The organism is Acidovorax sp. sic0104 (assembly GCF_019219095.1).
Classification (GTDB): domain Bacteria; phylum Pseudomonadota; class Gammaproteobacteria; order Burkholderiales; family Burkholderiaceae_C; genus Acidovorax.
Window position 1 is genome coordinate 1 of record NZ_JAHUWH010000022.1, and the last position, 55,789, is coordinate 55,789.

The 55,789-nt window shown below is 65.2% G+C and carries 59 protein-coding genes (1 of these 59 cut by a window edge); 23 read left to right on the forward strand and 36 right to left on the reverse strand.

Annotated features, from left to right (window positions below):
- Together KW835_RS23785 and KW835_RS23790 are read left to right on the forward strand one after the other, a co-directional pair.
- The coding region (locus tag KW835_RS23785; RefSeq protein ID WP_218387002.1) for a hypothetical protein at window positions 1-239 on the forward strand (239 nt) is incomplete at its 5' end.
- Between the two features lie 146 nt (window positions 240-385).
- Window positions 386-2,290 (forward strand): ATP-binding cassette domain-containing protein, encoded by a 1,905-nt coding sequence (locus tag KW835_RS23790; RefSeq protein ID WP_218387004.1) that lies wholly within the window; start codon window positions 386-388, stop codon window positions 2,288-2,290.
- Between the two features lie 85 nt (window positions 2,291-2,375).
- Here KW835_RS23790 and KW835_RS23795 read toward each other — a convergent pair whose 3' ends face one another.
- From KW835_RS23795 to KW835_RS23825, 7 genes are all read right to left on the reverse strand, one after another.
- Window positions 2,376-3,473, reverse strand: a complete 1,098-nt coding sequence (locus KW835_RS23795; protein ID WP_218387006.1) for a chemotaxis response regulator protein-glutamate methylesterase — start codon at window positions 3,471-3,473, stop codon at window positions 2,376-2,378.
- Between the two features lie 15 nt (window positions 3,474-3,488).
- Window positions 3,489-4,238, reverse strand: a complete 750-nt coding sequence (gene cheD / locus KW835_RS23800; protein WP_218387008.1) for a chemoreceptor glutamine deamidase CheD — start codon at window positions 4,236-4,238, stop codon at window positions 3,489-3,491.
- A gap of 32 nt (window positions 4,239-4,270) precedes the next feature.
- The gene (locus KW835_RS23805; RefSeq protein WP_370633682.1) at window positions 4,271-5,107 is read right to left on the reverse strand and encodes a CheR family methyltransferase; all 837 of its coding nucleotides are present in this window, start codon (window positions 5,105-5,107) and stop codon (window positions 4,271-4,273) included.
- 163 nt (window positions 5,108-5,270) lie between these two features.
- Window positions 5,271-5,759: a chemotaxis protein CheW gene (locus KW835_RS23810; RefSeq protein WP_218387012.1), complete on the reverse strand. Its 489-nt coding sequence runs from the start codon at window positions 5,757-5,759 to the stop codon at window positions 5,271-5,273.
- Between the two features lie 66 nt (window positions 5,760-5,825).
- Entirely contained in the window at window positions 5,826-7,970 is a 2,145-nt protein-coding gene (locus tag KW835_RS23815; protein WP_218387013.1) for a chemotaxis protein CheW, read from the reverse strand.
- Window positions 7,971-8,013: 43 nt separating this feature from the next.
- Complete coding sequence (locus KW835_RS23820) at window positions 8,014-8,376, reverse strand: response regulator (RefSeq protein ID WP_056173069.1); 363 nt, start codon at window positions 8,374-8,376, stop codon at window positions 8,014-8,016.
- A 49-nt stretch (window positions 8,377-8,425) separates the two neighbouring features.
- Complete coding sequence (locus KW835_RS23825; RefSeq protein WP_218387015.1) at window positions 8,426-8,872, reverse strand: hypothetical protein; 447 nt, start codon at window positions 8,870-8,872, stop codon at window positions 8,426-8,428.
- A gap of 183 nt (window positions 8,873-9,055) precedes the next feature.
- On the opposite strand from KW835_RS23825, the gene KW835_RS23830 reads away from it, so the two are divergent.
- Complete coding sequence (locus tag KW835_RS23830) at window positions 9,056-10,180, forward strand: ATP-binding protein (protein WP_218387097.1); 1,125 nt, start codon at window positions 9,056-9,058, stop codon at window positions 10,178-10,180.
- The gene (locus tag KW835_RS23835) at window positions 10,177-10,806 is read left to right on the forward strand and encodes a response regulator transcription factor (RefSeq protein WP_218387017.1); all 630 of its coding nucleotides are present in this window, start codon (window positions 10,177-10,179) and stop codon (window positions 10,804-10,806) included. The genes KW835_RS23830 and KW835_RS23835 overlap by 4 nt, the downstream gene beginning before the upstream one ends.
- A gap of 33 nt (window positions 10,807-10,839) precedes the next feature.
- Here the strand turns inward: KW835_RS23835 and fliR are convergent, their stop codons facing one another.
- The 13 genes from fliR to fliF all read right to left on the reverse strand — a co-directional run bounded on the left by fliR (window position 10,840) and on the right by fliF (window position 22,111).
- Window positions 10,840-11,604, reverse strand: a complete 765-nt coding sequence (gene fliR, locus KW835_RS23840) for a flagellar biosynthetic protein FliR (protein ID WP_218387019.1) — start codon at window positions 11,602-11,604, stop codon at window positions 10,840-10,842.
- Window positions 11,605-11,671: 67 nt separating this feature from the next.
- Window positions 11,672-11,941 carry a flagellar biosynthesis protein FliQ gene (gene fliQ / locus KW835_RS23845; RefSeq protein ID WP_218387020.1) on the reverse strand — a complete coding sequence of 90 codons (270 nt, stop codon included), beginning with the start codon at window positions 11,939-11,941 and terminating at the stop codon, window positions 11,672-11,674.
- 11 nt (window positions 11,942-11,952) lie between these two features.
- Window positions 11,953-12,645, reverse strand: coding sequence for a flagellar type III secretion system pore protein FliP (gene fliP / locus KW835_RS23850; RefSeq protein ID WP_255593892.1), 693 nt, complete (start codon window positions 12,643-12,645; stop codon window positions 11,953-11,955).
- Window positions 12,646-12,718: 73 nt separating this feature from the next.
- Window positions 12,719-13,111 (reverse strand): flagellar biosynthetic protein FliO, encoded by a 393-nt coding sequence (locus KW835_RS23855; protein ID WP_218387024.1) that lies wholly within the window; start codon window positions 13,109-13,111, stop codon window positions 12,719-12,721.
- Between the two features lie 7 nt (window positions 13,112-13,118).
- Window positions 13,119-13,565, reverse strand: coding sequence for a flagellar motor switch protein FliN (fliN, locus tag KW835_RS23860; protein WP_218387025.1), 447 nt, complete (start codon window positions 13,563-13,565; stop codon window positions 13,119-13,121).
- Complete coding sequence (gene fliM, locus KW835_RS23865; protein WP_218387027.1) at window positions 13,555-14,559, reverse strand: flagellar motor switch protein FliM; 1,005 nt, start codon at window positions 14,557-14,559, stop codon at window positions 13,555-13,557. Before fliM ends, fliN begins: the two co-directional genes overlap by 11 nt.
- 18 nt (window positions 14,560-14,577) lie before the next feature.
- The gene (fliL, locus tag KW835_RS23870; protein ID WP_218387028.1) at window positions 14,578-15,174 is read right to left on the reverse strand and encodes a flagellar basal body-associated FliL family protein; all 597 of its coding nucleotides are present in this window, start codon (window positions 15,172-15,174) and stop codon (window positions 14,578-14,580) included.
- Window positions 15,175-15,380: 206 nt separating this feature from the next.
- Window positions 15,381-16,721, reverse strand: a complete 1,341-nt coding sequence (locus KW835_RS26990; RefSeq protein WP_255593886.1) for a flagellar hook-length control protein FliK — start codon at window positions 16,719-16,721, stop codon at window positions 15,381-15,383.
- 5 nt (window positions 16,722-16,726) lie between these two features.
- Window positions 16,727-17,188: a flagellar export protein FliJ gene (fliJ, locus tag KW835_RS23880; RefSeq protein WP_218387030.1), complete on the reverse strand. Its 462-nt coding sequence runs from the start codon at window positions 17,186-17,188 to the stop codon at window positions 16,727-16,729.
- Window positions 17,189-17,231: 43 nt separating this feature from the next.
- Complete coding sequence (gene fliI / locus KW835_RS23885; RefSeq protein ID WP_218387031.1) at window positions 17,232-18,638, reverse strand: flagellar protein export ATPase FliI; 1,407 nt, start codon at window positions 18,636-18,638, stop codon at window positions 17,232-17,234.
- Entirely contained in the window at window positions 18,625-19,359 is a 735-nt protein-coding gene (locus KW835_RS23890; RefSeq protein ID WP_218387033.1) for a flagellar assembly protein FliH, read from the reverse strand. Before KW835_RS23890 ends, fliI begins: the two co-directional genes overlap by 14 nt.
- Before the next feature lie 31 nt (window positions 19,360-19,390).
- Window positions 19,391-20,386 carry a flagellar motor switch protein FliG gene (gene fliG, locus KW835_RS23895; protein WP_218387034.1) on the reverse strand — a complete coding sequence of 332 codons (996 nt, stop codon included), beginning with the start codon at window positions 20,384-20,386 and terminating at the stop codon, window positions 19,391-19,393.
- A gap of 27 nt (window positions 20,387-20,413) precedes the next feature.
- Window positions 20,414-22,111 (reverse strand): flagellar basal-body MS-ring/collar protein FliF, encoded by a 1,698-nt coding sequence (fliF, locus tag KW835_RS23900; RefSeq protein ID WP_218387036.1) that lies wholly within the window; start codon window positions 22,109-22,111, stop codon window positions 20,414-20,416.
- 177 nt (window positions 22,112-22,288) lie between these two features.
- On the opposite strand from fliF, the gene fliE reads away from it, so the two are divergent.
- A complete protein-coding gene (gene fliE, locus KW835_RS23905) occupies window positions 22,289-22,600 on the forward strand; it encodes a flagellar hook-basal body complex protein FliE (protein WP_218387038.1) in 312 nt (103 codons plus the stop codon).
- A 413-nt stretch (window positions 22,601-23,013) separates the two neighbouring features.
- Here fliE and KW835_RS23910 read toward each other — a convergent pair whose 3' ends face one another.
- The 4 genes from KW835_RS23910 to KW835_RS23925 all read right to left on the reverse strand — a co-directional run bounded on the left by KW835_RS23910 (window position 23,014) and on the right by KW835_RS23925 (window position 26,965).
- Entirely contained in the window at window positions 23,014-23,313 is a 300-nt protein-coding gene (locus tag KW835_RS23910) for a flagellar protein FliT (protein WP_007860919.1), read from the reverse strand.
- Window positions 23,314-23,316: 3 nt separating this feature from the next.
- Window positions 23,317-23,772, reverse strand: coding sequence for a flagellar export chaperone FliS (fliS, locus tag KW835_RS23915; protein WP_218387039.1), 456 nt, complete (start codon window positions 23,770-23,772; stop codon window positions 23,317-23,319).
- Between the two features lie 69 nt (window positions 23,773-23,841).
- The gene (gene fliD / locus KW835_RS23920) at window positions 23,842-25,275 is read right to left on the reverse strand and encodes a flagellar filament capping protein FliD (RefSeq protein ID WP_218387041.1); all 1,434 of its coding nucleotides are present in this window, start codon (window positions 25,273-25,275) and stop codon (window positions 23,842-23,844) included.
- A 199-nt stretch (window positions 25,276-25,474) separates the two neighbouring features.
- On the reverse strand, window positions 25,475-26,965 hold the full coding sequence (locus KW835_RS23925; protein ID WP_218387043.1) for a flagellin: 1,491 nt from the start codon (window positions 26,963-26,965) through the stop codon (window positions 25,475-25,477).
- A 320-nt stretch (window positions 26,966-27,285) separates the two neighbouring features.
- On the opposite strand from KW835_RS23925, the gene KW835_RS23930 reads away from it, so the two are divergent.
- A complete protein-coding gene (locus KW835_RS23930; protein WP_218387045.1) occupies window positions 27,286-28,776 on the forward strand; it encodes a flagellin in 1,491 nt (496 codons plus the stop codon).
- A 134-nt stretch (window positions 28,777-28,910) separates the two neighbouring features.
- Window positions 28,911-31,094 (forward strand): glycosyltransferase family 41 protein, encoded by a 2,184-nt coding sequence (locus tag KW835_RS23935; RefSeq protein WP_218387046.1) that lies wholly within the window; start codon window positions 28,911-28,913, stop codon window positions 31,092-31,094.
- A 103-nt stretch (window positions 31,095-31,197) separates the two neighbouring features.
- Here the strand turns inward: KW835_RS23935 and KW835_RS23940 are convergent, their stop codons facing one another.
- The 9 genes from KW835_RS23940 to rfbF are packed head-to-tail and all read right to left on the reverse strand — an operon-like array spanning window position 31,198 to window position 38,645.
- Complete coding sequence (locus KW835_RS23940) at window positions 31,198-31,989, reverse strand: TylF/MycF family methyltransferase (RefSeq protein ID WP_218387048.1); 792 nt, start codon at window positions 31,987-31,989, stop codon at window positions 31,198-31,200.
- Entirely contained in the window at window positions 31,986-32,804 is an 819-nt protein-coding gene (locus tag KW835_RS23945; protein WP_218387050.1) for a phytanoyl-CoA dioxygenase family protein, read from the reverse strand. Before KW835_RS23945 ends, KW835_RS23940 begins: the two co-directional genes overlap by 4 nt.
- Window positions 32,805-32,841: 37 nt before the next feature.
- Window positions 32,842-33,624, reverse strand: a complete 783-nt coding sequence (locus KW835_RS23950) for a cephalosporin hydroxylase family protein (protein WP_218387052.1) — start codon at window positions 33,622-33,624, stop codon at window positions 32,842-32,844.
- Window positions 33,621-34,463, reverse strand: a complete 843-nt coding sequence (locus KW835_RS23955) for an NAD(P)-dependent oxidoreductase (protein ID WP_218387054.1) — start codon at window positions 34,461-34,463, stop codon at window positions 33,621-33,623. The genes KW835_RS23950 and KW835_RS23955 overlap by 4 nt, the downstream gene beginning before the upstream one ends.
- Before the next feature lie 17 nt (window positions 34,464-34,480).
- On the reverse strand, window positions 34,481-34,969 hold the full coding sequence (locus KW835_RS23960; RefSeq protein WP_218387055.1) for an acyltransferase: 489 nt from the start codon (window positions 34,967-34,969) through the stop codon (window positions 34,481-34,483).
- On the reverse strand, window positions 34,970-36,211 hold the full coding sequence (locus tag KW835_RS23965; RefSeq protein WP_218387057.1) for a class I SAM-dependent methyltransferase: 1,242 nt from the start codon (window positions 36,209-36,211) through the stop codon (window positions 34,970-34,972). It abuts the gene before it with no gap.
- A complete protein-coding gene (locus tag KW835_RS23970; RefSeq protein WP_218387059.1) occupies window positions 36,208-36,780 on the reverse strand; it encodes a dTDP-4-dehydrorhamnose 3,5-epimerase family protein in 573 nt (190 codons plus the stop codon). The genes KW835_RS23965 and KW835_RS23970 overlap by 4 nt, the downstream gene beginning before the upstream one ends.
- The gene (gene rfbG / locus KW835_RS23975) at window positions 36,777-37,835 is read right to left on the reverse strand and encodes a CDP-glucose 4,6-dehydratase (protein ID WP_218387061.1); all 1,059 of its coding nucleotides are present in this window, start codon (window positions 37,833-37,835) and stop codon (window positions 36,777-36,779) included. The genes KW835_RS23970 and rfbG overlap by 4 nt, the downstream gene beginning before the upstream one ends.
- Window positions 37,836-37,874: 39 nt before the next feature.
- The gene (gene rfbF, locus KW835_RS23980) at window positions 37,875-38,645 is read right to left on the reverse strand and encodes a glucose-1-phosphate cytidylyltransferase (protein ID WP_218387063.1); all 771 of its coding nucleotides are present in this window, start codon (window positions 38,643-38,645) and stop codon (window positions 37,875-37,877) included.
- Between the two features lie 457 nt (window positions 38,646-39,102).
- Between rfbF and motA the strand changes: the two genes are divergently transcribed.
- From motA to KW835_RS24025, 9 genes are all read left to right on the forward strand, one after another.
- Window positions 39,103-39,963, forward strand: a complete 861-nt coding sequence (gene motA, locus KW835_RS23985; RefSeq protein ID WP_056172898.1) for a flagellar motor stator protein MotA — start codon at window positions 39,103-39,105, stop codon at window positions 39,961-39,963.
- A gap of 41 nt (window positions 39,964-40,004) precedes the next feature.
- A complete protein-coding gene (gene motB / locus KW835_RS23990) occupies window positions 40,005-40,937 on the forward strand; it encodes a flagellar motor protein MotB (RefSeq protein ID WP_218387065.1) in 933 nt (310 codons plus the stop codon).
- A gap of 72 nt (window positions 40,938-41,009) precedes the next feature.
- Complete coding sequence (cheY, locus tag KW835_RS23995) at window positions 41,010-41,396, forward strand: chemotaxis response regulator CheY (protein WP_015015821.1); 387 nt, start codon at window positions 41,010-41,012, stop codon at window positions 41,394-41,396.
- A gap of 4 nt (window positions 41,397-41,400) precedes the next feature.
- Window positions 41,401-42,024, forward strand: coding sequence for a protein phosphatase CheZ (locus KW835_RS24000; protein ID WP_218387067.1), 624 nt, complete (start codon window positions 41,401-41,403; stop codon window positions 42,022-42,024).
- A gap of 250 nt (window positions 42,025-42,274) precedes the next feature.
- Window positions 42,275-43,435, forward strand: a complete 1,161-nt coding sequence (locus KW835_RS24005) for a flagellar biosynthesis protein FlhB (RefSeq protein ID WP_218387068.1) — start codon at window positions 42,275-42,277, stop codon at window positions 43,433-43,435.
- Window positions 43,432-45,513 carry a flagellar biosynthesis protein FlhA gene (gene flhA, locus KW835_RS24010; protein ID WP_218387070.1) on the forward strand — a complete coding sequence of 694 codons (2,082 nt, stop codon included), beginning with the start codon at window positions 43,432-43,434 and terminating at the stop codon, window positions 45,511-45,513. Before KW835_RS24005 ends, flhA begins: the two co-directional genes overlap by 4 nt.
- The gene (gene flhF, locus KW835_RS24015; protein WP_218387071.1) at window positions 45,510-47,045 is read left to right on the forward strand and encodes a flagellar biosynthesis protein FlhF; all 1,536 of its coding nucleotides are present in this window, start codon (window positions 45,510-45,512) and stop codon (window positions 47,043-47,045) included. Before flhA ends, flhF begins: the two co-directional genes overlap by 4 nt.
- The gene (locus tag KW835_RS24020; protein WP_218387073.1) at window positions 47,038-47,835 is read left to right on the forward strand and encodes a hypothetical protein; all 798 of its coding nucleotides are present in this window, start codon (window positions 47,038-47,040) and stop codon (window positions 47,833-47,835) included. Before flhF ends, KW835_RS24020 begins: the two co-directional genes overlap by 8 nt.
- Window positions 47,836-47,839: 4 nt before the next feature.
- Window positions 47,840-48,553: an RNA polymerase sigma factor FliA gene (locus KW835_RS24025; RefSeq protein ID WP_218387075.1), complete on the forward strand. Its 714-nt coding sequence runs from the start codon at window positions 47,840-47,842 to the stop codon at window positions 48,551-48,553.
- 261 nt (window positions 48,554-48,814) lie between these two features.
- Here the strand turns inward: KW835_RS24025 and KW835_RS24030 are convergent, their stop codons facing one another.
- The 3 genes from KW835_RS24030 to flgA all read right to left on the reverse strand — a co-directional run bounded on the left by KW835_RS24030 (window position 48,815) and on the right by flgA (window position 50,496).
- A complete protein-coding gene (locus KW835_RS24030; protein ID WP_218387077.1) occupies window positions 48,815-49,189 on the reverse strand; it encodes a hypothetical protein in 375 nt (124 codons plus the stop codon).
- A gap of 80 nt (window positions 49,190-49,269) precedes the next feature.
- On the reverse strand, window positions 49,270-49,590 hold the full coding sequence (gene flgM / locus KW835_RS24035; RefSeq protein WP_218387079.1) for a flagellar biosynthesis anti-sigma factor FlgM: 321 nt from the start codon (window positions 49,588-49,590) through the stop codon (window positions 49,270-49,272).
- Window positions 49,591-49,683: 93 nt separating this feature from the next.
- Window positions 49,684-50,496: a flagellar basal body P-ring formation chaperone FlgA gene (gene flgA / locus KW835_RS24040; protein WP_218387081.1), complete on the reverse strand. Its 813-nt coding sequence runs from the start codon at window positions 50,494-50,496 to the stop codon at window positions 49,684-49,686.
- A 239-nt stretch (window positions 50,497-50,735) separates the two neighbouring features.
- Between flgA and flgB the strand changes: the two genes are divergently transcribed.
- From flgB to KW835_RS24075, 7 genes are all read left to right on the forward strand, one after another.
- A complete protein-coding gene (flgB, locus tag KW835_RS24045) occupies window positions 50,736-51,197 on the forward strand; it encodes a flagellar basal body rod protein FlgB (protein ID WP_218387082.1) in 462 nt (153 codons plus the stop codon).
- Window positions 51,198-51,237: 40 nt separating this feature from the next.
- The gene (gene flgC, locus KW835_RS24050; protein WP_218387083.1) at window positions 51,238-51,642 is read left to right on the forward strand and encodes a flagellar basal body rod protein FlgC; all 405 of its coding nucleotides are present in this window, start codon (window positions 51,238-51,240) and stop codon (window positions 51,640-51,642) included.
- A 15-nt stretch (window positions 51,643-51,657) separates the two neighbouring features.
- Entirely contained in the window at window positions 51,658-52,317 is a 660-nt protein-coding gene (locus KW835_RS24055; protein WP_218387086.1) for a flagellar hook assembly protein FlgD, read from the forward strand.
- Window positions 52,318-52,354: 37 nt separating this feature from the next.
- Entirely contained in the window at window positions 52,355-53,635 is a 1,281-nt protein-coding gene (gene flgE / locus KW835_RS24060) for a flagellar hook protein FlgE (RefSeq protein ID WP_218387087.1), read from the forward strand.
- Window positions 53,636-53,793: 158 nt separating this feature from the next.
- A complete protein-coding gene (gene flgF / locus KW835_RS24065) occupies window positions 53,794-54,534 on the forward strand; it encodes a flagellar basal-body rod protein FlgF (protein ID WP_218387088.1) in 741 nt (246 codons plus the stop codon).
- Window positions 54,535-54,574: 40 nt separating this feature from the next.
- A complete protein-coding gene (gene flgG, locus KW835_RS24070) occupies window positions 54,575-55,357 on the forward strand; it encodes a flagellar basal-body rod protein FlgG (RefSeq protein WP_218387089.1) in 783 nt (260 codons plus the stop codon).
- Between the two features lie 23 nt (window positions 55,358-55,380).
- Window positions 55,381-55,789 carry the 5' portion of a flagellar basal body L-ring protein FlgH gene (locus KW835_RS24075; protein ID WP_218387090.1) on the forward strand. It continues 281 nt past the right edge of the window, so only the first 409 of its 690 coding nucleotides appear in the window; it begins with the start codon at window positions 55,381-55,383; its stop codon lies off the right edge, out of view.

The following is a 55,789-nucleotide window of genomic DNA, read 5'->3' on the forward strand; positions in this document are numbered from 1 at the left end:
GAAGCCTTGAATTATATACCGGTTTTTACACCGCAATCAACTCAAAACCAAACTTTTTTCCCCGCAACCTTCAGATCCAACCAGCAACCAGAGCATTCGCCCCAACCACCACCCAGACCTCGACAACCCCTGCAATCTGCAGCAACTGTCTCAGTAGCGAAGCCCTCGACTATAGCACCGTTTTGCACGTCTTGGAAAGATGTCTCCACGAATTTTGTCCTGAACCCGAGCGCACATGATGCATGCGCAGATCCAAGTTGGCTTCCGCGTGCCAACCCACGGAACAGATGCAACGGGCACCCATAGATAGACGCGTCGAATGTTGACGCGGAACTGCGTCGCAAGAAAGTGCGGGTATCGGACCGGCACCGATAATCGAGCACTTATGGCACTTATCACCCTACTGGACGCCCAACTCGCATTCGGGCACGTTGCATTGCTGGATCACGCCGGCTTTTCTCTAGAGACGTCGGAGCGCGTCGGGCTGATTGGCCGCAATGGCGCGGGCAAGTCTTCTTTGCTGAAGATTCTGGGTGGCATGGCCAAGCCAGACGACGGAGCACTGCAAGTACAACAGGGTATCCGCATTGCCTTCGTGGCGCAGGAGCCTTCTCTCGACCCTCAAGCCACCATCTTCAAGGCTGCCTCCGAGGGCCTGCAGCGGGTAATTGCGATTCGTGACCAGTATCTTTCAGGCGCTGAGGGATTGGATCTGGACGCATTGCAGTCCGAAATCGAAGCCTACGATGCCTGGAACTGGGAACAGCGCGTCGAAGAAACGCTGCAACGACTGCGCCTTGACCCTGACGCCGTGGTCGGCACCTTGTCGGGCGGCACCAAAAAACGAGTGGCCCTTGCGCAGGCTCTGGTGGCACGGCCAGATGTTCTGCTACTGGACGAGCCCACCAACCACCTTGATCTTGATTCAATCGAATGGCTGGAAGAACTCTTGCTCGATTTCCCCGGCAGCGTGGTCACCATCACCCACGACCGCTCGTTCCTGGACCGGGTGGCGACGAGGATCGTGGAGCTTGACAGGGGACAACTGCGCTCGTACCCCGGGAACTTCGCTCAGTACCAATTGCAAAAGGAAGAACAGCTGGCGCAAGAGGCTGTAATTTCCGCCAAGGCAGACAAGCTGCTGGCGCAGGAAGAGGTCTGGATACGCAAGGGAGTGGAGGCTCGCCGCACCCGGAGCCAAAGTCGCATCAGCCGGCTCGAACAATTGCGCGCCAAGCGGGAAGCCCGTCGTGATGTCGTCGGCAGCGTGCGCATGGACGTTGCTACCGGTAGCTCGAACGGTTACCAGGGAAAGATCGTGGCCGAACTGACGGGTGTGAGCAAGTCGTTTGGCGAACGGACCATCGTGCAGAACTTCACGGGCACGATCCTGCGCGGGGACAAGGTGGGCTTGATCGGCCCCAACGGAGCTGGCAAGACCACGCTGCTCAAGCTGATTCTGGGTGAACTGCAGGCCGATATGGGAAGCATCCGCCAAGGCGCCAACCTGCAGGTGGCCTATTTCGACCAGATGCGACATGCAATCAACCTGGATGCGACGCTGGAGGATTTCATCAGCCCCGGCAGTGAATGGATTGAGATCGGCAACCAGCGCAAGCATGTCAAGAGCTACCTGAGCGACTTCCTGTTTTCCCCTGCGCGAGCGCACTCGCCGGTGCGCTCACTGTCGGGCGGTGAACGCAACCGGCTGCTGCTGGCCCGGCTGTTCGCCCGTCCGGCCAATGTATTGGTGCTGGATGAGCCCACAAACGATCTGGACATCGACACCCTGGACTTGCTGGAAGAACTGCTCGAAAACTACGACGGCACCGTATTCCTCGTAAGCCACGACCGAACCTTTCTCGACAACGTCGTCACCAGCACCATCGCCTTCGAAGGGGATGGCCTGTGGCGCGAATACGAGGGCGGCGTCCAGGACTGGCTGTTGCAATCCAAGCGCAGCCGTGCACTGAGCACCACCACCGCTGCAGCCGCCAAGCCAGAGACGGAGGTTTCAGTGAAAGCCCCCGCTCCACGCCCCGCGGCCGAAACCTCGCAGCCGGCACAACCAAAGAAGAAACTCAGCTACAAGGAACAGCGAGAGCTTGAACAGCTGCCCACCCGGATCTCGGCACTGGAGGAGGAGCAGAAGATCTTGCAGGACGCACTGGCAGACGGACGCCTGTACAGCACCGATCCCGCCCGCGCCGCTGCAATGGGCGTGCGATCCGGCGAGATTGACGACGAACTGATGGAGGCACTCGAACGCTGGACTGCTTTGTCCGCCTGACTGGCATCCGATACGGCCAAAGAGCGCGGCCACGAAGCACCGGCAGCTCTTCAAAGACTGCGCTCCACGAGCGGCCCCTGCCCCTTCAAATGCGGTGGTGCAGTCGGTCTGTCGCCCCCCGCAGGCGGCTGATCAGCATAGGGGCAATCTGCCCGAGGGGCAGCACTTCATCTGCAGCGCCATGGGCGATGGCTTCTCTAGGCATGCCGAACACGATGCAGGTCGCTTCGTCCTGCACATAGTTGTAGCTGCCAGCGTCCTTCATCTCCCGCATGGCGGCAGCGCCGTCGTTGCCCATGCCGGTCAACATGATGCCGAACGCATTGCGCCCCACCACCGCTGCCGCGGACTTGAACAGCACCTCGACCGAGGGCTTGTGGCGATTCACCGGCGGGCCGTCATCCACCACGGCCACATAGTTCGCCCCACTGCGTGCCACATGGAACTGCTTGCCGCCCGGCGCTATATAGGCGTGGCCCGGCAATATGCGCTCGCCATTGACAGCTTCCTTTACCGTGATCTGGCACAGCCCGTTGAGGCGAGCGGCAAAGCTGGTGGTGAAACCTGGCGGCATGTGCTGGGTAATCACGATGGCCGGCGAATCGGCGGGCATCTGCACCAGCACCTCCTTGATGGCTTCCGTGCCGCCCGTGGAAGCCCCGATGCAGATCAGCTTTTCGGTCGAAAGGCGGCCCAGCAAAGCGACCGACGACGCCGCAGCAGCCGCGCTTCCTGCATGGCCCGAGACTGGAGTCTCCCTCACGGGTGCCCGACGCACCTGCGCCACCGCCGCGACACGAATCTTTTCCACGATCAATGAAGCCAGATCATTGAGCCCGCTGGCCAAGCCGACGCGGGGCTTGGCCACGAAGTCGACGGCACCGAGTTCAAGCGCCTTCATGGTTACTTCGGCGCCGCGCTCTGTAAGCGTCGATATCATCACCACGGGCATAGGACGCAGTCGCATGAGGCGCCCCAGGAAATCGATGCCATCCATGCGAGGCATTTCGACGTCGAGCGTGATGACATCCGGATTCAGCTCGCGGATCATCTCGCGGGCTACCAAGGGGTCATTGGCCGTGCCGATGCACTCCATGTCTCGCTGCCGGTTGATGATCTCGGACAGCAGACTTCGGACGAGCGCCGAATCGTCCACCACGACCACCCGGATTTTCCTACTCATTCACTCACGCTTTCTTTAAAACAGATCCACAGAACCACCCGACGTGGTCTTCGCCACCGTCGCTGCGTTGCCCTTCACTTCCTGGGCCACCAGAGCCTCGGGATGAGCGTGGGCCAGTCGCTTGACCATGGCTTTGCCGGTGACAGGAAAGAAAACCACCTTGCGCGGATAGATGTCCAGCACATCTTCGGAAACGATGGGTATCCGCTCCGTGTGCAGATAGTTCAGCACGAAGTTGGTATTGCGCTCGCCAACATTCATGGTCGTGAAGTTATGCATGACCTGCGCGCCGCCGAAGATCTTGGCCTGCATGGTCTCACGCCGGGCCCCAAGTTTGAGCATCTCATTGATGAGCAATTCCATCGCATAGGAGCCATAACGCCCGGACGCGTCGGCCACATCTCCGTCCGGCAGCATGAAGTGGTTCATGCCTCCGATGCGGGCGCGACTGTCCCAAAGGCACGCCGCGATGCACGAGCCCAGCACCGTCATGATGACCATGCTCTCGTCCGCAACGAAATACTCCCCGGGCAGCACCTTCACAGCGTTGTGTTGGAAGTGGTGGTCCAGGTAGAAGAATGAGGCCTCGCCGGGCTTGCGGCTGCGCGCCTTGAGGTCCTGAAGCGACGACTCGCGGGCTGGCGCCGCCCCCGATGAATAGATGTCCGCGCTCAACGGCGCAATGCGGGGTGCGCGGCGCCGCTCCGCCGCGCCACTGGCTGCGGCGGCGAGAGAGGGGGATGATCCTGCTTGGATGTTGGTCATGGTGCTAAATGCGGTGCGACAACATGGACAGGTCAACGGCGCTCGTACACCGTCTTGCCACGCAGCGTGAACAGGTCTCTGGATTCACTGAAGTTCTCAGCGTGGCCGACGAACAGCATGCCCCCTGGCTTGAGCACCCTGTGGATTCTTTCCAGCACACGCCGCTGCGTGGGTGCATCGAAGTAAATCATCACATTGCGGCAGAAAACCACGTCGAAAGGCTCCTTGAACGGCCAGTCGTCGCGGATCAGGTTGACGCTCATGAAATCGATGGCGCGGCGCAGCTCTGGTTTGGCACGCACCATGCCCGTATTGCCACCCTTGCCGCGCAAAAAGAACTTCTGCAGGCGCTCGGGGCTCAGTCCCTTGAGGCTGTCCAGCCGGTACACGCCCTGTCCGGCCGTGGCCAGCACCCGTGAATCGATATCGCTGGCGGTCAGCTTGAAAGAAGCATTGGCTCCCAATGCCTCGAACGCCGTCATGACGATCGAATAGGGCTCCTCACCCGTGGACGCGGCGTTGCACCACACACGCCAGTTTGTGCCCGGCTTGGCCCGCAGATGCGAGGCGAAGATCTCGAAATGGTGCTGTTCCCGAAAAAAGGCCGTCAGGTTGGTGGTGAGCGCATTGATGAACTCCTGCCACTCAGGTCCATCGTGCGTCTCCAGCCAGCCCAGGTAATCGTGAAAGCTCGAGTGCCCCGTATCACGCAGGCGGCGCGACAGGCGGCTGTACACCATGGCATGCTTGCCGTCGTGCAGGCTGATGCCTGCGCGTTGGTAGATCAGCGCCTGCACCCGCGCGAAATCTGCATTGGTCCAGACGAACTCCCGCCCTTGTGCCAAAGGCCCTGACGGCGCAGCGCCCATGGCGGAATCTGCCCGGAACGCAGGGGTACGGGTGGAAGCAGATGCGCTGGTGGGTTGGGCCATATTGATCATCCGACGGGAAGTTCTGTTCACTCCAAGAGATCTGCAAGCCACAGTGGCAACCTGGCGAGGCGCCAGGATCGCCAATCCATGCCGGTGCCACCTATTCGTTGGCAGCCACCAGCCCCATGTCTACGCCCGACATGAGCTTTTCGATATCCAGCAGGATCAGCATGCGCTCGCCCACCGAGCCCAGGCCCAGGATGCAGCTGGCGTCGATGGCGCTCTCGATATCGGGCGCGGAGCGGATGCTCTCGGGAGTCAGCTCCATCACATCGCTCACGGAATCCACCACGATGCCAACGACCCGGTTGCGCAGGTTCAGGATGATCACCACCGTGAAGCTGTTGTAGTCGGCCTGTGCGCAATTGAACTTCAGGCGCATGTCCACGATAGGCACGATGGTGCCGCGCAGGTTGACCACGCCCTTGATGAAGCTTGGTGCGTTCGCAATGCGCGTCGGCGGCTCGTAGCCGCGGATTTCCTGCACCTTCAGGATGTCGATGCCGTACTCTTCCTGATCGAGGCGGAACGTGAGGTATTCCCGCGTACCTGTTGGCACCGCTTCTGCTGTCTTTCCAATCACACTCATGGTGCTAACTCCTTTTGTTGCGGCCCGCCCTGCGAGGGGCCAAGCGGCTGATTCGATGGCGTCTGGCTAGTGCCGCGCCCGGCGCACAAGCGCACCAGTGTCCAGAATGAGCGCGACCGTCCCATCGCCCAGGATGGTCGCGCCCGACACGTTGTGCACCTTTCGGTAGTTCGACTCCAGATTCTTGACCACCACCTGGTGCTGCCCGAGCAACTCGTCGACCAGCAACGCTACACGGCTACCGTCTGCTTCCACCACAACCATGATGTTGCTGGACTTGTTAGGATCAAAGCGCGGCACCTGGAAGATCTTCTCCAGAGCGATCACCGGCATGTATTCGTCACGCACCTTCACCAGTTGGGAGCCTTGCGCCACAGTGCTCACGTCGTCCGCATTGACCTGGAAGGATTCGACCACCGAAGACAGCGGCAGGATGTAGACCTCGTCGCTCACCCCCACCGACATGCCGTCCATGATGGCCAGCGTCAACGGCAGCCGCACGGACACCTTCATACCGTAACCCTCTGCGGAGTCGATCTCGACCGAGCCGTTCAGCGCAGCGATGTTTCGCTTGACCACATCCATGCCCACCCCACGGCCTGACACATCGGTCACTTCGTCGGCGGTGGAGAAGCCTGGCGCAAAGATCAGTTGCCAGACCTCGGCATCACTCATCTGCTCCGACACATCAAGGCCGCGCTCCTGCGCCTTCTTCAGGATTTTTTCGCGCGACAGGCCGCGGCCGTCGTCACGCACCTCGATCACGATGGAGCCGCCCTGGTGCGATGCAGAAAGAGTGATGGTGCCATGCTCCGACTTGCCCTTGGCCAGGCGGTCCGCAGGCATCTCGATACCGTGATCGCAGCTGTTGCGCACCAGGTGGGTCAGGGGGTCGGTGATCTTTTCCACCAAGCCCTTGTCCAGCTCGGTGGCTTCACCCAGCGTGACCAGTTCCACCTTCTTGCCCAGCTTGTTGGCCAGGTCGCGCAGCATGCGCGGGAACCGGCTGAACACGATGGACATGGGGATCATGCGGATCGACATGACCGATTCCTGCAGGTCACGCGTATTGCGGTCCAGGTCTGCCAGCCCGGCCAGCAGTTGCTGGTAGGCGCCTGCATCCAGCCCGCGGCTGTTTTGCGCCAGCATCGCCTGCGTGATCACCAGTTCACCCACCAGGTTAATCAGCTGATCGACCTTCTTGACATCCACGCGGATCGTGGTGGACTCCATCTGCGCCTGCATGGCAGCCTTGGGCTCGGCAGCCTTGGGCGCCACCACCTTGGCCTGGGAGGGTGCCTGGGCCGCAGCCTGGGGCGCTTCAGAAGGCGCCCCCGGAGCGTCGTTGAAGAAGCCGTAGGGAGCCTCGCCGCCCGTCGAGTCGACAGCCACCAAGGCCTCTTCGTCATCCACGGGTGCCTGCACGCTCTCTGCGGCGGATGCCGCATCGCGGATGAGCACCTGCTCCTTGGCGACATGGAATGCGAACAGGTCCAGCAAATCGTCGTTGGTGGACGTGGTCTCCACCGCGAACAGGCGGGTGTCGGGCTGGGGGTTTTCCAGATCCTGGATGGCTCCGAGGCCCGGAATATCGCGGAACAATTCCTTGATGGCGTCGGCCTGCGCCAGCCTCTCCAACGGGCCAATCTGGATCTCAAGCTTGCGCGCCTGGCCCGGGGCCGCAGGCGCAGCGGCCTTGGGCGCGGGTGCTGCCACGGGAGCCGCAGGGGCTGGCGGAGGTGGTGGAGGAGGCGGTGCTGCCGCTGCTGGTGCATCGCCCGGCACCTGGCCGGCGGCCAGATCGCTGATGCGACGCACCAGGGAGGCCGTGGAGACCGCCTCGCCTTGACCGCCAGCCTGGTGGCGGGCCAGCAGGCTGCGCGACGCATCGGCCGACTCCAGAAGGACATCGACCATCTGGGGAATTGGCTGCAGTTCGTGGCGGCGCAAGCGGTCCAGCAGCGACTCCATCTGGTGCGTCAGTTCCGCCACATCCGAGAATCCGAAAGTAGCCGAACCACCCTTGATGGAGTGGGCGCAACGGAAGATCCCGTTGAGCTCTTCGTCATTGGCATTGATCAGATCCAGATTGAGCAGCATGTGCTCCATCTGGTCCAGGTTCTCCCCGGCTTCTTCGAAGAAGATCTGGTAGAACTGGCTCAGGTCGAAGTCAGCGCCTGCGCCCGATCCTTCTTGGTAGGTTTCCGCCATCGTGGGCTCCTGCTGTGTGCTTTGTGATCCTGGCCAACCGGGCTCAGCGGATCACTTTCTGAATGACTTCGATCAGGCGATTGGGGTCAAAAGGCTTGACCAGCCAGCCTGTCGCGCCGGCGGTGCGCCCGGCCTGCTTCATTTGGTCGCTGGACTCCGTGGTCAGGATCAGAATCGGGATGGTCTTGAACTTGGGGTTCTCGCGCAGCTTGCGGGTCAGGCCGATTCCGTCGAGCCTTGGCATGTTCTGGTCGGCCAGCACGAGATCGATGTCGTGGCTCTCGGCCTTTTCCAGGGCATCCTGCCCATCCACCGCCTCCACAACGTGGTAGCCGGCACCCGTCAGGGTGAACGACACCATTTTTCGCATGGAGGGTGAATCATCTACGGCAAGGATCGATTGCATGTATGGCTCCAACTGACTTGAATATATAGGTTAACCAGCGGTGTAAAGGTCAGAACAGGTCCACCGAACCTGCATCCATCTCACTTTGCGTGACCGGGTTCGGACGGTCCGGTGCCATTTCGGCGAAGGGCGCAGCCTCTTCCCCCTCCTCGTGGCCCATGGCTTCCGAGGCGAGGCGAAAAGCACAACCCTGCAGGACCTTGGTGGTGTGCCAGATCAACTGGGATGCCATGTCCTGGAACTGCAGTTCCGTCACGGCGTTGCGCAGCGCAGCCCGTGCCGCCACCAGCTCCGGCGAATGGGCCACGGCTTCGTCGGTCAGCACGGAATTGGCCTCGCCGAAGCGCTCCATGAGGTTGTCGGTGGCATGGCTCAGCAGGCCCTCCAGCCGATGGAGGTCGTGCATGACAACCAGCAAGGAGTCTTGCAGCTCCGCCGCCACCATGACGGGAACCTGGACAGCAGGCCCTCCAGAGGTTGTTAGCGTAGATTGCATCGTTTCTCCATCGCAGCACGCAGCAGCACAGCACGCAAAAACACAGGACTACGATACACGCACGACAGCGAAGACCAGTGCATGCACCGCAGCGTCACCGCCCATTGGACGCGTGCGCTGAAACCGCCCCAACCGGACAAACACCCTTGTTTGTTCCAATTTGTATCCTATGATAGCGCCCCTATGGTCACCATAGCATCAGACCAGACCCTGAGCATCCTGCATCTTGAAGATTCGCTGACGGATCATGACCTGACTGCCAGGACCTTGAAGAGATCCGGCCTTCGATGCGAGCTCCTGCGGGTGGACTCGCTTCCCGAATTCCAGAGGGTCACCGATCAACAACCATTCGACATCATCCTGGCAGATTACCGCCTGCCCGGTTTCACCGCACTGGACGCCTGGGCGCATGTGGCGCAAAAGCCGCAACATCCCCCTTTTGTGCTGCTGTCCGGCGCCATTGGAGAGGCGGCAGCCGTGGATGCGATGCGCCTTGGGATCGCCGATTACCTGCTCAAGGACGACCTCCAGCGCCTGCCCCATGTGATTGCGCGGGCCCTGGAGGTGCACGACGCGCGGCGCTCGCGCGAGCAGGCGGTGGCCGAGCTGGCAGCCTCCGAACGCAGGCTGGCCGACCTGACCGAGCATCTGCAACTGTCGATCGAGCAGGAGCGCGCCTCCATTGCCCGCGAAATTCACGATGACATTGGCGGCGCCCTGACGGCGGTGCGTTTCGATGTGGCGTGGATCGGACGCCACAGCACCGATGCCGCCATGCAGGAGCACGCCACGTCAGCTGCAGACATGCTCCAGCATGCCATCGGCGCCAGCCAGCGCATCATGATGAACCTGCGCCCCCCCATCCTCGAACAAGGCCTTGTGGCTGCAGTGCAATGGCTTGCAGCAGGTTTCGAGCGCCGCACGGGTGTGCCGGCCCGGGTGGTCTGCAGCAGCGAAACCATGCACACTGCCTCGGACATCCAACTGGTGGCCTACCGCACGGCCCAGGAGGCATTGACCAATATCTCGAAGCACGCCCAAGCCCGCAAGGTCGGCATCGACCTGTCCGACCGCGAGGGCGTGCTGACACTCGAGGTGTCCGATGACGGGCGGGGCATCGACACTCAGATGCTCGACAAGCCCAAGGCATTCGGCTTGAAAGGCCTGCACGAGCGCGCCCGCACGGTGGGCGGCTGGCTCGACATCAGCAGCCGACCGGGGCATGGAACCTCCGTGATCCTGTCAGTACCGCTCACATCACATGCACAATCGCATGCACAACCACTCGATTCTGGAGATGCGCAGTGATTCATGTGGTCCTGTGCGATGACCATGCCGTGCTGCGGCGCGGGATTCGCGACACGCTGGCCGATGCGCCCGACATACAGGTCACTGGCGAGGCTGGTGGGTATTCCGAACTCAGGGATGTGCTGCGCACGGCGGCGTGCGATGTGCTGCTCCTGGACCTGAACATGCCGGGCCGCAGCGGCCTGGAAGTGCTCACCAGCCTGCGCGAGACCCATTCGTCCATCAAGGTCCTAGTGGTATCGATGTACCCGGAAGACCAGTACGCCCTGCGCTGCCTCAAGGCCGGCGCGCAAGGCTACGCCAACAAGGCCGGCGACCCCGTCGAGCTGATCGCGGCCGTGCGCACCGTCATGCAGGGGCGCAAGTACCTTACGGCCGAAGTCGCCCAGATGCTCGCTGACAGCCTGGCACAGCCGACGCCGGAAGCCCCCCACACCACGCTGTCCGAGCGCGAACTGCAGACTCTGGTCAAGATCGCATCGGGGCGGCGGCTGTCCGACATCGCCGAGGAACTGATGCTCAGCCCCAAGACGGTCAGCGTCTACCGGTCCCGCGTACTGGAAAAGCTCAAGCTGTCGAACAACGCCGAGCTCACGGTATACGCCATCCGCAATGGATTGGTCTAGCCGTGCGGCCGCACGGCCAGCGCGGACTGCGCGCTACCGCGCGAAAAGATCGACGGCCTGCTGCATCAGTGCGAGCACGGGCTGCTCCAGCAATGGCAAAGTCGCCACGATGCCCAGCATCCCCACCGTGAGCGTGACGGGAAAGCCGACCGAGTAGATGTTCATTTGCGGCGCAACCCTCGAGATGATGCCCAGCGTCAGGTTCACGAACAGCAGCAGGGCGATCATCGGCAAAGCGATCCAGAGCGCACTGGAAAACAGCGACGCGCCCAGCTCATGCAGCCGCATCTGGCGCAGCGACTCCAGAAAATTGCCGTTGACTGGAAACCTCTCAAAGCTCTTCACCACCGCCATGAGGATCAGCAGATGCCCGTTGATCACCACGAAGAGCAGCAGGGACATGTGTCCGAAGAAGCGCGCCACGGCGCTGATCTGCGCGTTCGAGGAAGGGTCGAAGAAGGACGCGAAATTCAGGCCCATCTGCAAGCCGATGATTTCGCCGGCCAGTTCCACAGCCGCAAATACAAGCCGCACCGAAAATCCGATGGCCAGCCCCACGGCCACCTGCTGGGCCACCGCACCCAGGGCCTCCCTGCCATTGAGGTCGATGATCGGCTGATCCCCCAGTACGGCCTGCGAACACACGGCCACCAGGAACGCCAGGCCGATCTTCACGCGCATGGGTATCACGCGCATGGAGAACACCGGCGCCACGGAGAACACGGCCAGCACCCGCAGAAAAGGCCACAGGATGGGCGATAGCCACCCCATCAGCTGGGCTTCGGAGAAAGTGATCATGCGCGGTCCTGGGCGGGCACAACTGGCGGGCCGCCAGCCGCTATGGCCGGGCAGCAACGGCAGCCAGCTACCCGATCATCGACGGGATGGACTCGATCGTGCGACGGATGAAGTCCACCAGCGTGCTGATCATCCACGGGCCCGCAATCGCGAACACCACCATCGCAGCGATGAGCTTGGGCACGAACGCCAGGGTGGCTTCATGGATCTGCGTCACCGCCTGGAAAATGCTCACGATCAGGCCGACGGCCATCACCACGCCCAGCACGGGCATGGAGATCATCAGCAGCAGCGTGAGAGCATCACGCCCGATGGTCAGCACCATTTGGGAAGTCATAGCAGGCTCCTTCAGGGTACGAAGCTGGCCGCAAGCGAGCCAATCAACAGGTTCCAGCCGTCCGCCAGCACGAAGAGCATGAGCTTGAACGGCAATGCCACCAGCACTGGCGACAGCATCATCATGCCCAGCGACATGAGGATGCTGGAGACCACCATGTCGATCACGAGGAACGGGATGAAGATCATGAAGCCTATCTGGAAGGCTGACTTCAGCTCGCTGGTGACGAACGCCGGCACCAGGACCCGCAACGGCGCCGTCTCGGCCGTGACATTGGGGTCCAACCGCGCCAGGCGCGAGAAGAGCGCGAAGTCCGACTGCCGTGTCTGCTTGAGCATGAAGCTGCGCATCGGCGCTTCGGCCTTCTCCAGCGCCTGCTCGAAGGTGATGGCGTTGGTGGTGTACGGCAGGTAGGCGTCCTGGTACACGCGGTCCAGCGTGGGGCCCATCACAAAGAACGTCAGGAACAGGGACAGCCCGATGATGACCTGGTTGGGCGGCGCGGACTGCGTGCCCAGCGCCTGCCTGAGCAGGGACAGCACGATCACGATGCGCGTGAAACCCGTCATCATGAGCAAGACTGCAGGCAGGAAGGACAGGGCCGTGAAGAACAGCAGGGTCTGAATGGGCACGGAATAGCTGGTGCCGGCCGGCCCGCTGCCGACCACCAGTGGCAATGCGCCGCCGGCAGCCGCCTGTGCCATCGCAGGGCTGTGCAAGAAGACACCCAGCGCCGCCAGTGCTCCCCAAGCCACCACGCGCCACACCGTAAACCGGTCAGCCATTGGAAGACCTTCCCGCACCCGCAACGGCCACCGCCACTTCATGCGCAAAAGACGGCTCTGCGTTCATGGGCCCACCCTGCTGGCCGGGCACGGCCACCGGCATTGCGGCAGCCATGCCGCCGGCGCCCCCCGCGGGCAGCACGTGCAGGCAGCTCACATTCTGTGCTGTCACGCCCAGCACCAGCCAGGTGCGCGCGTGCTCTGGCCCCACCTCCACGGTCACCACCCGCTGCTGCGGGCCGACGGCCACCGCTGACAGCACCCGCGATGCGGCCCCCGCAGCCGTGGCACCGGCGGCATGCCGCAGCTGGACGCGCTTGACCAGCCACGGCAGGCAGGCCATGGCACCCACGAAGAGCACCACAACCAGCAAGGTCTGGGTCATGCCGCTGCTATCCACGACTGACTCGGCGCAAGCGCTCGGAGGGCGTCACCACGTCGGTCAGGCGTATCCCGAACTTGTCGTTCACCACCACCACCTCGCCCTGGGCGATCAGGTAGCCGTTCACAAGCACGTCCATGGGCTCCCCAGCCAGCGCATCGAGCTCCACCACCGAACCTTGCGCCAGCTGCAGGATGTACTTGATCGGCACCTTGGTGCGCCCCAGCTCCACCGACAGCTGGACGGGAATGTCCAGCACCATGTTGATGTCGTTGACGGTGTCACCTCCGCCGCCCGCTCCGGAGAACGGCCGCACGGGCTCACCCGACAAGGGCCCGCCCTGTTCCGCATCGGCCGGCTTGGCGTCCGTGTTCTTTTGCTCTTCGAGCGCTTCGGCCCAACCCGCAAACGGGTCTTCCGCCGCAGCGTCCTTGTTGTTGTCTTCTTCAGTTGCCATCTTTTTCTCCGAGCCAGCTCATGTCCGAGTTACGCAGGCACTCTTCAATGCGGATGGCGTACTTGGAATTGTGGGTTCCATACTGGCATTCAAAAATAGGAACCCCGCCGATCGACGCACGGATGCGCGGCTCACGGTCGAGTTCGATGAAATCTCCAGGCTTCATGGCCAGCAGTTGCTCCACCGTCGCATCCGCCTTGGCCAATTCCGCGACCAGCGTGACCTCGGCGGCCTGGATCTCGCGCGTGAGCACGCGCACCCAGCGGCGGTCCACCTCGATGGAATCGCCTTGCGTGGACGAATAAAGCACGTCGCGGATGGGCTCCAGCGTGGCATATGGCATGCAGACGTGGATCGCACCGGACAGGTCGCCGATTTCGAGCTGGAACGCGGTGGACACCACGATTTCGCTCGGCGTGGCGATATTGGCGAACTGCGGCTGCATTTCCGAACGCTGGTACTCCAGCTCCAGCGGGTAGATCCCCTGCCAGGCCTTCTTGTACTCTGTGCAGATCACCTCGACCAGCCGGTTGATGACCCGCTGCTCGGTGGGCGAAAAATCCCGGCCTTCGATCCGCGTCTGGAACTTGCCCACACCGCCGTACAGCGTATCGATGATCCCGAACACGAGCGACGGCTCGCAGACGATCAGCCCGCTGCCGCGCAGCGGACGGATGGCCACGATGTTGAAGTTGGTCGGCACGGCCAGTTCGCGCAGGAAGGCGCTGTAGCGCTGGACCGAGACCGTACCGACAGAAATCTCGGGGCTGCGCCGGATGAAATTGAACAAGCCGATGCGGAAGTTGCGGGCAAACCGTTCGTTGACGATTTCCATCGTCGGCATGCGTCCGCGGACGATGCGCTCCTGGCTGGAGATGTCGTAGTTGCGAACGGAGCCCGCCTCGGCCACTTCCTCGACCGACTTCTGGCTTTCGCCGGTAACCCCTTCCAGAAGGGCATCGACCTCTTCCTGCGAAAGAAACGAATCACTCATGACTGGTCCTTGCCCTGGTCACTGGATGATGAAGTTGGAGAACAGCACGCGGCGCACCGGATTGCGCGGCTCGGCTCGGCGGCGCGCGGGGCGCTCATCCTCATCATCGGCCTCCTTGTCGCGTGCACGTTCGCGTTCGCGTTCACGTTCGGTCGGCACCGAGTAGCCCAGCGGACGGGAAACCTCGCGCAGAACGTCGTTGGCCAGCTTTTCCTTGCCCTCACGCTGCAGCAGCTCGCTGGAGGTGCGCTGGGACACAAGCATCAGGATGCCGCTGCGGATGGATGGCAGATATTGCTTGACCTGCTCGGCCGTCTTGGCGTCGTCCACCTCCAGTGTGATGCCGATCTGAGCGAATCGGTCACCGCCCGGGTCGGCGAGATTGACCACCATGTTTTCCATCGGAAGGAAAGTGGGCGCGACCTTGGGCGTTTCTTTTTCCTTGTGAGCGACCGTCTCGCCACCATCCTCCGCGTCGCCATGCGAGCGGCTGGAAATGAACCATGCCGCAGCGCCCCCGCCGATCACCAGCACCGCCAGCACCACCCCGATGATGATGATGAGCATCTTCTTGCTCTTGGCCGGAGGTGCTGCTGCAGGAGTATTGGCTGACACGATGCGGATTCCTTGCGGTAGTGAGCAAGCCGCGCCTGCGCGATCAGGGGGCGGGCAAAGCTGGATGGCCCATTATTGGACGAAGAGGCAACCAATAATAGCCAGAATAAAAGCCCAAAACCATGGCATTCGGTGCGCTCGCCCCTGCTCGGGATGCAGCTGGGCTCAAAGCCATAGAGCCCAGCCTCGCAAGGCGCGGCCCGCTACTACACAAAAATATCGACAGCGCGATCCGGCGATGCGCCGGTGCGCTGCAGGGATGTCGAGCCGGCAGGCGCAGAACTCACCACTTGCGCCTGGCGTGATCCATCGCGCTGGCGCTGCTGGTCGCCGGGACCGCCGCCCTGACCAGCCGAGGTGCCCACAGACATGCCCGACAACACCAGCCCTTCGCTGCGCAGCAACTCGCTGAGCTGGGCCATGCTGCGATCCAGCATGTCGCGCGTATGCGCCTGGTCACTCCGGAACGACACATGGGCTTCATTGCCCGTGAGCGTGACCGACACCTCCACGGGCTGCCCGTCGCGGTCCAGCGTGAGCTCTGCGTTCTGGGTTTTCTGGTGCACCCAATAGGAAACCTGGTCCGCAATCTGCTCTTCCGCCGCAAGCTGTGCCGGGTCGGTAAACACGGTGCCTTCGATAGGACCTGCCTCCTGGGACGCGCCCGCCGAAAGGCCATCAGACCATGACGCGGCGCCCGGTGCCCCGTCACCCTGGCGGGCGCCAGCGGATTCACCCCCACGGGCAGAGGCCGCAGCCGCGACAAGTCCTTCGGCGGCCACGGCACCCGGCTCAGAACCTGGCACCACATCCGCTCTGGAGCCAGTCCGCTCCGCGCCCACGCCACCCGTGGCGCGCTCGGCGACTGCCTGAAAGCTGCCCCCGACCGTCGGTGTGAAAGCCTGTTGCGCCAACAGCTGCTTGCTGCCTTCAGCGGCAGCACCACGGCTGCCGATCCCATCCAAGGCATCGGCCTTCTGCGCCAGGGCATTGCCCTGCATGCGGGAGAACGCACGCGCGAACCCAGGCGCGCCGGCAGGCTGCGCACCACCCTTGAGGTCGGTGGACGCGTCCAGCATGGCCGTTTCGGCCACCAGGCCTTGCGGACTGCCGCCCGGCCCGGCCAATGCTCCAGCCAACGCATTGGCGCCGCCGTTGGCACCGAACGCTGCATTCTGTGCTGCCAGCGTGGCACTGTCGCCAGTTGGACGCGCGGACGCCGAAGGCACCAGCAAACCTTGCCACGCAGCCAGCGCCGCGGCATCGGCAGACTCCTTGCCCGCATCGGGCAGCAATCCAGAAAACGCCGAGGCGGTTTCTTTGCCATCCTCAGACGCCAGCAAGGCCTTCGTATCCGTGCCGGCGTCGGCCAAGCCCACCGATGCTTCGTCCATCGTCAACGGGCCGTCGCCCAGCGCAGCCAGCAACGCCAGGAAACCTCCCGCGCCTGCCGCGTCGCCTGCCTCGGCGGCCGGCGTGGCGGGTTTGGTACGGGCGGCATGGGCCGGCTGCGTCCCTTGCGAAGAAGAAATTCGTGTTTGTTCCATGTCGGTCACTCCTGGCCCACAGAGCTGCGGCTTGCATTGCTGTACTGCAAGGCAGCCCGCTCATCGGTTTGTTTCTGATCTCTTCGTGCCTGCGCCAGCTCCAGTTCATACCGGCGCTTGTCCATGACCTTGCGAAGGCTGGCCAGCCGCAACTCAGCGTCCAGCAAGGCCCGCTGCGCGGCATCTACCCGGCCGGCGTGGTCTCCGACCACGCCTGTCTGCATGCCGGCCGCATGGCCCAGGCGGGCCATGAACTGGTAGTGGTGGTACATCACCTCGGGCTGCATGGCAGTGTCCGCTTTCATGCCCCATCGCGCCTCGGTTTCGCGAGCGTAGTCCTCCAGTTGATCCAGCTGTGCACGCGCCGCCTGCTGTGCCGCCAGCGCGTCCTGGAGCACCCTGCGGGCTTCATCGCGCTTGCGCTCGGACACTTCGACGGCGACGGCGAGGGACTGGAGGTTGGACATGGCGGGCTGCCTGGACTGATGTGCGTGCGTGTGGTCGCTGCGGTCAATGGTCCAGCACAGACGCCATGGCACCGATGCTCTGGTCCATGGAAGCCGCCTCGAACATATCCTGCTGCAGGAAGGTCGCCATCTCGGGCTGCAGTCGGATGGCTTCGTCCAGCGCCGGGTCCGAGCCGCTCATGTACGCCCCCACCTGCACCAGGTCACGGCTTTTCTGGTAGCGCGAGTACACCGCGCGAAAGCGCCGCGCCAGATCGAAGTGCGCGCGGTCCACGACGTTGTGCATCACCCGCGACGCGGACTGCTCGATGTCGATGGCAGGAAAGTGCCCCGTCTCGGCCAGCGCGCGCGAAAGCACGATGTGGCCGTCCAGGATGGCCCGCGCGGCATCGGCGATGGGGTCCTGCTGGTCGTCACCCTCGGAGAGCACCGTATAGAACGCGGTGATGGAGCCCACACCATGCAGGCCGTTGCCGCTGCGCTCCACCAGCGCGGGCAGCTTGGCAAAACACGAGGGCGGATACCCCTTGGTCGCGGGCGGCTCGCCAATGGCCAGGGCGATCTCGCGCTGGGCCATCGCATAGCGCGTGAGCGAATCCATGAGCAGCAGCACATGCTTGCCCTTGTCGCGAAAATGCTCGGCCACGGCCGTGGCGTAGGCCGCCCCCTGCATGCGCAAGAGCGGCGGAGCATCGGCCGGCGCCGCCACCACGACCGAGCGTGCGCGGCCGTCTTCACCCAGGATGTCCTCGACGAATTCCTTGACCTCACGTCCACGCTCGCCGATCAGCCCCACCACGATGACGTCGGCCTGGGTGTAGCGGGCCATCATGCCCAGCAGCACACTCTTGCCTACGCCCGAGCCCGCGAACAGGCCCAGCCGCTGGCCGCGGCCCACCGTCAGCAGTGCATTGATGGCGCGAACGCCAGTGTCCAGCGGCTCACGCACGGGGTCGCGGTCCATGGCGTTGATCTGGCGGCGGCCCATGGGCTCGGCCACCACGTCCAGCACCGGGCCGCCGTGGTCCAGAGGCAGGCCCTGGGAGTCCACGACGCGGCCCAACAGGCCATCGCCCATCGGCAGACGCAGCACTCCGGCCCGCTGGATCGCACGCGCGGGCTCGCCCAGTCGCGGCACGGGCACGTACGGCGCCGCCGGCACCACGCTGGCCCCACTCGACAGCCCATGGATATCGCCCGCAGGCATCAGGAAAGCCCGGTCGGCAGAGAAGCCCACCACTTCGGCAAGGACGGGTTCATGCCCCGGCATCTGGATCATGCACTGCGATCCCACCGGCACGCGAATCCCCACGGCTTCGAGCACCAGGCCCGTCAGCCGGGTCAGCGTGCCGCGTGTCTCCAGGGACGGCGCCTCTGCCATGCGCTGGCGCGCGTCGTTCATGAACTGCGCCCAGGCCGTGGAGGGCGGGGCTGCGTCAACGCTGCTCATCGCCACCCTCCTCTTGCTGCTGCCACGGCGACTGCAGCCCCAGCGCCGCGATGGCGCGCTGCCAGCGCTTGTCCAGGCTGCCATCCACCACGGTGCCCGCAGATTCCACCAGGCAACCACCAGGCGCCACGGCGGCGTCCGCCAGCCATTGCACGCCCGGCCCGTCCATTTCTTCCCTGAGCGGCTGCGCCATGGCCTCCATGTCATCGGGGTTCAGGCGGACCATGGCAGGGCGGCCTTCGGTGACGAGCATGTTCACGGCCTCGCGCACCACGGGCTGCAGGGCGTTCGGGTTGACCGACAGCTCCTGGCGCACCACCTGGCGTGCGATGTCGCAGGCCAGCTCCAGCAGTTGCTGGGCCATCTGCTGCTGCATGTCGTCCAGGCTGGCCTCGAAGGTCTGCAGCGCTGCCTGCAGCCGTTGTGCAGACTCCGCGCCCTGCTGCGCGATGTATTCGTCCATGCGGCGCTGCCATTCGAGCGCCGTCTCGGCCTGGCCCTGGGCAAAGCCCTCGGCATAGGCGTCGTCGCATGCTTGCTGGATCAGGGCCTGCTGGGCCGCTTCATCGACCTCGGGCGGGAGTTCCGCGGCCGGCTCGGCGGGCTCAGGCTCGACCAGATCGGAACCATCCACGGCGCCGAACTTCCATTGCGTGAAATCGCCCACCTCTTCGCTCGGGATGAAGCGTGAGTACGACCGGTGGTGGGGGCTTGTCATCATTCAAATGTCTCTGTACGGGCTGTGGCTGGCGCTAGACGAACGCATCGTCGCCGCCGCCGCCGATCACGATCTGGCCCTCGTCGGACAGGCGCCGCACGGTCTTCAAGATTTCCTTTTGCTGCGCCTCGACCTCGGACAGCCGCATGGGGCCGCGCGACTCCAGGTCTTCGCGCATGGCCTCGGAGGCGCGCGAGGACATGTTGGACAGGAATTTCTCGCGCAGCTCGGGCACCGCGCCCTTGAGCGCCACGATGAGCGTCTCGGACGCCACTTCCTTGAGCACCGTCTGGATCGCCTTGTCGTCGAGCTTGAGCACGTCCTCGAATACGAACATCTTGTCCATGATCTTCTGGGCGAGGTCGGGGTCGTAGCCTCGGATGGATTCGAGCACCACGGCATCCATGTTGCCGCCCAGCAGGTTGATGATCTCGGCCGCCGCCTTGACGCCACCCAGCGAGCTCTTGCGGATCTTGTCGCCGCCGGCCAGCACCTTGAACAGCACCTCGTTCAGGTCCTTGAGCGCCGTCGGCTGGATGCCTTCCAGCGTGGCCACGCGCAACAGGATCTCGCTGCGCTGGCGGTCCGTGAGATGCATGAGGATGCCCGAGGCCTGGTCACTGTCCAGATGCACCAGGATGGCGGCCACGATCTGCGGATGCTCGTTGCGCAGCAGCTCAGCCACCGACAGCGGATCCATCCACTTGAGGCTTTCGATGCCCGAGACGTCGCCGCCCTGCAGGATGCGGTCGATCAGCAGCCCCGCCTTGTCGTCGCCCAGCGCGCGCTTGAGCACAGCCCGCACATAGTTGCCGGTGTCAGATACAAGCAGACTCTGCGCGGACGCCGCATTCGAGAACTTGTTGATGACCTCGTCCACCTTCTCGCGCGACACCGAGCGCATGCGGGCGATGGTTTCGCCCAGCTTCTGCACCTCCTTGGGCGAGAAGTGCTTGAAAACCTCGGCAGCCTCTTCTTCGCCGAGGGACATCAGCATGATGGCGGCGTCGTTGAGTCCTTGCTCGTCCATGGTGGTCGTCCGGAGTGTGTTGGTTTTTCAGACAGGATCGCCGTTGAGCCAACCCTTCAGGATGTTGGCGACGGCCACGGGATTTTCCTTGGCCAGCACGCGCGCATCCTCCAGGCGCAACTGCTCCGGCGTGGCAGGCAGCACTTCGTCCTTCTTGTTCGGTGCAGGCAGCGCGGGGCGCTCGGGCGTTTCCGATTCCACCGCATCGAGCTGCGCGCCGGCGGCGGTGATGGCCTGGGGCTTGGCAGCTGCGTTTCCACCCTTGAGCGCGGGGCGCACCAGGCCCAGCAGCACCAAGGCTGCGAACAGCACCGCACCGACAGGCCAGGCAAAGGTCTTGGCCAGGTCGATCACCTCGGGCTGCTTCCACAGAGGGATGTCGCTCAGGGGTGTGGCGTCGACCTGGAACGGCGTGTTCATGAGGTTGACGGAATCGCCACGGTCCTTGTTGAAGCCGATGGTCTCGCGCACCAGGGCGGTCATCTGCTCCAGCTGTTCAGGGGTCAGCGCCTTGGTGATCGGCTTGCCCTTGTCTTCGCCCGTCTGGTAGTTCACGACCACCGCGGCACTCAGGCGCTTGACGCTGCCGGTGCTGCCACGGGTCACGCGCACGGTCTTGTCCACTTCGTAGTTCGTGGTCGACTCGCGCTTGCTGGTCTGCTCCTCGGTGCCTTGCTGGGTGTTGCCCGCCGTGGGCGCAGGGTTGGCGCCATTGATGGGGGCCGTCGTCGGGGCCGGAGGCTGGTTGGACACGGCACCGGGCACGCCCGTGGCCGTCTTGTTCGCGCTGCCCTTGCTCTCCAGCACCTGCTGGCTGCGAATGGCCGAGGAATCGGGCGTCTGATTGGGGCGGAACTGCTCGGAAGTCGATTCCGTCTGCGTGAAGTCCACTTCGGCCGTGACCTGCGCCTTGACGTTGTTGCGCCCCACCACAGGCTCCAGAATGTCCAGGATGCGCCGGGTGTACTGCTGCTCCAGCTGCTGCACGTGCAGCAGTTGCTGGGCGTTCACCTCGCTGCCGATCCCATTGCCGGCATCGGGCGACTGCGACAGCAGCTTGCCGGTATCGTCGAGCACGCTCACGGCGGACGGAGAGAGTTCCGGCACGCTCGAAGCCACCAGATGCACGATGCCCGCCAGTTGGGCGCGGTCCAGGATGCGGCCGGGGTGCAGGCTGACCAGCACGGAGGCAGAGGGCTTTTGCTGTTCGCGGAAAAAACCGTTCTGGTTGGGCAGGGCCAGGTGCACGCGTGCGCCCTGCACGGAAGACAGCGCCTGGATGGAGCGGGTCAGCTCCCCCTCCAGCCCGCGCTGGAAGTTCAGGCGCTCCTGGAACTGGGTCATGCCGAACTTGCTCGATTCCATGAGCTCGAACCCGGTCACCGAGCCCTTGGGCAGGCCCTGGGTGGCCAGGCGCAGACGCACGTCGTGCACGCGGTCGGATGGGATAAGAATCGCGCCGCCGCCGTCCGCATACTTGTAGGGCACGTTCATCTGCGACAGCTGGGCGACGATGGCACCGCCGTCCTTGTCGCTCAGGTTGGCGAACAGTACGCGGTAGTCAGGCTGGCGGCCCAGCACGATGGCCGCAATGGCCGCCGCCACCAGCAGCGCCACGCCCACACCCAGACGCATGCGCTTGGCCCGGTCGAGCGTCGACAGGCGCTGCAGCCAGTTCGGGCTGGCGGGGGGATTGTTGACGGGAATTTCAGCAACTGCAGACATCTTGCGTTCCAGTAAGGAAGGCCCGACGAGGGACCAAAGCGTGGAGTCGATTATTCGGTCACGCCTTCAAAATGTTCGCTGGATAAGCCGCGCGTTTGGCCATCAATTCCAAGCGATGGGCCCCGGCCCGATGGCTAGGATACGCAGCATACCCCCATTCCCCACGGAACCTCTGCCATGGACCTTCGCATTTCCAGCTCTACCGCCCCCCTGTCGGGCGCAGGCGTGGCGCGCCGTGCTGCAGCGCCGCAAAACGACGGCAACGACGTGGGCTTCTCGGGAGCGCTCAAGGGCGCACTGCAATCGGTGAGCGCGGCGCAGAACAAGTCATCCAACCTGCAGACCGAGGTCCAGATGGAGAACCCCTCCGTCAGCCTGGAAGAGACCATGGTGGCCATCCAGAAGGCCCAGATCGGTTTCCAGGCCACGCTGCACGTGCGCAATCGCATGGTGCAGGCGTATACCGACATCATGAACATGCAGGTGTAACCAGGGACACCCCCTGAGGCGCTGCGCGCCTTCCCCCCGCTCTCGCAACGCTGCACGTTGCGGGCAGAGGGACGATGCCCTCGCTGCGGGGCGGCCCTTGCTTGGCATCCCTGGCCTGGGGCGCGCCGGTATCAAGCGGCGGTGGGCGGAAATTACTCCTGATTTCGTAGCTGCTTACGCATTGTAGGCAAGCGCTAGAGGCATTTTTCGCCTCAAAAGAATACCCCAAACTCCTGCCACAAGGTGCCGGGCGACGCGTCGCTGGCCCTGGCTCCTTGATGACAGGCACCAGCGAGCGGTTGCTCTCGATTCAATAGCTGATCGCGCTTGCCAGGCCATCGGTAGAGCCCCATTTCACCCACGAAAAAGCCGACCTCGATGGGTCGGCTTTGTCTTGATGCGCCAGCGCGGCCTCAGTGCATCATCTGCGGCTGCCCTTCGAACAGGTGCTCGAACTGTGCCAGCCAGGGTTCAGCCAGGCAGCGGATCTGGGCGTCATTGCGCAGGATGCGCTGCATGATGCGGGTCTTTTCACGGCGGTGCTCGGGCAGGAGCTCGTGCTCTTGCGACTTGAAGCGCAGCTGCTCGATCAGCACGGCGCAGGCGCCCTCGTAGCGCACCACGCCATCCCAATCCTTGAGCTTGGCGGCTTCCAGCATCTTGGCGCTGCTGTCTTCTATTGCCTTGTAGTAATCAATCAGCATGTGGGACATGACTCAGGCCTCCACCAGCACGGGCTGGCCAGCGGCGGGGGAATTGGCGGGCGACGCCGAGGCGCCGTTCTTCTTGATTTCGTTCCAGCCCTGGGCCACGGGCTCGATCAGGCGCATCACTTCCTGCATGATGGCGTCGTCGTTGCGGGCGTTGGCCAGGATCAGGCGGCGCATGCAGTAGTCATACAGGGCGCCGAGGTTTTCGGCCAGCTCGCCGCCGTCGACCTTGTCGAGCGAGGTGCTCAGCCCCTCTTCCAGGATGCGCACCGCCTTGGAGATGGCATTGACCTTGCCCAGCACGTCACCACGGGCCAGGGCGCCACGCGCAGTGGCGATGGCGTTGAGGACGCCCTCATACAGCAGACTGACCAGCTGGTGCTGGTCCATCGTGTGCATGCTGGTCTCTACATTGATGCGTTGGTACGCGTTGGCTGCACGGGGGCTGTAGGCGCTGAACATGCTGACAATCCTTCCGAGGTATTACTAGAGTTATCGGCCTGCGCCAGAAAAACTGAAGCCCCTTGTCTATCAACCCGTCGACTTGTTCCAGGCGGCGACCTGCTGCGAAATGTAGGCATTGAGGCCGTTGAGGCTGCTCAACTGCGTATCCAGCGCGTTATAGCGCCGGGTGATCCGTTTTTCAAATGCGTCGACCTTCTCGTTCACGCGAACCTGGTCCTGGGAATTGCGCTTCAGGTTCAATTGCAGCGTATCGTCCTTGGATTTGAAGAAACCGTCGTTGGACAGCAGATTGGTCGTCAATGCCTTCAACTGCACGGCAATGCCGTCGGCAGAACCCCCTCCGGTATTGCGGAACAGGTTTTTCACATCCTCGGGGTTGTCGGTCAGCGCCTTGGTCAGCTTGGTGGAATCCACCGCCAGGTTGCCGCCCAGCTGCTGGGTGATGCCGACATCGGCCAGGCGCTGGTAGGCGCCGCCGCCCGATGTCACCGACTGGATGGCATTGCGCAGCGAGTTCTGCAGCGCCACGGCGGTGGAGTCGCCCTGCAGCAAACCCGCCGACTTGGTCTTGGCGTCGTACTTGGTGGCGTCCTGCAGCAGCTCGTTGATGGCGTTGTAGGCCTTCACGAACCCATCGATGTTGGCCCGAATCGCGGATTCGTCCTTGCCCACTGTGATCTCGATCGGCGCGGTGGTGATCTGCTCCGCCTTGAACGTCACACCCGACACCGTCGTGGCGAAGGTGTTGGTGGCGGAAGACACGGCGATGCCGTTGACCGTGGCCTTGGCGTTGGCGGCCGCCTGCGTCACCGTGGAGCCGGCCACCAGGCGCGACAGGCCACTGGCATCGGTGTTGCCTGCGCTCTGTGGGTCGGTGTCGCCGCCTTCCATCACACTCAGGCGGAAACCGAACTCTTCGCCCGTGCTCTTGCTGCGCAGCAGCAGGCGTTCGCCCGAAGCATCGGACAGGATGGACGCCGTCACACCGGCATTGGCGCCATTGATCTTGCTGGCCACGTCCGAGAGCTTGTCGCTGGCGCTGACGGTGATGTCCACGGGCTGGCCGGAGCCGGGCGTGAAGGACGCGGGGGACACACTCCACTTGCCCAGTTCAAGGCGCAGCGTGCCCGCGCCCAGCGCGCCACCCACCGGCAGCAGCGCCGCGGAGGCAGTGGCTTGCGCCTTGGCCAGGCCCTGCACCTCCACACTGAAGGTGGTCGGCAGCGTGCCGCCCACGGCGGTAGCCGACACGAACTTGGAGTCCGAGGAAGTGGTGGAGACACCGTTCCAGCCGGTCACGCTGGTGAGTTTGCTCGCGGCATCCTGCAGCGTGGATACCAGTGATTTGATCTGGCCGAAGGCCGAAATCTTGGTCTTGACGGTGGCGGCCTGGACCTCGAGCTTGGTCAACGGCTCTTTTTCCAGTTCGACCAACTTGGCAATGATGTTCTTGACATCAAGCCCGTTCGTGCCGACACCTACGGATGAAATCGTGGCCATACCAACCTCCTGAACTGGTTCAACGGAAATTATGGCGCCGAATGGCCGCCAGCATCTCCCGTATTCGCACCAGGAAACCCGTCTTATCCAGCGGTCCTGGCACCCGCCGTCTCAAAAAGCCAAATGGCGGCGACAGAAATCTGCCGCCGCCCGGTCCCGTCAGGGCGCTGCAACGCCCTGACCGCCATGCCCTGCGTGATTAACGCAGCAGGGCCAACACACCTTGTGGCAGCTGGTTGGCCTGGGCCACCATCGCCGTACCGGCCTGTTGCAGGATCTGCGAGCGCGACAGGTTGGCCGTTTCTGCGGCGAAGTCGGCATCCAGGATGCGGCTGCGCGAAGAAGACAGGTTTTCCGAGGTCACTTGCAGGTTGCTGATCGAGGTTTCGAAGCGCGATTGCAGAGCACCGAGCTTGGCGCGTTCGCCGTTGATGAAGGCCAGGGCGGAGTCCACGGTCTTCAGGGCGTTGGTGGCGTTGCTGAACGTGGTCACGTCCAGGTTGGCCACCGTTTGCAGTGCCGAGCCGCCATTGTCCAGTTGGTTGCTGGCCGAGGTGAGGGCGAACGACTTTTCGGAGTCCAGGGTGATGTAGCCACCGGTGCTCACGTTTTCTGCGGTGGAGTCGGCCGTCAGGGTGCGGGCGGTGCCGTTGCTGGCGCCTGCTGCGTCGTAGCCCGTCACCGTCACGGCTGCGGCGTTGGCGTTGGTGGTGTCACCCACCACGATGTCGTTGCCGGTCGCGTTGGTCAGGATGATCTGCGTGCCGTCCGAGCTCAGCGATGCATTGATGCCGGTCTTGGCCGTCTGATCGTTGATGGCGGACACGGCGGCCGACAGGCGGTCGGTGCCGGTGGCGGACGTCAGGGTGAAGGACACGGTTCGGGCGGCACCGACATTGTCACCTTCGAGCGTCAGGGAGTAGGAGCCGGCCGATGCCATGCCGCCCAGGCGTACTTCGGTGCGGGCCGTGGCGGTCACGCCGGTGCTGGCCTTGATACCGTTGATCTGGTCCGCGGTGGCCTTGGCCGTGGCGCTGGAGGTCACGGTCAGGCTGCCGGTGCCCAGGTAGCCGCTGATGGCCACGGTGCCGCCGGTCACGCCGTTGTTCACGGCGGTGGTGCCGCTGGCAGGTGCCTGGGCGCCGATGCCGGAACCGTTGGAAGCCACGTTCTGGTTGTTGCCGTAGACGCTGGTGCGCAGGTTGGCGGTGGCAGCGACGATGGTCTGGTTGGCGTTGGCACCCACTTGGAACTGTTGCGTGCCAAACGTGCCGTCCAGCAGCTTGGAGCCATTGAATTCCGTGGTTTGCGAGATGCGGTCCAGTTCGGACACCAGTTGGCCCACTTCCTGTTGCAGGGCTTGGCGGTCGCCGGCACTGTTGGAGGCGTTGGCCGACTGCACCGCCAGTTCACGCACACGTTGCAGGATGTCGCCGGAAGCCTTCAGCGCGCCTTCAGCGGTTTGCGCCAGGGAGATACCGTCGTTCGCATTGCGAACAGCCTGGTTCAGGCCGCGGATCTGGCTGGTGAAACGCTCGGAAATCGCCAGGCCCGCCGCGTCGTCCTTGGCGCTGTTGATGCGCAGGCCCGACGAGAGGCGCTGGATGGACGTATTCAGCGAGGTCTGGCTCATGCCCAGGTTGCGCTGTGCGGTGAGCGAGCTGATGTTGGTATTGATGGTGGAAGCCATTGCAAATCTCCAGAAAGAACTGACTGAATATGGCGTTGCCGCCAGCCGGGGCGCCAGCACCACGCTGGCTTCCTGGGTTCGCCAGCGCTTTTTGCATCTGGTGAACGGCGGGCCGCTTACGGTCCGTTGCAAATGTTTTCGGGTCGTCGCCGGAAAACTTGAGGGCCAAACGCACAAGTTGTGCGACTTTTTTGCCGCTTATCTCCCCAACGCCAAAAAGTGGCATCCCCACAATTCGTCCATCGTTCCCTCATTGACAGCCGGACGGGTGCGCTTGAACCGGCAAACAGATCCGTCTTGCGACGTTAAGGAGTTTCGCCATGGCAGCAACCATCAATACCAACATCAGCTCGCTCACCGCGCAGCGCAATCTGGGCACCAGCCAGGCCTCGCTGAACACCGCCATTCAACGCCTCTCGTCGGGCCTGCGCATCAACAGCGCCAAGGACGACGCGGCGGGCCTGGCGATTTCCGAGCGTTTCACCAGCCAGATCCGCGGCCTGAACCAGGCTGTTCGCAATGCGAACGACGGTATCTCCCTGGCCCAGGTGGCAGAAGGCGCGATGGGATCTGCCGGCAACATCCTGCAGCGGGTGCGTGAGTTGGCCGTGCAGTCGGCCAACGCCTCCAACAGCGCCGGCGACCGCCAGGCCCTGCAACAGGAAGTCGGCCAATTGGTGGCGGAACTTGACCGCATTTCGCAGACCACGGAGTTCAACGGCCAGAAATTGCTGGACGGCACGTTTGGTACGCAGCAGTTCCAGGTGGGCGCCAATGCCAACCAGACCATCGTCGCCGCCACTGCCAACCTGCGCACCAACGTCTATGGCAACAACCAGAATATTGCATCGAACGGCTCGGGCATCGGGGCGCAGGCGGCTGTCAGCGGCACCACCGCCGTGACCAACGGCGTGACGGCCGGCTCGGTGGCCATCAGCGGCTATCTGGGCACCGGCACCATGACCGTGACCTCCGGCGCCACCGCCAAGGCCACCGCAGACCAGGTCAACTCCCTGCAAGCCACCACCGGCGTGACGGCCACGGCCCGCACCGAAGTGCGCCTGGGTGGCCTGGCTTCTGCCGGCTCGTACTCGCTGACCCTGGAAGGCGACAACGTGGGCGCGGCACGCACCATCTCCTTCACGCTGACGTCTGCCACCGGCACCGACCGCCTGTCGCCGGCCGTCTCCGCCATCAACGAGCAATCGGCCAAGACGGGCATCAACGCGTCGCTGAGCTCGGATGGCACGCAGATCATCCTGACGAACGCGACCGGCAACGACATCGTGATCGGCGATACCGTGAATGCCAACGCAGCAGCCGTGACCGTCACGGGCTATGACGCAGCGGGCGGCAGCAATGGCACTGCGCAGACGCTGACCGCCGACGCCACGGCAGAAAACGTGAGCACCGGCGGCTACATCACGCTGGACTCCGAAAAATCGTTCGCTGTGACCTCTGCCAGCAACCAGTTGGACAACGGCGGCTCGGCCCTGCACACCGTGGCCAACCTGGACGTGACGACCTTCGCCAACGCGACCGATGCCTTGAAGACCGTGGACTCGGCCCTGGCCTTCATCAGCGGCGAGCGCGCCAAGCTCGGTGCCATGCAGTCGCGCTTCGAGACCAGCATCGCCAGCCTGCAGATCACGTCGGAAAACCTATCGGCCTCGCGCTCGCGCATCCAGGACGCGGACTTCGCGGCGGAAACCGCCAACCTGTCGCGCGCCCAGATCCTGCAGCAGGCCGGCACCGCCATGGTGGCCCAGGCCAACCAGATTCCCCAGGGCGTGCTCTCGCTGCTCAAGTAACCACAATCGGCAGCCTGCTGTCAGCCCCGCTGGTGGTGGAACGATGACGACAAAGGGGCCCCGACGGGCCCCTTTGCCTTTGTGCGTGGCACACTGCCTCATTGACGCCCCTTTGCCCGGAGATCGGCCGCAACGTGCAACCCAAACACAACGAACAGGACGATGCCCGCCTGCGTGCGGCACTCGCCGCCGCCGACTGGCCGCTGCTCACCCGCCTGTGCCGCCAGACGCTGCGCAAGAACGGCCGCCACCTCACCGCGCACCGCCTGCTGGGCTTTTCGCTGAGCAAGCAGCGTGACTTCGACGCCGCGCTCAAGGCCTACAAGCAGGCGCATGTCTACTGGCCCGACGATGCCGAGTTGCTCGTCAACTACGCCAACATGCTGATCGAGCAGGCATACAACAATGACGCGCTCCCACTGCTGGACAAGGTCTGCCGGCTGCGCCCGCACCAGGCCATCGCGTGGATCAAGCTGGCGGAGTGCTGCTATCTGATGAGCCTGCACGACAAGGGCTATGCGGCCGCGCAGAAGGCCGCAGAACTGGCCGAGTCGCTGGAGGACCGGGTGGCCGCGCTGATGCAAAGCTCCATCCACCGGCGCGAGCTCGGCCAGGTGCGTGAGGCCGTGAAAGACTGCGAAAAGGCCATCGCGCTGCGCCCCGCCGACCCCGGCAACTACACGAACAGGCTGCTGTTCATGCTGGCCGACCCCGAGGCCACCGCCGGGCAGTTGGCGGCCGCGGCGCGGGAATTCGGCGCGGTGTTCGAGCCGCCCCTGGTGCCCGACTGGCCCACCTTCGAGGCGCACCGCGGCGCGCCCTGGCGGCGCCTGAAGATCGGCTTCCTGTCGCCCGACTTCCGAGTGCACTCGGTGATGTACTTCGTGGAAGGGCTGCTCGCGCAGCTGGACCGGCGCCAGTTCGAGATCTTCGCGTTCTACCTTTTCCCGCGCGACGACCACGTGACCGAGCGGGTGGAGCGCCACGCCGACCATTTCATCCGCCTGTCGGGCTTCACCGCCCGGCAGCAGGCCGAGGCGATCCGCGCGCAGGGCATCGACATCCTGGTCGACCTGGCAGGTCACACCGGCCAGAACGGCCTGCTGGCCATGGCGCACAAGGCCGCGCCGGTGCAGGTGTCCTGGCTGGGCTTTCCGGCGACCACGGGCCTCACGGCCGTGGACTACAAGTTCAGCGACGAGGTCACCGACCCGCCCGACGTCGACGACCAGTACACCGAGCAGCTGTACCGGCTGCCAGTGTTCTTCACCTGCTACCGGCCCATGAGCCGCAACCCCCTGTGGCGCTACCAGCCGCGCTACCTGGTGCACCCCACACCCGCGCTGGCCAACGGCTTCATCACCTTCGGCTCCTGCAACAACCTGGGCAAGCTGACCGACGAAGTGCTGGCGCTGTGGGGCAGAGTGCTCGCGGCGGTGCCCAACTCCCGCCTGCTCATCGAAGGCAAGAACCTGGACCGTCCCGACTTCGCACAGGCCTACCGGGAGCGTTGCGAGGGCCTGGGCGTCCCCGCGGGCCAGCTCGACTTGGTGGCGCTGCGCAACGACAACCAGTACCTCACCTACCACCGCATCGACATCGCACTCGACCCCTTCCCGCTCACGGGCGGCACCACCACCTTCGACGTCCTGTGGATGGGCCTGCCCGTGGTCTCGATGGTGGGCGACAGCTTCAAGAGCCGCATGGGGGTGGGCATGCTCACCTACCTGGGCCGCACCGAGTGGCTGGCCGAAACACCCGAGGACTACGTGCGCATCGCGCAGGACCTGGCCCGCGACGTGCAGGCGCTCAACGCCCAGCGACTCAACGGCCGCGCGCAACTGGAGCAGTCACCGCTGATGCGGGAGGATCTCTACAACCATTTCTTTGGCGAAGGCCTGCGCGCCATGTGGCTGCAGTGGCTCGCCCGGGCCGAGGCCCCCGGCGACCCCCAGGCGCAGCTGCGGGCCATGGAATCGTGGCTGCCGGGCATGCCAGAGGCCTGGACGCAGCCGCCCACGCCCGGCGTGGGCCTGGCGCCCGGGCACCGGGTGAGCCTTCAGGACGCGCACCAGCGGCTGCAGACGCTGGTGGACAAGGCCAAGGCAGCCGACGCCGCGCCCCAGGCTGCGGGCGGCCAGATCCAGAGCCGACCTTGGATCGAGGTCACCGAGCTGGCCGAGACCGTCCTGGGCGCCGTGCCGCACGACGCCGTGGCGCTGGCCTGCCTGGCCGAAGTGGAGTTCGCCCACGGACACCGGGACTTCGCCGTCACGTACCTGCGCTACGCCTCCGAGTCACTCGCCCGGCAGGGCTGACCCGCCTCCTCCCGCCCCCGCTCGAGCATTCTGCAGGCCCCCTGCAGAACCTGCGGGGGAGCCGGCGCACGGGGCTGCTGCGGGGCGTTTGGCACCCCGAAGCTCACTCCAGCACCGCGTAGCTCACATGCGGCTCGTACGGAAACCGCTGGATGCGCAGGCGCGGCAGCCCCAGCGTTTCCATCACTGCGCGGGTTTCACCGGGCCAGGTGCGGTTGTTCAGCTCGTCGAACACGATCACGGCCCCCTTGGGCATGCGGGGCACGAAATGCTCGATGCACACCTTGGTCGGCTCGTACAGATCCAGATCCAGGTGCAGAAGGGACACCACCGTCTGCGGTTCGCGCGCAAGGTAGGCGGGCACCGTCTGCGCCACATCCCCGGCCACCAGTTCCACTTTCTGGATGTGGCCGATGAAACGGTTGGCGTCGAACAGCGCCACAGTCTCGCGCAGGTCCTCCAGGCTGTCGGCCTTGTAGCCACCCGCGCGGCGCTCGGCGGTCTGGATCACCGCGTGCTCATCCTCGGGCGAGACCGATTCGAACCCGCTGAAGGTGTCAAAGCCAACGATGCGGCGCTGCAGGTTCACCGGCTCCCAGATCGCGCTCAACTGCGCGAACGTCATGAGCCCACCGCCCCAGTTGACGCCGCACTCCATCACGTCGCCCTGCACGTTCAGCACCAGCTTGAAAATCTCGCTCAGGCACAGGAAGCGGGCCATGGACTGGCGCGGCACATAGCAGGCGAAGTTCTCAAGCTTTTCGACCTGGCTGCCGCGCGCGTGGGTGAAAAGTGCGTCCAGCGCGCCGCGGTACCCCACCTCGCCCGAGGTGCTGCGGCCAGCCTGGCGATAGCGCGACGGGTCCTGCGGATCATTCGTGGTTGTCGAGGTCATGCGGCGATGGCTCCGGGTTGCGTCTGCTGTTCCTGCGCGCGGCGCGCCGCGCTGTCATGGCCCGGGTAGTCCACATAGAAGATGTTGGTCTTGTCCCCGGTGGGAAAGCGCTGGCGGCGGTGGTCTGGTTCGGCCAGGTCGGTGATGCGCAGCTGAGCCGTCCAGCGGATCTGGTCGCTCAGGTTCGGGGTGCTGCGGTGCAGCAGCATCTGCTTGAAGACCACGAGATCGCCGCGCTTGGCTTCGATGGTCACGTGCTCGTCGGTCACCTCCTCGGCCAGGCTCAGGTCACGCTGCAGCATCGGCACATAGGGCGCGATCACCTTGTCGCTGATGCGCTTGAACGGCGCCAGCCCGCGCCGGTGGCTACCCGCCACGACCTGGATGGTCCCGTGGTGCAAATCCACGTCCTGCAGCGGCACCCACACCGTGACTGCGTTCACCGAACCCAGCAGGTACACCGAGTCCTGGTGCCAGGCAAAGAGGTGCCGGGCGTCATGCGGCTTGTCCAGCCGCATGTTGCAGCACCCCATCAGCGAAGGGTGTTGAAGCCCGAATTCGCGGCACATGCTGCGGATGGCCTGGCTGCCCGACATGCACGACAGCGCAGGCAGGTACTTCATGCGGTCATACAGCATCGACTGCTGCTCGGCCGTCATCTCGTAACGCGAGCGGTCGACAGAGCTGAAGTTCTCCCCGACCACCAGCCGGCCCAGTTCGTCGAGCTGTGCCTGCAAGGCGTCCAGCTCGCCGTCGGGCCAGAAGTCCCGCAGCACCACGTAGCCGTTGTCTTCAAAGAATTGCAGGTTGTCCATGATCCGTCTCCTTGATCTGAGCGCTGGGCCGCATCCATCAATCCGTGCGCCGGCGCAGGAAGCCCTGCGGCGCCACCGTCACCTGCAGACGCTGCTCCATGTCGGCATCGACCTCGAACTCGGCGTGCCCGGCAAGCCACTGGCGCACGGCCGTCTTCGGGTTGTTGCCCACGTCCCAGGGCCGGTCGGCAAAGAACCTGGGCGGCATGTCCTCCACGAAGGTGTCGAACACCACGCAATAGCTGCCGGGCGTGACCAGAGGGGCGTAGGCATCGAGCTCGCCCAGCACGTGGTCGTGCGTGTGCATGGAGTCCAGGCACACCAGCACGCGCTGGTATCCCTTGGCGAAGTCGCGTACCTGCTGCACCACGTCGGGCGCAACGGCCGACCCCTGGACCATGGCGATGCGGCTGGCCATGGGGTGGGATTCGATGGCAGCGCGGTTGTGCGCACGGATGTCGATGTCCACCCCCAGCACCTTGCGGCGCGAGACGCGCGGGTCCAGCGTGGTGCCCGCCTCGATGGCGTCGCTCATATCCAGCAGCGCCAGCAGCGAGGCGCTGAGCACCAGCGAGCCGCCGTGGGCGATGCCGGTCTCGATGATGAGGTCGGGCCGCACGCGCCACACCAGCTCCTGCATGGCCACCATGTCCTGCGGGTACTGGATGATGGGCCGGCCCATCCAGTCGAAGTTGTAGACGTACTGCCGCTGCATGGAGGCCTGCAGCCAGTCGCGCGACAAAGTCTGGAATGCGGCGTCCTGGGCATAGCCGGCCAGGCGGTCGCGGCGCTCCTGGGCAAATTGGTCGACAGGGTTCATGGCTCGGTTACTCCAACAGGGTCAGCGGGGTCGGCGGGGTCGTTCGATGGCAGAAATTGCAACAAGTCATCGGCCAGCACGGCACGGGGCACCACGCCCCACTCAGCCTGCAGGCGCTTGACGTCGATGGGCGAAAAACGCTGCAGCGGGGACTCTGCCGCCACTTCCAGGGTGCAACCCGTGCGGGCCTGCAGCCAGGCCAGCCACTGGGCGTGCAGCGTCTGTCGGCCGCTGGCGACGTTGTAGGTGGCGGCGCGGCCCGCCAGTGCGATGCGCGGCAGCCAGTCGAGCAGATCCTCCACATGCACATAGTCCTTGGAGGACTGCGGATCGGAGCGCAGCACGATGTGGCCCGCGCGCGCCTGGCGCACCAGGTCGGCCACCAGGTTGCCCGACGCAGCGTCCATGCCCGGCCCGACGACGTTGGACAGGCGCGCCACGCGCACCCCGGAGCGCCCGCTGGCACGGCACAGAGATTCGCCGGTGAGCTTGGTGAGGTTGTACAGATACGTCGGATCACCCGGCAGCACCGACAGCGCCGCGTCCTCGTGCGTGGTGGCAGCGCCCATGTAGACCCGCGTGGACGAGAGATACAGCAAGGACTCGAAGCGCGCATGCCGCAGCACCTGGGCCAGCAGCCCCACGTGCGCATCCACGGTGTCGAACGGACGCGTGCGAAAGTCCGCCGTGAGGCCCGCGCAGTACAGCACATGGCCCAGGGGCCGCCGCAGCAGTTCCGCATCGCCGCGCGCAGGCGCCCACACGGCGTGGCCCCGGGAGCGCAGGTGCTCCGCGAGCCGGCTGCCGATGTAGCCCGAGGCTCCGAGCACGGTGAACATGGAGGTGGGCAGGCTTGTCACCGCCGCTCCCCCACCACCTGCAGCGGCTGGCCTGCGTACACGGTGTACGCCAGCAGTTCGCCCCGCACGATGGAGCCCGCGCCAACCACGCAGCCGCGCCTGAGCACGGCACCGTCGAGCAGCACGCAGTTGGCGCCGATCCACACGTCGTCCTCGACCACGATGCCGCCCTTGCTGGGCAGAAAGCCCTGCTCGCGGATGAGCCGGCTTCGGTCGGCATAGGCATGGTTCACCGGGGCGAAGGTGCAGTTGGCCGCGATCGCCACATAGTTGCCGATGCGGATACCGTTGCCCGTGTAGAGCACGCAGCCCGCGTTGATGACCACGTGCTCGCCCACCGCCAGATCGCCCTGTCCGCCCGCGGGCTTGACCTTGACGAAGCTGTCGATCACCGAGTGCGCGCCCACGGTGATGCGGGTGCCGCGCACCGAGTCCTCGATGTCCGCCAGGTGCGACACCTTCGCCGTGGGGTGGATCTCGATCACCTAGAAAACCTCCAGCCGCGGCACGGCCACCACCATCTGCGCGCCCCAGCTGCGCGTGTAGTCGAGCTGCTCGGCCACCTCGCCGCGCAGGTTCCACGGCAGTATGAGGATGCGCTGGGGCCGGTGCGCGCGCAAGTGCGCCTCGCCCACCACCGGGATGCGGCTGCCGGGCAGGTACTGGCCCTGTTTGGCGGGATTCTTGTCCACCGCATAGGGCAGCAGGTCGGGCCGCACGCCGGCAAAGTTGAGCAGGGTGTTGCCCTTGGCCGCAGCACCATAGGCGCCCACGGTGACGCCGTCGGCCTGGCATTGCAATAAAAAAGTGAGCAGCTCACGCTTGACACGCAAGGCCTGGGACTGGAAATCGCCATAAAAACCGGCGCCCAGCATGCCCGCATCTGCCTCGGCGGCCAGCAAGGCCTGCACCCGGCGCGCACCGTCGGCCGTGGCCTGGGGGTGGCTGGCCGCATCGGCCCGGCCGGCGAACACGCGCAGGCTGCCGCCGTGGGTGGAAAGCTCCTGCACATCCAGCACCGTGAGGCCGTTGGCCGCGAAGATGCGCTGCACGGCGGTGAGCGACAGGTACGAGTAGTGCTCGTGATAGGCGGTGTCGAACTGGCAGCCCTGCACCATGCGCAGCAGGTGCGGGAACTCGAACGTGGCCACGCCGTGGGCCTTGAGCAGCCGCGCAAAGCCTCCCACGAAGTCGTTGATGTCGGGCACGTGCGCGAGCACGTTGTTGGCGGCGATCAGGTCCGCCTGGCGGCCGCAGCGGGCCAGCTCGTCGGCCAGGGCGACGCCAAAGAAGCGCTCCACCACCTCGATGCCCTTGGCACGGGCGGCGGCCGCCGTGCTGGCCGTGGGCTCCACGCCGTAGCACGGGATGCCGGCGGCTTGCACGTACTGCAGCAGGTAGCCGTCGTTCGAGGCGACCTCGACCACGCAGCTGCCGACGGTGAGCGCCAGGCGTTCGCGCATCGTCTGCACGTAGGCGTCGGCGTGGGCCAGCCAGGACGACGAGAACGAGCTGAAGTATGCGTAGTCGTCGGTGAACAGTGCCTCGCGCCCGGCGTGGTCTTCGGTCTGCACCAGCCAGCAGGTCTCGCAGACCAGCAGGCGCAGCGGAAACCAGGTCTCGGGCGCGCGCAAGGCCGCCTCGGGCAGGTAGGCGTTGGACGGCGGGGCGCTGCCCAGGTCCAGGAACGGCAATTGCAGCGGGCTGCCGCAGTGTCGGCACTTCACAGGCGCACTCCTTCGAATTCTGGGCCTGGCTGGTCAACCAGCCAGGGCTGGCCGGCGTCGCGCGGCGAAAGGCCCGCGGGCGGCAGGGGCCAGGCGATGGCCAGGCGCGGGTCCAGCGGGTTCAGGCCCGCTTCCGAGCCCGGCACGTACGGGGCCGAGTGGCAATACAGCAACTCGGCGCGGTCAGAGAGCGCCTGGAAGCCGTGCGCGAACCCCGGCGGGATGAGCAGCGCGCCGCCGTTGTCGGCCGACAGCCGCTCGGCATGCCACTGCAGGAACGTGGGCGAGCCGTGGCGCAGGTCCACCGCCACGTCCAGGACTTCGCCGCGCAGGCAGGTCACGAGCTTCATCTCGGCATGCGGCGGGCGCTGGTAGTGCATGCCGCGCACGGTGCCGGCCCGGGCCGTGTGGCTGTGGTTGATCTGCGCGATGGGCTGCGTCCAGCCGGCGGCTGCGAGTTCGTCGGCACAGAAAAGGCGCGCAAAGAAGCCGCGCTCGTCCGCCAGCGGCTGCCGCTGCACGCGCAGCAGTCCGGCCAGCGGCAGCGGCGTGCAGGACAGCCGGCTCACGCCTGGGCCTCCCAGGCGTCGATGTCGGCCAGGCACAGCGCGCGCGCATCGGCGCCGCCGTGCTGCTGGCGGTACCAGTTCATGGTGCGGGCGACGGAGGTGGTGAGCGCCCAGCGGGGCGCCACGCCCAGGGCCTGGCGCGCATGGGCGGTCTCCAGCGCCAGCCAGCCGGCCTCGTGCGGCCCATCGCTCTCATTTTCATAGCTTATTGCGCTTGCTGGATATGCTCCAGAGGCCAATTCGACCACATTCCTCACCGTCGCAGCCTCGTGTGGCAGCGGTCCGAAGTTGTAGGGGCCGGCCAACCCGGGCGCATCCCACAGGCGCTGCGCCAGACGCAGGTACGCGGCCAGGGGTTCGAGCACGTGCTGCCAGGGGCGCGTGGCCTGCGGACGGCGGATGTGCAGGGTCTCACCCGCCTGCCAGGCGCGCACGGCGTCGGGCAGCAGCCGGTCCGGCGCCCAATCGCCCCCGCCGATCACGTTGCCCGCACGGGCGGTGGCCACGGCCACGCCCTGCTGCGCGAGGAATGCGTCACGGTAGCTGGCCGCCACGATTTCCGCCGCAGCCTTGCTGGCGCTGTAGGGGTCGTGCCCGCCCAGAGGGTCGTCCTCGCGGTACGGGTAGGCCCACTCGCGGTTGCGATAGACCTTGTCGGTGGTGACGACCAGGGCCACGCGCGCCTCGGGCAGGCCGCGCAGGGCATCCAGCACGTGGGCCGTGCCCATGATGTTGGTGGCCAAGGTGCCCAGCGGGTCGGCGTAGCTCGGGCGCACCAGGGCCTGCGCGGCCAGGTGCAGCACCACGTCGGGCCGCGCCGCGCGGATGCGCGGGGCCAGGGCCTGGGGGTTGCACACATCGCAGAAGTGGCTGTCCAAGCCCTCGTCCACACGGGCCAGCCGAAAGAGGTTGGGGTCGGCCGGGGGCGGCAGGGCCACGCCGGTGACCTGTGCGCCCAGGCGCTGCAGCCACAGCGACAGCCACGCGCCCTTGAATCCGGTGTGGCCGGTGAGCAGCACGCGCTTGCCGCGCCAGAAGTCGGGGTCAGGACGCATGAATCTGCAGCCTTGTCGTTGTCATGGGGACCGCCGCCATCACCAGCGCTTCCAGGGCGCCTGGCCGCCCTGCCAGAGTTCTTCCAGCAGGTTCTTCTCGCGCAGCGTGTCCATGGGCTGCCAAAAGCCGTGGTGCTCATAGGCCATCAGCTCGCCGTCGCGTGCCAGCGTGTCCATGGGCTCGGCCTCCCAGGGGGTGGCGTCGCCGTCGATGCGCTCAAGGACGCGGGGCGACAGCACGAAGAAGCCGCCGTTGATCCAGCCGCCATCGCCACGGGGCTTCTCGACGAAGCCCTGCACCTGGTCGCCATCGCGCATCAGCGCGCCATAGCGGCCCGGCGGCAGCACGGCGGTGACGGTGGCGAGCTTGCCGTGCGCGCGGTGGAAGGCGAACTGCGCCGCCATGTCGATGTCGGACACCCCGTCGCCGTAGGTGAAACAAAAGGGTTCGTCCGGCGCGAGGTATTCGCCGACGCGCTTGAGGCGCCCGCCGGTCATGGTGGCCTCGCCCGTGTCCACCAGCGTCACGCGCCAGGGCTCGGCGTGGCGGTGGTGCACTTCCATGCGGTTGTTGGCCATGTCGAAGGTCACGTCGGACATGTGCAGGAAGTAGTTGGCGAAGTATTCCTTGATGACGTAGCCCTTGTAGCCCAGGCAGATGATGAAGTCGTTCACGCCATGGGCGGCATACATCTTCATGATGTGCCAAAGAATGGGCCGCCCTCCGATCTCGATCATGGGCTTGGGACGCAGGTGCGACTCTTCCGAGATGCGGGTTCCCAGCCCCCCCGCGAGCAGTACGGCTTTCATGCCCGCAGCATAGTGCAGCCCTTACCGCGTCAAAAGGCCCTGTGGGTGCCCAAAACCGGCCCAAATGCAGCGATTGATGCCAAGGCGGCCACGGGCAGCGAGCCGCAAAACCAGTCAAAAGCTATCAGAAATATAGCAATCAGCGCTTGTCACGACTGCAGGAACGGCACATTTCTTTCAATTTTCAGGGGTCAGACGGCGCCAAGGCGCGCTGCCACGACCGCAGCGCCCTCGGTCCATACCGGCCCGGACAGGCTGCGTTCGCCACATGCGGGGCCTGGGTGTCCCGCTGGCGCCATTTGCCCAAGAAGCCCCGTGATCTCAGCGCTCTTGACGCTATTTGGTGCTCTTCAATCCGATACATTTGCAGTAACCTTCGGTAAGCTGCACTGCCAGCAACCGTGCCCAACCCGCCGTTTCCGGCTTCAATCCAGTTGCCGCCCAACACGTCCAAAGCATGTTTGTCATCATCGGTTACGTCGTCTGCCTCGGCTGCATCTTCGGCGTGTACATCGTGCACGGGGGGAACATCAGCGTGATCCTGAAGGCGCTGCCTTTCGAGATCATCACCATCCTGGGCGGCGCCCTGGGGGCCTTCGTGGTGAACAACCAGCCCAAGGTGATCAAGGCCACCATGGCCGCGCTGCCGATGGCGCTCAAGGGCTCCAAGTACACCAAGGAGCGCTACATGGAGCTCATGGCGATGCTCTACGACATCCTGCAGAAGGCGCGCAAGGAAGGCCTGATGGCCATCGAAAAGGATGTCGAGGCGCCCCACGAGTCCGAGATCTTCAAGAAATACCCCACGGTGGGCAGCGACCACCATGTGATCGAGTTCACCACCGACTACCTGCGCATGATGGTGTCGGGCAACCTCAACTCCCACGAGATCGAGGCGCTGATGGACAGCGAGATCGACACCCACCACCAGGAGGCCCACGCCCCCGTGGCCGCGCTGGCCCGGCTGGCCGGCGCCCTGCCCGCCTTCGGCATCGTGGCCGCCGTGCTGGGCGTGGTGAACACCATGGGATCGGTGGGCCAGCCGCCGTCGGTGCTGGGCGGCATGATCGGCTCGGCGCTGGTGGGCACGTTCCTCGGGATTCTGCTGGCCTATGGCGTGGTCGAGCCGCTCGGCGGCCTGGTCGAGCAAAAGACCGAGGACGCCGCCAAGGAGCTGCAGTGCATCAAGTCCACCCTCCTGGCCAGCATGCAGGGCTACAACCCGGCCACGGCCATCGAGTTCGGCCGCAAGGTCCTGTTCTCCAACGTCCGCCCGAGCTTCTCCGAACTGGAGGGGCATGTGAAGGGCAAGAAGTAGCAGCGGGAGCACCAGCGAGCCCCCTCTGACTCCTGAGCGCCATGGCAGAAAAGAAACTCCAGCCCATCATCATCAAGCGCATCAAGAAAGGCGGCCACGCGGTGCATGGTGGCGCCTGGAAGATCGCGTACGCCGACTTCGTGACGGCGATGATGGCGTTCTTCCTGCTGATGTGGCTGCTGGGCTCCACCGCCAAGGGCGAGCTGCAGGGGATCGCTGCATACTTTGCCTCGCCGCTCAAGGTCGCCATGACCGGCGGCGACGGCGCGGGCAACAGCTCCAGCGTGATCCCGGGTGGCGGGAACGACCTGGCCAAGGTGCACGGGCAGGTGCGGCGCTCCGACGTGGAGGAGGCCAAGCAGCGCCGCATGAGCATCGACGCCGCCCGCGCCGAGCGCGCCAAACAGGATCTGGACCGCATCAAGGCCCTGGAAGCCAAGATCGACGCGCTCATCACCGAGAACCCGCGCCTGAACGAGTACAAATCCCAGATCCGCATCGACATCACGCCGGACGGGCTGCAGATCCAGATCATCGACGACCAGAACCGCCCCATGTTCGACAGCGGCAGTGCGTTGGTGAAACCCTACATGCGCGACATCCTGCGCGAGATCGGCGCCGCCCTGAACGGAGTGGAAAACCGCATCAGCCTGGCCGGCCACACCGACGCCGTGCCGTATGGCAACAGCGAGCGCGGTTACAGCAACTGGGAGCTGTCGGCCGACCGGGCCAACGCCTCGCGGCGCGAATTGGTCTCGGCCGGCATGCCAGACGCTAAACTGGGACGCGTGGTGGGCCTGGCGGCCAGCGATCTGCTGGAGCCAAAGAACCCGCGCGCACCCGCCAACCGGCGCATCACCATCACGGTGCTGACCCGCGAAGCCGAAGAACGTCTCATGGGCAAAGGGATCCCCGAAATCACTTCGACAGAACTGCTGAATGAAAAGCGGGAAAATCCCCCCCCAGGCAGATGACGGTTACGACTTGTCACCAAACCTGCCGCCCATGACAATACTTACAGATACTTCCGACCGAAAGGGTCCCACGTGACCACAGCCCTTCGCTTTTTGATTGTTGACGACTTCTCCACCATGCGACGCATCGTACGCAACCTGCTCAAGGAAAGCGGGTTCTCCGATGCCGATGAAGCCGAGGATGGCGTGGCCGCGCTGAACAAGCTGCGCAACAGCAAGTTCGACTTTGTGGTCACCGACATCAACATGCCCAACATGAACGGCTTCCAGTTGCTGGCGGAGATCAAGAAGGACGACAAGCTCAAGCACCTGCCCGTCCTGATGGTGACGGCCGAAGCCCGCAAGGAAGACATCGTGGCCGCAGCCCAGGGCGGCGCCGCCGGCTACATCGTCAAGCCCTTCACCAAGGCCACCCTGGAAGAAAAGGTGACCCTGATCCTCAAGAAGATGGGGCTATGACACCATGGACGCCACACCGGACCACAACAGCCAACAGCCTGCCGAAGTCCACCAGAAGATCGGCCTGCTGACCCGCCAGCTACACGACTCGCTCAACGAGCTGGGCTACGCCGACAAGCTGCGCGGCTCCATGGGCGAGCTGCCCGACGCGCAAAGCCGCCTGTCCTACATCGCCCGCCTGACCGGAGAAGCGGCGGAAAAGGTGCTCAACCGCGTGGAGCAGGCCAAGGCGCAGCACGACTACATCGCCGCGGAAACGCGCCGCGTGGTGACGTCCCTGGTCAAGGACCCCGTGGCCGCCGTCGCCAAGGGCGAAATCATGAACTTCCTGACCGATGTGGAGCGCGTGACCAAGGAAGCCGACACGCACCTCACCGAGATCATGATGGCCCAGGACTTCCACGACCTCACCGGCCAGGTGATCGCGCGCGTGGTGAACCTGGCCGCCAACATCGAAGAGCAGCTCGTGCAGCTGCTGATTCAGACAGCGCCGCCCAATGCCCAGGTCCCGGCCGTCGAGACCAAGCCCGCGCACCTGCAGGGCCCGGTGGTCGACCCCGAGAACACGCCGGATGTCGTCACCGACCAGTCCCAGGTGGATGACCTGCTGGCCAGCCTCGGGTTCTAGACCCCCCTGAGTCGCCTCCGGCGCCTTCCCCCCGAGGGGGGGCGCACCCGGTGGACTGGCAAAGCCAGATCCACGGGTGCACTGGTCTGGCGCGCCAGTTTCAAAGGCCGCACGTAGCACGGGTTGCCCGCTGCGTTTGAGGCTCGAAAAGCCTCCGCCCCTCTGAAAAGCGGGCATCGCCGCCCCCTTATCCAGCTTTAGATTTCCGGGTCGCTCACGACAATGGCATGGCACCAGCCGTCATGCCATCATGGAATCCAGCCAAGAGAAAAACCTACCCGCGTCAGAGCGCAAACTGCAAAAAGCGCGCGAAGACGGACAGGGTGCGCGCTCGCGCGACCTCTCCCATCTGGCGATCCTGGGCGCGGGCGCTGGCTGCATGCTGGTGCTGGCTCCGGCGCTCATGGACCACATGCAGTTGGCCATGAGCCGGCAGCTCGCGTTCGACTCTGCCATCGTGATGGCGCCCGGCACCATGCTCAAGCGGCTGTCGGACATGGTGGTCATCGGCATGATCGCCAGCTCCGTGTTCGCCATCCTCACCAGCAGCGCGGCCCTGATCAGCGCCATCGGCGCGGGCGGCTGGATCATGAGCAGCAAGCCCATCTCGCCCCAGTTCAACCGGCTCAACCCGATCTCGGGCGTGGCCAACCTGTTCTCCAAGCAGCAGATGGCCAACGTGGCCAAGATGGTGCTGATGACCGCGATCCTGAGCTATGTGGCCTGGAAGTTCATGGGCAACAGCATCGAGTCCGTGGCCATGCTGGTGCTGCAGCCCTCGCCCGTCGCCATCCGGCAGCTCGCGGACTGGCTCACATCCGGCATGAGCCTGCTGCTGCTCGTCGTCTTCCTGGCCGCGCTGGTGGACGTACCCCTGCAAGCCTACTTCTTCAAGTCGCGCCTGAAGATGTCGCACGAGGAAGTCAAGCAGGAGCACAAGGAATCGGACGGCAACCCGCACATCAAGGGCCGCATCCGCCAGAAGCAGCGCGAGATCGCCGAGCGCGCCAGCGTCGCGGCCGTGCCCAAGGCCGACTTCGTGGTGATGAACCCCACCCACTATGCCGTGGCGCTCAAGTACGACGAGAAAACCATGAACGCGCCCCAGGTGATCGCGCGCGGCACCGACCTCATCGCCATGAAGATCCGCGACGTGGCCCGGGAGCACCAGGTGCCCGTGCTGCAGTCACCCATGCTGGCACGTGCGCTGTACGCCCATGCCGAGCTCGACCAGGCCATCCCCGCCACGCTGTACACCGCCGTGGCCCAGGTGCTGGCCTACGTATACCGCCTCAAAGCCGCGCTGCGTGGCGAAGGCCGCATGCCCGACACCCTGGAAGAACCCTTCGTTCCTCCAGAGCTTGATCCGCTGAACCGCACCACGTCCACCGTGCAAGGCGCCGCCGTATGAACACATCCGTCAATTCGATGAAGCAATGGGCCGGCAGCAACGCCAGCGCGCTCCAGGGCTTGTCGGCACCGCTGCTGGTGGTGGCCATCCTCGCCCTGATGGTGCTGCCCATTCCACCGTGGCTGCTCGATGCGTTCTTCACGCTCAACATCGCCGTCGCGCTGATGGTGATGATGGTGGCGGCCTACATGGTTCGCCCGCTCGATTTCGCAGCCTTCCCCTCGGTGCTGCTGCTGACCACGCTGATGCGCCTGTCGCTGAACGTGGCCTCGACCCGCGTGGTGCTGCTTGAAGGCCACACCGGCCCAGGCGCCGCGGGTGCGGTGATCGAGGCCTTCGGCCACTTTCTGATCGGCGGCAACTTCGCGGTGGGGCTGATCGTGTTCGCGATCCTGGTGGTGATCAACTTCGTGGTGGTGACCAAGGGCGCAGAGCGCATCGCCGAAGTCTCGGCCCGCTTCACGCTGGACGCCATGCCCGGCAAGCAGATGGCGGTGGACGCCGACCTGAACGCCGGCCTGATCGACGAGAAGGAAGCCAAGCGCCGCCGCGCCGAAGTATCGGAGGAGGCGAATTTCTTCGGTTCGATGGACGGCGCCTCCAAGTTCGTGCGCGGCGACGCCATCGCCGGCATCCTGATCCTGATCATCAACATCGTGGGCGGCTTTGCCATCGGCGTGCTGCAGCACAACCTGTCGGCAGGCCAGGCCGCCGACAGCTACATCCTGCTGGCCATCGGCGATGCGCTGGTGGCGCAGATCCCAGGCCTCTTGATCTCGGTGGCTGCGGCCATGGTGATCTCGCGGGTCGGCAAGGACCAGGACATGGGGCGCCAGATCGTGGCGCAGTTGTTCATGTCGCCCCGCGTCGTTGGCGTCACGGCCGGCATCCTGCTGCTGCTGGGCATGATCCCCGGCATGCCGCACATGGTGTTCCTGACAATGGGTGGTCTCATGGGCTACGGTGCCTGGCTGCTGTATGAGCGCCAGAAGGTGCCGCCCGAGGTCGAAGCCCCTCCCGCCCCCGTGGCCGACGGCGAAGCTACCTGGGACGATCTGCAGCCCGTGGACCTGCTGGGCCTGGAGCTGGGCTACCGCCTCATCAGCCTGGTGGACAAGAGCCGCCAGGGCGATTTGCTCACCCGCATCAAGGGCGTGCGCCGCAAGTTCGCGCAGGAGGTAGGCTTCCTGCCTCCGGCCGTGCACGTGCGCGACAACCTGGAGCTCAAGCCCAGCGGCTACCGCATCACCCTGCGCGGCGTGGTGGTGGGCGAAGGCGAAGCCTTCCCCGGCATGTTCCTGGCCATCAACCCCGGCGGCATCACCACGCCGCTGATCGGCACCCCCACGACCGACCCCGCATTCGGCCTGCCCGCGCACTGGATCGACGACCGCCAGAAGGAAGCCGCACAAATGGCGGGTTTTACGGTCGTTGATTCCGAAACCGTGATGGCCACCCATTTGTCACACTTGATGCAAGTGCAGGCAGCCAAGCTTTTGAGCCGCACGGAAACCCAACAACTGGTGGAACACGTGGCCAAGCTGGCCCCCAAGCTCATCGAAGAAGTGGTCCCGAAAATGGTCTCCATCGCAACGTTCCAGAAGGTCCTGCAGCTGCTGCTGGAGGAATCTGTGCACATCCGCGATATCCGCACCATCATCGAGACGCTGGCCGAGTTCGCCGGCGGCATCAGCGACCCGGTCGAACTGGCCCGCCGCGTGCGCATTGCCCTGTCGCCCGCCATCGTCCAGCAGATCTACGGCCCGACGCGCGAGCTGAACGTCATCGCCATCGAACCCGGCCTGGAGCGCCTGCTGGTGCAAGCCCTGGGCAATGCCGCCGGCCCGGCGCTCGACCCGGGAGTCGCAGACATCCTGACCCAGAAGGCTGCCGAAGTGGCCTTGAAGCAGGAAGAAATGGGCCTGCCAGCCTGCCTGCTGGTGCCCGACCAGATCCGCAATGCCATCTCCCGCCTGGTGCGCCGCGTCGCGCCCCGGCTGCAGGTGCTGGCACACAGTGAAATCCCCGAGACCCACACCATCCGCATTGGGCCGATCCTTAGAGGTGCATCAGCATGAACATCAAACGCTTTACAGCTCCCACATCGCGGGAGGCTCTGGCCAAGGCGCGCATGGCCTTTGGCGACGGCACGCTGATCCTGTCCAACCGCCCCACCGCCAACGGCGTCGAAGTGATGGCCACGGCGGAAGACACGCTCTCCGCCCTGGACGGTGGTGGTGCCGGTGGCGCCTCGTCGCACCCATCCAACCCACCCCTGCTCGCCCCCACGCCGGCCCGCAGCGCCCCGCAACGTGCAGCAAGCCAGAGCCCCAACCAGGCAGCCATGGCGGCGCTGTCGGCCCTGAACCGCAACCCGGTGGAAGAAGATACCGAGCAGTTGGCGATGAGCACGCTGTCCTTCCAGGACTACGTGCGCGAGCGCATGCTGCGCCGCCGCCATGAAGCGATCAACGGCCCGTCTGACGCGCCCACGCTGTCCGAACGCAGCCGCGACGAAGCGCCCGAGCGCGAGCGCATCGCCCCCACACCTGCCGTGGCGCGCCACAACCCGCTGCGCACCATCCCCATGGACCTGCCGCCCGAGCAGCCCCGCCGCCGCGCCGAGCCCTCCGTCAGCCAGGCCGTGCAGTCCGCCGCCCACCAGCAAAGCGTGATGACCGAACTGCACGCGATGAAGGAGCTGATCGAAGACCGCTTCAACACGCTGGCATGGCTGGGGCAGGCGCGACAGAACCCCATCCAGTCCAACCTGATGCTCAAGATGATCCGCGCGGGCTACTCGCCCTCGCTGGCCCGCGCCGTGCTGGAGCGCATGCCCGAAGAGCTCTCGGCCGCTGAATCGGTGCGCTGGCTGATGGAAGTGCTGGAGCGCAACCTCAGGACCGACCTGGCCGAGACCCCGCTGTACGAACAGGGCGGCATCTTCGCGATGGTGGGCGCCACCGGCGTGGGCAAGACCACCACCACCGCCAAGCTGGCAGCCATGTGCGCGCGCATCCACGGCCCCGGCAGCGTGGGCCTGATCACGCTGGACACCTACCGCGTGGGCGCACACGAACAACTGCGCACCTACGGGCGCATGCTGGGCATCGTGGCCCACCTGGCGCACGACCGTGCCGCGCTGCAGGACCTGCTGGGCCTGCTGTCGGGCAAGAAAATGGTGCTCATCGACACGACCGGCGTCGCCCCGCGCGACCCGCGCAAGCGCGACATGCTGGACGTGCTGGACCTGCCGCACGTCAACCGCCTGCTGGTGCTCAACGCCGGCTGCCACGGCGACACGCTGGACGATGTGCTCACCGGCTTCAAGACCGACGGCTCGCAGCAGGCCATCCTGTCCAAGGTGGACGAAGCCGTCAAGCTCGGCCCCGCGATCGACGCGCTCATCCGCCACCAGATGGTGCTGCGCGGCGTGACCAACGGCCAGCGTGTGCCCGAGGACTGGGAACGCGCCGATGCGCACAGGCTCATCAACACATCGATGCGCGCGCCGGTCAAGTCGGCGTTCGACCCCAAGGCGAGCGATTTGAATTTCTTCTTCTCGCACTCGCCGGACGGCATCAACGAGCGGGGGCTGGTCGATGCTTGATATCGGATTTCACCAAGGCGCCAGCCTGCACAGCTTCACGCCGCAGTCCGAGCTGCGCGTGGTGGCAGTCGCCAGCCAGGACAACGCCGGCACAGGGCTCGAAGCCCTGTGGCAGGTCTGCGCCATCCTGCAGCGCCTGGGCCACCCCGTGGTGGTGCTGGACGGCACGGCGCAGGAGACCGACGACAGCCCCGGCTTGCTGCACCTGCTGCAGCAGGCACCATGGAACGACGGGGCTCACCTGAACATGGGCGCCAACGCCTCCTCGCTGGCGGTGATCCCGGCGGCCAAAGGCCTGCAGCTTGCCGCGCGCCGCGCTCAGACCAACGAAACCCCGCCCCTGCATGGTTTGCTGCCTTACTTCAGGACCTATGGCCTGATGGTGCTGCATGCGCCTGCGGCCATGCTGGGCCCGTTGCTCACGCACACTGCGACGATTCCGCTCGTGGTGATGGGCAACGATGCCCAAGGTGTGCTCCAGAGCTACAAGACCCTCAAGCAGATTGCGGTGGATACGGGCCTGCCGTGCATGGTGGCGGGCCTGCTGCACGGCAATACCGCCGCCGAGCGCAGGAAGATCCAAGGCGCCCTGCAGACGCTGCAGGAGTGCGCCGAACAGCACTTGTGCGGCCCCGTGCGCACCACGACCATCGCCACGCAAAGCCCGCAGGACCTGCAGCGCCTGGCCTTGCAACTGCTGGAAAATGCGGGCACTATCAGTGAATCGATGACGGCTCTTCCCACCCACAATCTGACAGGTGCGCCTGTCCATTTTGCCCGGAGCCACTGATCTGATGTACACCGCCAAAGGCCAGCTCGATCGTGACGCGATGATCCGCCAGCATGTTCCGCTGGTCCGCAGGATTGCGCACCACATGATCGCCAAGCTGCCCCCCAATGTGGAGCTGGACGATTTGATCCAGGTCGGCATGATGGGCCTGGCGGAGGCGCTGTCGCGCTACGAGGTGGCGCAGGGCGTGCAGTTCGAGACCTTTGCCACCCAGCGCATCCGCGGCGCCATGCTCGACGAGCTGCGCGAGGGCGACTGGATGAGCCGCAGCTCGCGCAAGAGCCAGAAAGACATCGAGCACGCGGTGCACCGCCTGGAGCAAAAGCTCGGCCGCAGCCCGCTCGAATCCGAGATCGCCGACGAAATGGGCATGGCCCTGGGCGAGTACCAGACCCTGCTGGGCAAGGTCCGCGGCACACAGCTGGTGTACCTGGAGGACATGACCCACAACGAGGACGATGACGGTTTCCTCGACCGCCACGTCGCGGACGGCGATGCCGACCCCATGGAAATGCTGCGCGACCAGCGGCTGAAGGTGTCTCTCGTCAACGCCATCAAGAGCCTGCCCGAGCGCGAGCAGCACATCATGGGCATGTACTACGAGCACGACATGAATCTCAAGGAGATCGCGGCTGTGCTGGGCGTGACCGAGTCACGGGTGTGCCAGCTGCACAGCCAGTCCATCGCACGGTTGCGGGCGAAGATGAGGGCGCACTAGCCGCTCCCCCCTGAGCGGCTGCGCCGCTTCCCCCTGAGGGGGACGCCATCCCTGGACTGGCGGAGCCAGATCCACGGTGGCACTGGTATTGGGCTGCGACCGTTTCGGCGGGCAGTGCGCAAGGCTAACTCCAACGTACTGAGCACCCGTTTGCTATCGACGGGATAGCTGCTTGCGCTTGACTGGCGGCAGATCGAGCCGTTCTAACCATTCATAACCAAGCGAGGCAAGCGCCAGCAGCTGTCTTTTTTGGGTTGCGACTCAACCCGCCGATTTGTAGATGCGTGCCACGCCAGGCTTGCCGGGCTGGGCGGCGCGACCGTCGCCGTAGGTGGCGGGGGTGCCCGCCTGGGGGATCATGCTGGCGACCTGGCGGTCGGCGTTGGCGGACAGGCGGGCGAGGCCGTCGCGGTGGTTGACCAGCATGTCGCTGATGGCGTCCACCCGTTTTTTCAATTGTGCAGGCAGGGGCAGGCCGCGCTGCGCAGACTGCTCCAGCGCATAGGTGAACTGCGCCGCTGCATCCCGCAGGGCGATGCTGTGCTTTTCCAGGGTTTGGGGATCTGCCGCAAGAAGCGCGGCGGAGACTTTTTCGATCAGCTGCTCAACAGCCGAGAGGGATTCTTCCAGCGACATGGCGCATTGTGCGATGAACCGTGCTGGTATGCCAAGTGATGATCAGTGCGCTCGGTGAACCCCGGCGTTCGTGGTGGGGTTCAACCGCGCGAGCGGGACAGGATTTCCTGGGCGTTGGAGAGCATCTTGTCGGCAATGGCATCAGCATCCACCGAGAACGTGCCCTTTTCGATCGCGGCGCGCACGGCCTTGACCTTGCTGGCATCGAAGTCGCCGGCCGTACGGGCCGACTGGTCCAGTGCCCGGGCGGCGGTCGACACGGTGACAGGCACACCGGCGGTCGACGCGGCCAGGGCGTCTTTTGCAGCTCCTTCAGCAGCGGTCGCAGGACTTTTGACTTGCTTGGCAAGCGTTGTCTGCGGCAACCCGCCCGGGAGTTCCGGTTTTTGACCTATCTTCATCGCTCTCTCCACCACCCCGTTCGATGTGGGGCACAGTAGCAATGTTTTCGACCCATTTCGCAAGGACTTTAGCGATTTATCGGGCTTCCGGCATCAAAGGGTAACGTCTATTGTCCCGTTTTCATTCACTGTTCCACTAATGATCCGGCCATTGTCCATGCGTATGCGCACAATCTGCCCTGCAGCACCGGCAGACATCGCCTGGCCTGCCGACGTGACGGCATAGCCCGGCCCCTGGGCCACCACCTTGACCTGAGCGCCTGCACGAAACAGGCTGGGAGCGCGCACCATGCTCTGGCGCAGCGCCTGCCCAGGAACCAGTTGGCGCGCCGCAATCTGCCCGACCCACATCTCGGGGTTGGCCATGACAGGCGCGGTCTCGGCAGCCCAATCCACCTCTGCTTCGGTAGCGTCCGCCGCCGTCAGGACGGTGCCAGGCGCCACGGCGCTCGTCAAAACCCACGCGGGTCCGAATGCCTTGACTGTAACCGGAAGATACACGTTCCAGGCCGTCTGCCCCTCGACGCAGCGCAGCCCCAGCCGGGTGCGCCCCCACAACCGGGAGCCCACCGGCAGATAGGGCTCGACGCGGGCGCAGGGCGCCAGCCGCAGCCGCGAATCCAGCGAGCCAACGCTCACTTCCATGCGCAGCGGCAATCCGGCAGGCTGGTTGCGGGTCAGGGCATCGTCCAGCCAGCGCTGGGTCAGCGGCCCCAGGTCCGCCGCCGGGTCCGCGGCCGACTGGGCGTGCGCGGCGCCCGCAGCGCACAGCGCCGCACCCAGCAACACCGCAGTTGCCAGGGCACTCCGCGCACCGGGGCGCGCCGCGCCCACAGGCCGGGCGTGCAATGCAGGCTGTGCACCGAAAGAAAAGGCGCAAGAGCGGGGAAACGAGATCGATGGCATGGGGGGCCTCCTGGGCATCGCGGGGGTGTCGCGAGTCTTCACGGGTCTTCGCGCGCAGGGTGGCAAAGACTATTTCACGACTGGAACTATAGGCAGGCCCGGTCCGCGCAAAACCCGAAACTGCGCGCCCATTTCCGGGTTCTTCGCGCTTTAGAAAAAAGCCGGTCTCTCCACAATCGAGCCACGCCGGAAAACCCCTGGACCGGCGTTTTTGCACCACTCCAGGGCACGAGGCCAACATGCTCGACAAGATGACCAACCGGCTGGACTTCCACGGCAACGCACTGATCCTGCGTTCCGAGCGCCAGCGTGCCATCGCCAGCAACATCGCGAACTCGGACACCCCTGGCTACGTGGCACGCGACTTCGAGTTCAGCGAAGCACTGAAGGAGGCCACGGGCGAGAGCAGCACGGGCGCCGGCTCGGGCTTCACGACCAAGCTCACCGCAGGCACGGTGGGCACCGCCGGCACCACCGACGCGCGCCACATGGCCCTGCCCGCCCGCCACATGAGCGGCGAGCTGGGTGCCAAGGGCACGCTGGGCTATGCCGTGCAGACCCAGCCCGCCCTGGACAACAACACCGTCGACCTGGACCGCGAACGCGCCAACTTCGTCGACAACGCTGTGCGTTACGAAGCCACGCTGCGCTTCATCAACGGCAACGCCAAGACCATGCTCAGCGCCATCCAGGGCCAGTAAGCAGCGGCACCCGCACACAGCGCAGAAAGCGAGTTACCCCATGTCCATGTTCTCCATCTTCAGCGTCTCGGGCAGCGCCGTCAGCGCGCAGTCGCAGCGGCTCAATGTGGTGGCCAGCAACCTGGCCAACGTCGATGCGGTGGCAGGCCCCGACGGCAAGGCCTACAAGGCGCGCCAGGTGATGTTCCAGACCGAGCCCATGGGCGCGGACAGCTCTGCCGGCGTGCGCGTGACCGGCATCAACGAAAGCAACACCCCCGGGCGCCGCGTGCACGACCCCAGCCACCCATCCGCCGACGAGCAGGGCTACGTGACGCACTCCAACGTCAATGCCGTGGAGGAGATGGTCAACATGATCTCCGCCTCGCGCTCCTACCAGAACAACGTCGAGGTCATGAACACAGCCAAGTCGCTGCTCCTCAAGACCCTGCAGATGGGCCAGTAACCAAAGGACGCCACCATGATCCTCAACTCCACCACCAGCGCCCCCACGGTCACCGACGCTACCGGCGGCACCAAGGCCAACGCCGCCACCGACCCCGCCGCAGCGCAGGACCGGTTTCTGAAGCTGCTCGTCGCGCAGCTGAACAACCAGGACCCGATGAACCCGCTGGACAACGCGCAGATGACCTCGCAGATCGCGCAGATCAACACCGTGACCGGCATCCAGCAGCTCAACCAGACCATGCAGAGCATGTCCGAACAGTTCAACTCGCTGCAGGTCATGCAAGGCACGGCGCTGATCGGGCGCAACGTGATGACCGAGGGCTCGAGCATCGCCGTGGCCGACAAGGTCGGCAAGGGCGGCTTCGAGCTGCCGTCGGCCGCCACCAACGTGAAGATCGAGGTCACCACCGCCGGTGGCCAGGTGGTGGACACCATCGACCTGGGCGCCAAGGCCGCAGGCCGCCACACCTTCGAGTGGGACGCCAGCAAGTACACCGGCGCCACCGATGCACTGCAGTTCCGCGTCAGCGCCGTCAACGGCTCGGCCAAGCTGTCCAGCACGCCGCTGGCGCTGTCCAAGGTCACGGCCGCAGGCGCCGAGGACGGCCAGCTCAAGCTGACCCTCGCCAACGGAAAAACCATCAGCTACAGCCAGATCAAGGCCCTGGTTTAACGGCCCAACCCCTCTATCGCCTCTCTAGGAGAACACCATGAGTTTTCAGCAAGGCCTGTCGGGCTTGAACGCCGCCAGCAAGAACCTCGACGTCATCGGGCACAACATCGCCAACTCCAACACCGTGGGGTTCAAGGCCTCGCGGGCCGAGTTCGCGGAGATGGTCGCTTCCGCCATCGGCTCGGCCGGCGGCACCAACGCCGGCATCGGGGTGGAGGTCGCCGCGGTGTCGCAGCAGTTCACGCAGGGCAACCTCACCATCACCGGCAACAGCCTGGACGTGGCCATCAACGGCAACGGTTTCTTCACGCTGACCATGCCCGACGGCACGCCTGCCTACACCCGCTCCGGCAACTTCAAGCTGGACAAGGAAGGCAACATGATCACCAACGACAACGCCAAGGTCATGGGCTTCCCGGTGGACCCGGTCACGGGCCTGCGCTCGGGCACCGACCCCATTCCGATGGTGTTCCCCACGTCCGAGCCGATTCCCGCCAAGCAGACCACCAAGATCACCGCCGCATTCAATCTGCCCGCGACGGCCACCGACGCCGCTGGCGACCCCGCCGCGACACCGCCCGTCCCCGCCACGCCGCGTGCCACCTACGGCACCTCCATCAACGTGTTCGACAGCCAGGGCGTGGCCAAACCGGTCAACCTGTACTTCCAGAAGACCGCGACCGACAACACCTGGGACGTGTACGACGCGCTCGACGACCCCACGGCCGTGCCTCCCGTGGTCGCCGCGCCCATCGGCCAGATCACGTTCGACAACAACGGCGCCATCACCGGCCCGGCCGCCACACCACCCGCCACCGGCTTCTCGCTGCCGCTCACCGTCAGCCCGACGCCGCCCAACCCCAACAACCTGCCGACCTACACGGTGGATGTCGGGCTGGACAAGGTGTCCCAGAGCGGCAACAAGTTCTCGGTGTCCAACCTGAGCCAGGACGGCTACACCACCGGCGAGCTGACCGGCATCAACATCGAGAACAACGGGATGATCATGACCCGCTACTCCAACGGCGTGACCCGCGCCGAAGGCCAGGTGGCGCTGTCGAGCTTTCGCAACACGCAGGGCCTGGCCTCGGTAGGCGGCAACAACTGGGTGGCCACGTTCGAATCGGGCCAGCCGGTGGTGGGCACCGCCACGGATGGCAACTTCGGTTCGCTGCGCTCGGGTGCCCTGGAAGACTCCAACGTCGACCTCACGGCCGAACTCGTGAACATGATGACCGCGCAGCGCGCCTACCAGGCCAACGCGCAGACGATCAAGACGCAAGACCAGGTGATGTCCACGCTCGTGAACTTGAGATGACCACATCCCCGGGCCGCCTGCGGCGTCTCCTCCTCGAGGGGGCGCCAGCGGCGGTCCGGCAAAGCCGGTTCCGCGGCGGCCGCTGGCCTACGCAGCGCCAGGCACCACCGCCGCGCGCAGGCCGAAGCCGTGGAAAACGTTGAAAGGAATATTGCACCATGGACCGCATCATCTACACCTCGATGACAGGCGCGAACGCGGCTGCCCACCGGCAGTCCGTGCTGTCCAACAACCTGGCCAACGCGTCCACGCAAGGCTTTCGCGCGGAGATGTCCACCTTCCGCTCCGTCCCCATGCAGGGCGACGGCTCCAAGACCCGCGTCTTCGCGCTCGAAGCGACCTCGGGCTATGTGAACACCCCCGGCCCGGTGCAGCGCACGGGCCGCAACCTCGACGCGATGGCCGCCGGCAACGCCTGGTTCGCGGTACAGGGCCTGGACGGCACCGAGGCCTACACCCGCGCGGGCAGCTTTGAAGTCTCGGCCACAGGCCAGCTGCTCACGCCCACCGGGCTGCCCGTGCTGTCCGACGGCGGCGCGCCCATCGACGTGCCGCCCGGGGCCGAGGTGTCCTTCGGCAGCGACGGAACCATCACCGCCAAGATCGCAGGCCAGGCCGCGCAGAACATCGGCCGCCTGAAGCTCGCCACCCCCACGGCGGAAGACCCGCTCAAGCGCGGCGACGACGGGCTGTTCCGCGCCACCTCGGGCGACCCCATGCCCAACGATGCCAATGCCCGCATGCTGTCCGGCGCGCTCGAAGGCTCCAACGTGAACCCGGTGGAGAGCATGGTCGGAATGATCGCCGCATCGCGCCAGTTCGAGCAGCAGATGCGCCTCTTGCAGACCGCCGAGACCAACGACAAGACCGCCAGCCAGCTGCTGAGCATGAACGGCTGAAGCGCACCGCACCGCTGCCACGCCACAAGGAAGCACCACCATGATCAACTCCCTCTGGATCGCCAAGACCGGCATGTCTGCCCAGCAGACCCAGCTCGACGTCATCTCGCACAACCTGGCCAACGTCTCCACCACCGGCTACAAGCGCAACAACGCGGTGTTCGAAGATCTGATCTACCAGAACCTGCGCCAGGTGGGCGCAGCGACCACGGAGCAGAACCAGCTGCCCACCGGCCTGCACCTGGGCCTGGGGGTGCGCACCGTGGCCACCAGCCGCAACTTCGTGCAGGGCAGCCTGCAGGAGTCGAAGAACAACCTGGATGTGGCCATCAACGGCAACGGCTTCTTCGAAGTGACCATGCCCGACGGCACCATCGGCTACACCCGCGACGGCTCGTTCCAGGTCGATGCCCAGGGCCGCATGGTCACATCGAGCGGCCTGCCCGTGGCCAACGGCATCACCGTGCCCGCCAACGCCACCAGCATCACCATCAGCGCCGACGGCGTGGTGTCGGCCACCGTGCCGGGCAACACGCAGCCACAGCCCCTGGGCAACCTGGCCATGGCCGCGTTCATCAACCCGGCCGGGCTGGAGCCCATCGGGCAGAACCTGTTCAAGGAATCCGCCGCATCCGGCCAGCCCCAGCAGGGCACGCCCGGCACCAACGGCCTGGGCATCCTCAAGCAAGGCTTCCTGGAAGCCTCCAACGTCAACGTGGTGGAAGAGCTGGTCACCATGATCCAGACCCAGCGCGCCTACGAAATGAATTCCAAGGCCATCCAGACCTCCGACCAGATGCTGGCCAAGCTCAGCCAGCTGTGACGATGACGACAGGAATCTTTGCCATGCTGCAGCCCACCCGCCTCATCACCCTGCCCGCCGCCATCGGTGCGCTGCTGCTCACCGGCTGCGCCACCATGTCGCCGCCCCCGCCCGTGGACATCCTGCCCACCACGCCACCACCCATCGCGCACGCGCCGCGCACGCCGCCACCGGTCACGGGCAGCCTGTTCCACAACGCGAGCTACCGTCCCGCGTTCGAAGACCGCCGCGCGCGCCTGGTGGGCGACAACGTGACGATCATGATCGTGGAGAACGTGACGGCGAGCCAGAAGTCCTCCTCCACGGTGGACCGCACCTCCGAAGCCAAGGCCGGCATCACCAACCTGCCCTTCGTGAAGAAGTCGCTGAGCGATGTCACCACGCTGGGCGCGGGCTCGGAGAACACCTTCTCCGGCAAGGGCGGCACCGAAA

Excerpts from the sequence above, each read along its gene's own strand:
- KW835_RS23790 (WP_218387004.1), top strand. The coding sequence starts at position 386 with ATGGCACTTATCACCCTACTGGACGCCCAACTCGCATTCGGGCACGTT.
- KW835_RS23795 (WP_218387006.1), bottom strand. The coding sequence starts at position 3,473 with ATGAGTAGGAAAATCCGGGTGGTCGTGGTGGACGATTCGGCGCTCGTC.
- cheD (WP_218387008.1), bottom strand. The coding sequence starts at position 4,238 with ATGACCAACATCCAAGCAGGATCATCCCCCTCTCTCGCCGCCGCAGCC.
- KW835_RS23805 (WP_370633682.1), bottom strand. The coding sequence starts at position 5,107 with ATGGGCGCTGCGCCGTCAGGGCCTTTGGCACAAGGGCGGGAGTTCGTC.
- KW835_RS23810 (WP_218387012.1), bottom strand. The coding sequence starts at position 5,759 with ATGAGTGTGATTGGAAAGACAGCAGAAGCGGTGCCAACAGGTACGCGG.
- KW835_RS23815 (WP_218387013.1), bottom strand. The coding sequence starts at position 7,970 with ATGGCGGAAACCTACCAAGAAGGATCGGGCGCAGGCGCTGACTTCGAC.
- KW835_RS23820 (WP_056173069.1), bottom strand. The coding sequence starts at position 8,376 with ATGCAATCGATCCTTGCCGTAGATGATTCACCCTCCATGCGAAAAATG.
- KW835_RS23825 (WP_218387015.1), bottom strand. The coding sequence starts at position 8,872 with ATGCAATCTACGCTAACAACCTCTGGAGGGCCTGCTGTCCAGGTTCCC.
- KW835_RS23830 (WP_218387097.1), top strand. The coding sequence starts at position 9,056 with ATGGTCACCATAGCATCAGACCAGACCCTGAGCATCCTGCATCTTGAA.
- fliR (WP_218387019.1), bottom strand. The coding sequence starts at position 11,604 with ATGATCACTTTCTCCGAAGCCCAGCTGATGGGGTGGCTATCGCCCATC.
- fliQ (WP_218387020.1), bottom strand. The coding sequence starts at position 11,941 with ATGACTTCCCAAATGGTGCTGACCATCGGGCGTGATGCTCTCACGCTG.
- fliP (WP_255593892.1), bottom strand. The coding sequence starts at position 12,645 with ATGGCACAGGCGGCTGCCGGCGGCGCATTGCCACTGGTGGTCGGCAGC.
- KW835_RS23855 (WP_218387024.1), bottom strand. The coding sequence starts at position 13,111 with ATGACCCAGACCTTGCTGGTTGTGGTGCTCTTCGTGGGTGCCATGGCC.
- fliN (WP_218387025.1), bottom strand. The coding sequence starts at position 13,565 with ATGGCAACTGAAGAAGACAACAACAAGGACGCTGCGGCGGAAGACCCG.
- fliM (WP_218387027.1), bottom strand. The coding sequence starts at position 14,559 with ATGAGTGATTCGTTTCTTTCGCAGGAAGAGGTCGATGCCCTTCTGGAA.
- KW835_RS26990 (WP_255593886.1), bottom strand. The coding sequence starts at position 16,721 with ATGGAACAAACACGAATTTCTTCTTCGCAAGGGACGCAGCCGGCCCAT.
- fliJ (WP_218387030.1), bottom strand. The coding sequence starts at position 17,188 with ATGTCCAACCTCCAGTCCCTCGCCGTCGCCGTCGAAGTGTCCGAGCGC.
- fliI (WP_218387031.1), bottom strand. The coding sequence starts at position 18,638 with ATGAGCAGCGTTGACGCAGCCCCGCCCTCCACGGCCTGGGCGCAGTTC.
- KW835_RS23890 (WP_218387033.1), bottom strand. The coding sequence starts at position 19,359 with ATGATGACAAGCCCCCACCACCGGTCGTACTCACGCTTCATCCCGAGC.
- fliG (WP_218387034.1), bottom strand. The coding sequence starts at position 20,386 with ATGGACGAGCAAGGACTCAACGACGCCGCCATCATGCTGATGTCCCTC.
- fliF (WP_218387036.1), bottom strand. The coding sequence starts at position 22,111 with ATGTCTGCAGTTGCTGAAATTCCCGTCAACAATCCCCCCGCCAGCCCG.
- fliE (WP_218387038.1), top strand. The coding sequence starts at position 22,289 with ATGGACCTTCGCATTTCCAGCTCTACCGCCCCCCTGTCGGGCGCAGGC.
- KW835_RS23910 (WP_007860919.1), bottom strand. The coding sequence starts at position 23,313 with ATGTCCCACATGCTGATTGATTACTACAAGGCAATAGAAGACAGCAGC.
- fliS (WP_218387039.1), bottom strand. The coding sequence starts at position 23,772 with ATGTTCAGCGCCTACAGCCCCCGTGCAGCCAACGCGTACCAACGCATC.
- fliD (WP_218387041.1), bottom strand. The coding sequence starts at position 25,275 with ATGGCCACGATTTCATCCGTAGGTGTCGGCACGAACGGGCTTGATGTC.
- KW835_RS23925 (WP_218387043.1), bottom strand. The coding sequence starts at position 26,965 with ATGGCTTCCACCATCAATACCAACATCAGCTCGCTCACCGCACAGCGC.
- KW835_RS23930 (WP_218387045.1), top strand. The coding sequence starts at position 27,286 with ATGGCAGCAACCATCAATACCAACATCAGCTCGCTCACCGCGCAGCGC.
- KW835_RS23940 (WP_218387048.1), bottom strand. The coding sequence starts at position 31,989 with ATGACCTCGACAACCACGAATGATCCGCAGGACCCGTCGCGCTATCGC.
- KW835_RS23945 (WP_218387050.1), bottom strand. The coding sequence starts at position 32,804 with ATGGACAACCTGCAATTCTTTGAAGACAACGGCTACGTGGTGCTGCGG.
- KW835_RS23950 (WP_218387052.1), bottom strand. The coding sequence starts at position 33,624 with ATGAACCCTGTCGACCAATTTGCCCAGGAGCGCCGCGACCGCCTGGCC.
- KW835_RS23955 (WP_218387054.1), bottom strand. The coding sequence starts at position 34,463 with ATGTTCACCGTGCTCGGAGCCTCGGGCTACATCGGCAGCCGGCTCGCG.
- rfbG (WP_218387061.1), bottom strand. The coding sequence starts at position 37,835 with ATGCGTCCTGACCCCGACTTCTGGCGCGGCAAGCGCGTGCTGCTCACC.
- rfbF (WP_218387063.1), bottom strand. The coding sequence starts at position 38,645 with ATGAAAGCCGTACTGCTCGCGGGGGGGCTGGGAACCCGCATCTCGGAA.
- motA (WP_056172898.1), top strand. The coding sequence starts at position 39,103 with ATGTTTGTCATCATCGGTTACGTCGTCTGCCTCGGCTGCATCTTCGGC.
- motB (WP_218387065.1), top strand. The coding sequence starts at position 40,005 with ATGGCAGAAAAGAAACTCCAGCCCATCATCATCAAGCGCATCAAGAAA.
- KW835_RS24000 (WP_218387067.1), top strand. The coding sequence starts at position 41,401 with ATGGACGCCACACCGGACCACAACAGCCAACAGCCTGCCGAAGTCCAC.
- KW835_RS24005 (WP_218387068.1), top strand. The coding sequence starts at position 42,275 with ATGGAATCCAGCCAAGAGAAAAACCTACCCGCGTCAGAGCGCAAACTG.
- flhA (WP_218387070.1), top strand. The coding sequence starts at position 43,432 with ATGAACACATCCGTCAATTCGATGAAGCAATGGGCCGGCAGCAACGCC.
- flhF (WP_218387071.1), top strand. The coding sequence starts at position 45,510 with ATGAACATCAAACGCTTTACAGCTCCCACATCGCGGGAGGCTCTGGCC.
- KW835_RS24020 (WP_218387073.1), top strand. The coding sequence starts at position 47,038 with ATGCTTGATATCGGATTTCACCAAGGCGCCAGCCTGCACAGCTTCACG.
- KW835_RS24025 (WP_218387075.1), top strand. The coding sequence starts at position 47,840 with ATGTACACCGCCAAAGGCCAGCTCGATCGTGACGCGATGATCCGCCAG.
- KW835_RS24030 (WP_218387077.1), bottom strand. The coding sequence starts at position 49,189 with ATGTCGCTGGAAGAATCCCTCTCGGCTGTTGAGCAGCTGATCGAAAAA.
- flgM (WP_218387079.1), bottom strand. The coding sequence starts at position 49,590 with ATGAAGATAGGTCAAAAACCGGAACTCCCGGGCGGGTTGCCGCAGACA.
- flgA (WP_218387081.1), bottom strand. The coding sequence starts at position 50,496 with ATGCCATCGATCTCGTTTCCCCGCTCTTGCGCCTTTTCTTTCGGTGCA.
- flgB (WP_218387082.1), top strand. The coding sequence starts at position 50,736 with ATGCTCGACAAGATGACCAACCGGCTGGACTTCCACGGCAACGCACTG.
- flgC (WP_218387083.1), top strand. The coding sequence starts at position 51,238 with ATGTCCATGTTCTCCATCTTCAGCGTCTCGGGCAGCGCCGTCAGCGCG.
- KW835_RS24055 (WP_218387086.1), top strand. The coding sequence starts at position 51,658 with ATGATCCTCAACTCCACCACCAGCGCCCCCACGGTCACCGACGCTACC.
- flgE (WP_218387087.1), top strand. The coding sequence starts at position 52,355 with ATGAGTTTTCAGCAAGGCCTGTCGGGCTTGAACGCCGCCAGCAAGAAC.
- flgF (WP_218387088.1), top strand. The coding sequence starts at position 53,794 with ATGGACCGCATCATCTACACCTCGATGACAGGCGCGAACGCGGCTGCC.
- flgG (WP_218387089.1), top strand. The coding sequence starts at position 54,575 with ATGATCAACTCCCTCTGGATCGCCAAGACCGGCATGTCTGCCCAGCAG.